Annotated in this window: 30 protein-coding genes and 1 pseudogene; 10 read left to right on the plus strand and 21 right to left on the minus strand. The window is 74.9% G+C overall.

The window, feature by feature from the left end; all coding sequences use genetic code 11:
* Nucleotides 1-129: 129 nt before the first annotated feature.
* Nucleotides 130-720: a DUF4126 domain-containing protein gene (locus tag D450_RS0123610; RefSeq protein WP_017541096.1), complete on the plus strand. Its 591-nt coding sequence runs from the start codon at nucleotides 130-132 to the stop codon at nucleotides 718-720.
* Between the two features lie 113 nt (nucleotides 721-833).
* Here D450_RS0123610 and D450_RS0123615 read toward each other — a convergent pair whose 3' ends face one another.
* Nucleotides 834-2,849, minus strand: a complete 2,016-nt coding sequence (locus tag D450_RS0123615) for a Xaa-Pro dipeptidyl-peptidase (RefSeq protein ID WP_017541097.1) — start codon at nucleotides 2,847-2,849, stop codon at nucleotides 834-836.
* Between the two features lie 98 nt (nucleotides 2,850-2,947).
* On the opposite strand from D450_RS0123615, the gene D450_RS0123620 reads away from it, so the two are divergent.
* Nucleotides 2,948-3,637, plus strand: a complete 690-nt coding sequence (locus tag D450_RS0123620) for an HAD family hydrolase (RefSeq protein WP_017541098.1) — start codon at nucleotides 2,948-2,950, stop codon at nucleotides 3,635-3,637.
* 111 nt (nucleotides 3,638-3,748) lie between these two features.
* Here the strand turns inward: D450_RS0123620 and D450_RS0123625 are convergent, their stop codons facing one another.
* The 12 genes from D450_RS0123625 to D450_RS0123685 all read right to left on the minus strand — a co-directional run bounded on the left by D450_RS0123625 (nucleotide 3,749) and on the right by D450_RS0123685 (nucleotide 22,606).
* Nucleotides 3,749-4,363 (minus strand): superoxide dismutase, encoded by a 615-nt coding sequence (locus tag D450_RS0123625; RefSeq protein WP_017541099.1) that lies wholly within the window; start codon nucleotides 4,361-4,363, stop codon nucleotides 3,749-3,751.
* Nucleotides 4,364-4,601: 238 nt separating this feature from the next.
* The gene (locus tag D450_RS0123630; RefSeq protein WP_017541100.1) at nucleotides 4,602-8,828 is read right to left on the minus strand and encodes a TIGR02680 family protein; all 4,227 of its coding nucleotides are present in this window, start codon (nucleotides 8,826-8,828) and stop codon (nucleotides 4,602-4,604) included.
* 328 nt (nucleotides 8,829-9,156) lie between these two features.
* The gene (locus D450_RS31105; protein WP_017541102.1) at nucleotides 9,157-10,227 is read right to left on the minus strand and encodes a TIGR02678 family protein; all 1,071 of its coding nucleotides are present in this window, start codon (nucleotides 10,225-10,227) and stop codon (nucleotides 9,157-9,159) included.
* A 279-nt stretch (nucleotides 10,228-10,506) separates the two neighbouring features.
* On the minus strand, nucleotides 10,507-12,087 hold the full coding sequence (locus tag D450_RS0123645) for a DUF2397 domain-containing protein (RefSeq protein WP_017541104.1): 1,581 nt from the start codon (nucleotides 12,085-12,087) through the stop codon (nucleotides 10,507-10,509).
* A gap of 128 nt (nucleotides 12,088-12,215) precedes the next feature.
* Entirely contained in the window at nucleotides 12,216-14,030 is a 1,815-nt protein-coding gene (locus D450_RS31110; RefSeq protein ID WP_017541105.1) for a flavin monoamine oxidase family protein, read from the minus strand.
* A gap of 600 nt (nucleotides 14,031-14,630) precedes the next feature.
* A complete protein-coding gene (locus D450_RS0123655; RefSeq protein WP_017541106.1) occupies nucleotides 14,631-15,401 on the minus strand; it encodes a polysaccharide deacetylase family protein in 771 nt (256 codons plus the stop codon).
* 1,051 nt (nucleotides 15,402-16,452) lie between these two features.
* Complete coding sequence (locus D450_RS0123660; RefSeq protein WP_017541107.1) at nucleotides 16,453-16,908, minus strand: MaoC family dehydratase; 456 nt, start codon at nucleotides 16,906-16,908, stop codon at nucleotides 16,453-16,455.
* A complete protein-coding gene (locus D450_RS0123665; protein WP_017541108.1) occupies nucleotides 16,886-17,479 on the minus strand; it encodes a hypothetical protein in 594 nt (197 codons plus the stop codon). Before D450_RS0123665 ends, D450_RS0123660 begins: the two co-directional genes overlap by 23 nt.
* Nucleotides 17,480-17,526: 47 nt before the next feature.
* Nucleotides 17,527-18,681, minus strand: a complete 1,155-nt coding sequence (locus D450_RS0123670; protein ID WP_017541109.1) for an enolase C-terminal domain-like protein — start codon at nucleotides 18,679-18,681, stop codon at nucleotides 17,527-17,529.
* A gap of 95 nt (nucleotides 18,682-18,776) precedes the next feature.
* Nucleotides 18,777-19,379 (minus strand): class I SAM-dependent methyltransferase, encoded by a 603-nt coding sequence (locus D450_RS0123675; protein WP_017541110.1) that lies wholly within the window; start codon nucleotides 19,377-19,379, stop codon nucleotides 18,777-18,779.
* Between the two features lie 690 nt (nucleotides 19,380-20,069).
* Nucleotides 20,070-21,185 carry an alanine dehydrogenase gene (gene ald, locus D450_RS0123680; protein WP_017541111.1) on the minus strand — a complete coding sequence of 372 codons (1,116 nt, stop codon included), beginning with the start codon at nucleotides 21,183-21,185 and terminating at the stop codon, nucleotides 20,070-20,072.
* A gap of 128 nt (nucleotides 21,186-21,313) precedes the next feature.
* Nucleotides 21,314-22,606, minus strand: coding sequence for an amidohydrolase family protein (locus D450_RS0123685; RefSeq protein ID WP_017541112.1), 1,293 nt, complete (start codon nucleotides 22,604-22,606; stop codon nucleotides 21,314-21,316).
* Nucleotides 22,607-23,132: 526 nt separating this feature from the next.
* On the opposite strand from D450_RS0123685, the gene D450_RS0123695 reads away from it, so the two are divergent.
* From D450_RS0123695 to D450_RS34325, 3 genes and pseudogenes are all read left to right on the plus strand, one after another.
* The gene (locus D450_RS0123695; RefSeq protein WP_017541114.1) at nucleotides 23,133-25,166 is read left to right on the plus strand and encodes a cytochrome c oxidase assembly protein; all 2,034 of its coding nucleotides are present in this window, start codon (nucleotides 23,133-23,135) and stop codon (nucleotides 25,164-25,166) included.
* A 163-nt stretch (nucleotides 25,167-25,329) separates the two neighbouring features.
* Nucleotides 25,330-25,698: pseudogene (locus D450_RS34320) on the plus strand (LLM class flavin-dependent oxidoreductase); the annotation flags it as partial.
* A gap of 40 nt (nucleotides 25,699-25,738) precedes the next feature.
* The gene (locus D450_RS34325) at nucleotides 25,739-26,116 is read left to right on the plus strand and encodes a hypothetical protein (protein WP_017541115.1); all 378 of its coding nucleotides are present in this window, start codon (nucleotides 25,739-25,741) and stop codon (nucleotides 26,114-26,116) included.
* Here D450_RS34325 and D450_RS0123705 read toward each other — a convergent pair.
* From D450_RS0123705 to D450_RS0123735, 8 genes are all read right to left on the minus strand, one after another.
* Nucleotides 26,109-26,507: a hypothetical protein gene (locus tag D450_RS0123705; RefSeq protein WP_017541116.1), complete on the minus strand. Its 399-nt coding sequence runs from the start codon at nucleotides 26,505-26,507 to the stop codon at nucleotides 26,109-26,111. The two genes, D450_RS34325 and D450_RS0123705, sit on opposite strands and share 8 nt — an antisense overlap.
* 12 nt (nucleotides 26,508-26,519) lie before the next feature.
* The gene (locus D450_RS0123710; protein WP_017541117.1) at nucleotides 26,520-27,212 is read right to left on the minus strand and encodes an AAA family ATPase; all 693 of its coding nucleotides are present in this window, start codon (nucleotides 27,210-27,212) and stop codon (nucleotides 26,520-26,522) included.
* A gap of 204 nt (nucleotides 27,213-27,416) precedes the next feature.
* Entirely contained in the window at nucleotides 27,417-27,746 is a 330-nt protein-coding gene (locus D450_RS0123715; RefSeq protein WP_017541118.1) for a helix-turn-helix domain-containing protein, read from the minus strand.
* Nucleotides 27,743-28,354, minus strand: a complete 612-nt coding sequence (locus D450_RS35675) for a type II toxin-antitoxin system RelE/ParE family toxin (protein ID WP_394296834.1) — start codon at nucleotides 28,352-28,354, stop codon at nucleotides 27,743-27,745. The genes D450_RS0123715 and D450_RS35675 overlap by 4 nt, the downstream gene beginning before the upstream one ends.
* Nucleotides 28,355-28,409: 55 nt before the next feature.
* On the minus strand, nucleotides 28,410-31,388 hold the full coding sequence (locus tag D450_RS0123720; protein ID WP_017541119.1) for an AAA family ATPase: 2,979 nt from the start codon (nucleotides 31,386-31,388) through the stop codon (nucleotides 28,410-28,412).
* 64 nt (nucleotides 31,389-31,452) lie between these two features.
* Entirely contained in the window at nucleotides 31,453-32,604 is a 1,152-nt protein-coding gene (locus tag D450_RS0123725) for an exonuclease SbcCD subunit D (protein ID WP_017541120.1), read from the minus strand.
* Between the two features lie 93 nt (nucleotides 32,605-32,697).
* The gene (locus tag D450_RS0123730; protein WP_017541121.1) at nucleotides 32,698-33,372 is read right to left on the minus strand and encodes an O-methyltransferase; all 675 of its coding nucleotides are present in this window, start codon (nucleotides 33,370-33,372) and stop codon (nucleotides 32,698-32,700) included.
* A 16-nt stretch (nucleotides 33,373-33,388) separates the two neighbouring features.
* Complete coding sequence (locus tag D450_RS0123735; RefSeq protein WP_017541122.1) at nucleotides 33,389-34,102, minus strand: metal-dependent hydrolase; 714 nt, start codon at nucleotides 34,100-34,102, stop codon at nucleotides 33,389-33,391.
* A 255-nt stretch (nucleotides 34,103-34,357) separates the two neighbouring features.
* On the opposite strand from D450_RS0123735, the gene D450_RS0123740 reads away from it, so the two are divergent.
* The 5 genes from D450_RS0123740 to D450_RS31120 all read left to right on the plus strand — a co-directional run bounded on the left by D450_RS0123740 (nucleotide 34,358) and on the right by D450_RS31120 (nucleotide 40,347).
* Nucleotides 34,358-36,235, plus strand: a complete 1,878-nt coding sequence (locus D450_RS0123740; RefSeq protein WP_017541123.1) for an ABC transporter substrate-binding protein — start codon at nucleotides 34,358-34,360, stop codon at nucleotides 36,233-36,235.
* A gap of 70 nt (nucleotides 36,236-36,305) precedes the next feature.
* Complete coding sequence (locus tag D450_RS0123745; RefSeq protein WP_017541124.1) at nucleotides 36,306-37,403, plus strand: ABC transporter permease; 1,098 nt, start codon at nucleotides 36,306-36,308, stop codon at nucleotides 37,401-37,403.
* A complete protein-coding gene (locus tag D450_RS0123750; RefSeq protein WP_017541125.1) occupies nucleotides 37,400-38,305 on the plus strand; it encodes an ABC transporter permease in 906 nt (301 codons plus the stop codon). The genes D450_RS0123745 and D450_RS0123750 overlap by 4 nt, the downstream gene beginning before the upstream one ends.
* Nucleotides 38,302-39,297 carry an ABC transporter ATP-binding protein gene (locus tag D450_RS0123755; RefSeq protein WP_017541126.1) on the plus strand — a complete coding sequence of 332 codons (996 nt, stop codon included), beginning with the start codon at nucleotides 38,302-38,304 and terminating at the stop codon, nucleotides 39,295-39,297. Before D450_RS0123750 ends, D450_RS0123755 begins: the two co-directional genes overlap by 4 nt.
* An 84-nt stretch (nucleotides 39,298-39,381) precedes the next feature.
* The gene (locus tag D450_RS31120; protein ID WP_017541127.1) at nucleotides 39,382-40,347 is read left to right on the plus strand and encodes an oligopeptide/dipeptide ABC transporter ATP-binding protein; all 966 of its coding nucleotides are present in this window, start codon (nucleotides 39,382-39,384) and stop codon (nucleotides 40,345-40,347) included.
* The last annotated feature ends 474 nt before the right edge of the window (nucleotides 40,348-40,821 follow it).

Below are 40,821 nucleotides of genomic sequence, written 5' to 3' on the forward strand. Positions count from 1 at the left end.
GCAGTTCCACCACTCCAGCGGACACGACCGTGCCGTGCTCGTGGTCTGGCGGCGGGCGGGGTCCCGTACTCTCTACGAACGCATGCCCCGTGGTGTGCGGGTGACGGGAAACTCTCGGAAAGTCTGCGGATGCTCGAACTCCTCACCGGCGCAGGCCTGGCCTCCTCCGCCGGGCTCAACGCCTACATCCCCCTGCTCGCCGCCGGGCTGCTGTCCCGGTTCACCCCGCTGTTCGACCTGGCCCCCTCATGGGCGTGGCTGGAGCACCCCGCCACCCTCGTCGTCCTCGGCGTCCTGCTGGCCGTCGAGGTGCTCGCCGACAAGGTCCCCGCCGTCGACAGCGTCAACGACGTCGTGCAGACGCTGATCCGTCCCACCTCCGGCGGCATCACGTTCGGTGCGGGCGCCTCGTCCTTCACCACCGACATGGACGCCGGCGACGGCTCCTGGTGGCCGATCATCACCGGGGCGGTCATCGCGCTGGCCTTCCACGTCCTCAAGGCCGTCTCCCGCCCGGTCCTCAACACCGTCACCGCCGGCACGGGCGGCCCGGTCGTGAGCGTCATCGAGGACGTCGCCAGCGCGGTCACCTCCTTCCTGGCGATCGTGCTCCCGATCCTCATCCTGGTCGTCGTCCCCGCCACCGCCGCCGTCGGCGTGTGGGCCTGGCGCCGACGGCGCCGGAGGAAGCGGGAACGCGGGGCCGAGGCCCCCGCCTGAGCGCCCGGCCCGCGCGGAACCGGGGTCGGCGCCCCGTGCGCGCCCCGTGCACGCCGCGGACGACGAAGGGGGCGGCGCCCTTCCGGGCGCCGCCCCCTCGTGCCTCCGGCCCGCTAGGCCAGGCTCTGCCGGCCCACGGACACCGGCAGGGTGATGGACGTCCGCTTGGTGTCCACCTGCACCTCGGTGTCGGCCGGGTAGCGCAGCGTGTAGTCGTAGTCGGTCGACACCAGGACCACGCCGATCCGGTGCCCCTTCTTGAACACGTAGTCCTGGCCCTGCAGCTCCCAGGTGTACCGGTAGGGCTTATCGGTCACCACCGGCCGCTGGTGCTCCTCCGACCACCGGTTGCGGGCGTCGATCCACCCCCGCGAGACGATCTTGAAGTCGGACTCCTCGGTGACGTTGTAGCTCGGGTAGGTGCAGCCGGGGTCCTCCGGCACGCCCTCGCCGTAGCAGACGCGGTCGTCGGTGTCGTAGCGCACCTGCCCGGTGGGCCGGGTGTCGGTGCCGTAGTCCACCAGCAGCGCCGTCAGGTACGGCGAGGAGCCGTCCATGGCCGCGCGCGCCGTCACCTTCGGAATGCCGCTCATCCGCACGTCCCCGGGCAGCTCCTCGGTGCGGTACACCAGTGCCCCGTCCTTGCCGGTGGCCGGGTCGGCCACCAGGTCCTCGGCCGCGGTGGTGCGCCCCTCGTCGGTGAACCCCTCCCAGGCCGGCTTGCCGTGGTGCCGCCCGAGCCCGAGGCCGCCGTCGCCGTCCTCGCCCCCGGGCCGCAGCCCGAGCGGAACCGGGAAGGTGCCCTTACCGGGCCAGTCCCGCTGGGCCGCCCACTCGGTGTCGGCCTTCTGCACGTCCACCCGTGGCTCGTCCATGATCCCGTTGTCGACGCCGTACAGCTCGTGGTCGAACCACCGGTGCAGCTGGTCCAGCCAGGCGTCCATGCGCAGGTTGAACGGGTTGATGTGGCCCGCCTGGTACAGCCACATCTTGCGCTCGACGCCCTGGTCCTCCAGGGACTCCCACAGCCGGAGCGCCTGGTCGGTCTTGACGTTCCAGTCGTTGAGCCCGTGCGCCAGGAAGACGCTGGCCTCGAAGTCCCCGGCGTCGTCGCGGTAGTTCCGCTCGTCCCACCAGTCGTTGTAGTCGCCGCTCTCGCGGTCCTGGCCCTCGGTCACCCCGTCGATGACCGGGTCGCACACCTGGTCGTCCTCGCGGGTGTAGACCAGCTTCGCCAGCACGTCGGCGTCCTCGCCCTGGTAGCCGCCGGGCGCGACCACGCCGCCGTTGTCGCGGTAGTACTCGTACCAGGAGGAGATGGCGCCCTGCGGCACGATCGTGCGCAGGCCCTCCACCCCGGTGCTCGCCGCCGCGATCGGCAGCGTGCCGTTGTAGGAGATGCCGGTCATGGCCACGTCCCCGGTGGACCAGTCCTCGGCCGAGACCTCCTCGCCGGTCTGCGGGTCGTGGCCGGCGGTGCGGCCGTTGAGCCAGTCCACCGCGGCCTTCACGCCCTGCGTCTCGTTGTCGCCGCCGCTGGTGGGGCACCCGGTCGACCCGCCGGTGCCCAGGCTGTCCAGCTGGGCGACCGCGTACCCGCGCGGAAGGAAGTAGTTGTCGTAGTAGTTGGGCATGGTCGCCGCCCCGCCCGCCGCTGACGGGCCGGCCGCCGCGCCGGCCCCCTCCGGGCCCTCGGCCGCGGCCTGCGCCATGTCCTGCGCCGACCCGGCCCGGGGCCGCCCCCGCGGCACCGTGCCGGCGCTGTCGTCGTCCAGGTCCACGTCGTACATCTGCGCTTCGTGCGTGCCCGCCCAGTAGGGGCTCGGCTCCAGGATGGTGGGCACCTGGAGCCCCTCGTCGGTCTCCGCGGGCCGCATGATGCGCATCCGGACGGTGTCCGGCTCGCCGTCGCGGTCGCTGTCGGCCTCGGTGACGATGTCGACCTCGTGGTAGACCGCGTCCGCGTAGTCGAACACGGGCTGGGTGCGCCCGTCCTCGACCACCGGCTCGGGGGTGTCGGCGGCGGCGGGGGCGGCCAGGGCGGCCGCCCCCATGAGCGCCGCCGCCGCGAGCGCTCCGGTCCGGAGCGCGGTGCGTGCGGGTCCGCTGTGGGGTTCTCGCTTGTGCACAGGGTTCCTCGTGGGGGATCGGGGGATAGGGACCCTGCCCATCCCACCGGAAGGCGACCCCGGCGTCCAGAGTCCTCACCGGCGTTTAGAGTGCGTGGGTGGCTGAGAACAGATTCGACCATCTCTCGGGAGTCCGGCACATCGTCTGGGACTGGAACGGCACGCTCCTGGACGACAACCATGCCAACCTCACCGCCCTGAACCGGGTGTGCGAGCCCTTCGGCCGCGCCCCGGTGGACCTCGACTACTGGAGGACGGTCTTCCGCCGCCCCCTCCTCGCCTGCTACGAGGACCACCTGGGGCGCCCGCTCGACGAGGGCGAGTGGGCCTGGCTGAACACCGAGTACGACCGGCACTACAGGGCGCACCTGCCCGGCTGCGGGCTGGCCGCGGGCGTCCCCGACGTGCTGGTGGGCTGGGGCGCCGCCGGGGGCAGCCAGTCGCTGCTGTCCATGGCCTCCCACGGCCACGTGGTGGACCTGGTCGCCGAGCGCGGCCTGTCCGGGCACTTCACCCGCGTCGACGGGCGCAAGTTCGACGCCGCCGACGACTCCAAGGCCCAGCACCTCGTCCACCACCTCGGCGAGCAGGGCATCGACCCGGCCACGGTGGTGCTCATCGGTGATATCGACGACGACGCCCGCGCCGCGCGCGAGGCTGGGGCGCACGCCCTGCTGGTCTCCAGCGGCATGATGAGCCGCGAGCGCCTGGAGGCCACCGGCGGCCCCGTGGTCGGCTCCCCCGTCGAGGCGGTACGGGCGCTGACCGAGGTGCGCAGCGCCGCCTGAACCCGGCGCCCGCCCCGGCACACCTCCCGGAGCCCGGCCCTGGCCGGACCCGGACACGCGAGAGGGGCGGGGCGCCCGTCGGCGCTCCGCCCCTCTCGTACCGCAGGTGTGCTAGCCCAGCACGACCTTGCGCGCGTCCTCGAAGCGGCGCTGCACGTCCGCCCAGTTGACGACGTTCCAGAACGCCTTGACGTAGTCCGCCTTGACGTTCTTGTACTGCAGGTAGAAGGCGTGCTCCCACATGTCCAGGAGAAGGATCGGGTAGGAGCCGGCCGCCAGGTTGCCCTGGTGGTCGTAGAGCTGCTCGATGATGAGCTTCTGGCCGAGGATGTCCCAGGCCAGGATGGCCCACCCGGAGCCCTGGATGCCCGTCGCCACGGCGCCGAAGTGGGCGCGGAAGGCGTCGAAGGACCCGAACTGGTCGTCGATGGCCGCACCCAGCTCGCCCTCGGGCTTGTCGCCGCCGTCCGGCGACAGGTTCGGCCAGAAGACGGTGTGGTTCACGTGGCCGGCGAGGTTGAACGCGAGGTTCTTCTCCAGCATGTTGACGGTGCCGAAGTCGTTCTTCTCGCGCGCCTCGGACAGCTTCTCCAGCGCCGTGTTGGCACCGGCGACGTAGGCCGCGTGGTGCTTGTCGTGGTGGAGCTCCATGATCTGACCGGAGATCCACGGCTCCAGCGCCGCGTAGTCGTAGGGCAGCTCAGGAAGCGTGTATGGCGCGGACATGTGCGCACCTTTCCTCTGACACGTGGTTGTTCTTAAGGCTCAGGAGCGATCTGCGAATCGCTGATCATGAACCTATCAGCCGGTCGCCTACCCGGATCCTGTAGCCCTTCCTACAAGCGGGCGGAGGAATAATCCCGCCCGCGGGGGAGTTGACGGCCTTTCCCCGCGGCCCGCGTGCGGCCCGCCGACCGCCGGAGGCCGACGCGCCCGGCCCCTCCGAGCCGGGCCCGAGCCGGCCTCACGCCGCCGGGGAGGCCTCGAAGCCGCTGCCGTTCCACGTCGTCCGTGCACAGGCCACACCCCAGGCGCCCTTGCGCTTGAGGATGTCGTAGATGTGCATCCGGTCGATCCGGGGCGAGACCCCGTAGCCCGAGGGCCAGGTGATCGCCCAGTCCATGTCCAGGTCCACCAGCAGCTCCAGCAGGCGGGCGATGGTCGGGTCGTCCAGCCGCTCGAAGGCCTCGTCCAGCAGCACCAGCCGCAGCGGCCCGTCCAGCTCGCTGCGGAGCGCGTCGTAGAAGGCGGCACTGGCCGCGAACAGCGTCACGTACGACACCAGACGCGTCTCCCCGGACGACAGCTGGCGCACCCGCCGGTCGCGCGGGTTGCCGTCGGGCCCGGTGTCGTGGATGCGCACCCGGTAGGCGAACCACTCCCGGTAGTCCAGCGCCGCGCCCAGCACCTCGGCGTACCCGCTGCTGCGCCCCTCGGCCCGGGTGGCGCGGATCCGGTCCATCAGCGCCCGCCGCAGCCGGTCGTTCTCCTCCTCCGAGCGCTCCGCCACCGACTTCTTGGCCAGCGCGAACGCCGACCGCTCGGCCGGGTCCAGGTGCGGGGCCGGCTCCCAGGCCAGCTCCACCCGCACCCCCTGGCTGGAGTGCGCCCCCTCCAGCACGGTGTTCATCCGCCGGGTCAGCGACTCGGCGGCGCGGATCTGCCGGTGCAGCTCCTCGGCCACGTCGCCCAGCAGGAACTCCTCGAAGACCCGCTCCTCCCCGCCGGTCAGGTTGTCCTCGGCCTCGGCCAGCCGGGCGGCGGTGAGCCGGGCGGTGGAGGCCGCCGGGGCGCTGCCCGCCTCATCGCTGACGGCCACCGTCAGCACCCCGCGGTCGCGGTCGGCCTGCACGTCGTGGGTCCCGGCCAGCGCCGTCTGCAGCGCCTGCACCCGCGCGATCAGGTCGCGCTCCAGCGCCCCGGGGTCCCCGGGCCGGCCGCCCTCCTCCAGCGCCCCGCGCAGCGCCGTGCGCAGCTCGGCGCGCTCGAAGGGCACCTCCACCAGCCCGGTGGCCGCCTCCCACACCCCCGGGACCTCGGCGGTGTCGGTGAGCGCGTCCTCGGCGTCGGCCTGCGCGGCCTGCGCCTCCTCCAGGGAGCCCTCGGCCTGCTCGGTGCGCCCCTCGGCCTGGGTGAGCGCCTGCAGCCGGGACTCCACCTCCGCCTGGGCCTTGGGGGCCTCGTCGCGCAGCCGCGTGCGCTCCTCGGTGAGCGCCCGCACCTGGGCGCTGACCTCCTCGGCGTCGCGCCCCAGCGAGGAGCGCAGCGTCTCCAGCACCCCGTGCGCCTCGGCGTAGGCCCGGTGGGTGCGGGCGGCCTCCTCCTCGGCCTGGGCGCGCGAGGCGGCGGTGCGGGCGTGGTCCTCCAGGGCGGCCGCGACCGCCCCCAGGGCGTCGGTGTAGTCCCCGCGCAGTCGCCCGGACGCGCGCTCCAGCAGCGCCGCGGTGGCCTGCGCCCGGTCGGCGAGCTCGCGCAGCGCCTCGGCGCCCTCGGGCAGCCCGGCGTCGCCGCAGGTGCGGCGGTGCTCGGCGCGCTCGGCCTCCAGCCGGGCCCGCGCCCGGGCGTGCTCGGCCTCGGCCGTCTCGGCCTCGGAGGCGGCTCGCGCCGCGGCCGAGCGGCGCTGCCGGGTCTCGGCCAGGTCGGCCAGCACGGGCGAGATGTCGGGGAAGGCCTCCAGGCAGGCGTTCCACTCCTGCTCCAGGCGCTGGGCGGACTCCAGGGAGGCGCGCAGGCCCTCCTCGCGCCCGGCCAGGTCGGCCAGCGCGGCCTCGGCCTGCTCGGTGCTGCGCCGCCGTGCGGCCTCGCGCGCCCCGGCGCCGATGTGCTCGGCCCGCTCCTTGCCGTGCCGCCCGGCCAGCACCCCGGCCCGCCAGGTCCCGTCGGCGGCGACCGCCGGCCCGCCGATGCCGTCCGCGTCGCCGGTGCCGCCGGCCAGCAGGGGGACCGACCGCAGCAGGGCGCGGACCGTCTCCTCGGGCACCACCTCATCGGGCACCGCGCCCGGCCCGTCGCCGGACCCGCCGTCCCCGTCCCGGCCCACCTCGTCCCCGTCGCCGGGCCCGCCGCCGGTGCTCGGGACCAGCACATCGGCCAGGGTCGGCCCCACGGCCGGGCCCGACGGCACCGCCCAGGTCTCGTCGCCCCCGGCCCCGACCCCGCCGTCGGCCCGCACCCAGGCCCCCAGCAGGCCGGACGCGCGCAGCGCGGCCTCCAGGCCGGCGCGCTCGTCCTCCTCCAGGTGCGGGGCGAAGTCCACGAGCCGGGAGAAGGGGGCGCCCTGGGCCGGGTCGCGCTCGGCGGTGGTGTAGGGGGGCACCGGCGGCCCGACCTCGCCGGCCTCGCGCAGGCGGGCCAGCTCGCCCTCCAGCCGGGTCCGCTCGGCCCCGGCCTCGGACAGCCGCTGCTCGGCGGCGAGCACCGACCGCTGCACCGCCCGCACCCGCGGCTGCAGGGCGGCGCGCACGTCCCGGTGCGCGTCCCGGAAGGCGCCCGGGTCGAGCAGCACCTCCTCGCCGTCGGGCGCCGGGGGCAGCTCGTCGGCGCCGGGCCGGTCGCCGGAGGGCAGTGCCTCCTCCCGCCAGCTCCGCACCGCCGTGCTCCACTGCTCGGCCGCCGCGGCCAGGCGCTCCTCGCCCTCGCGGGCCCGCCGGTCGGCCGCGGCCGACTCCTCGGCGGCGGCCTCGGCGCGCTCCCCCAGCCGCTCCAGCCCCGCCTCGGCCTCCGCCAGCCGCTCGGCCTCGGCGCGCAGTCCGGCCAGCAGCCGGCCCCGGTCGGCGGCGGCCCCGGCCGCCCCCTCCAGAGAACCCGCCGCCGCCTCGGCCGCCTCGGCCAGTGCAGCGGTGCCGATCTCGGGGGCGGTCGGCCGCACCGTCTCCTCAGGGCGCGCGGCCGGGTCGGCCGAGCGCAGCACCCGCGCCGCCTCCTCGCCGCGCCGCACGGCCGGCTCCAGGTCCGGCAGCGCCCCGATCACTTGTCCCAGTCCCAGCTCGCGCAGGGCCCCGCGGGCCTCCGCGGCCGCCGAGGACGCCTCCCGCCCGACCCGCGCGGGCAGCGCGGCGGCGCGCTCCACCGCCTCCAGGGAGTGCTCTTCGGCGGCGCGCAGGTCCTCGGCGGTGCGCAGCGCGGCCTCGGTGTGCCGCTTCTGGGAGGCGACCGTGGCCTCCTTGTCCTCCAGGTCGCCCAGGGCGCCGTAGGCGGCCGACGACTTCAGCGCCTCGAGGTCGGTCTGCACGGTGTCCATGCGGGCGTTGAGGGCGTCGCGCTCGTCGGCCGCGCGGCGGTGCTCGGCCTCGGCGTCCGCGCGCTCCTTGCGGCGCCGCTCCAGCGTCGAGCGCGCGCGGTCGGCCGCCTTCTCCGCCTTGGACAGGCGCGCCTCGCGGTCGGCCAGGACCCCGCGCGCATAGCCCCGGTAGCCCTCCAGGAACTCCTGCAGTGCGGAATCGGCGCGCCGCAGCCGCGCCACGTTGCGCCGCACGCCCTCCAGGTTGTCCAGCCCGGTGGCGGTGCGCGCGATCACGTCCGGGTCCACCGGCGGCAGTGCGTCGGAGAGCAGCTGCTCCAGCTGTCCCTGCAGGACCTTCAGGCCGATGTCGGGGTTGCGCAGCGTCCGCTGCAGGTGCAGCAGGTCGGTGTAGCGGCCGCCCCCGCTGATGCCGTAGACGGTCTCGGCCACCCGCTGCTGGAACGCCTCCTGGGAGGGGACCACCGCGTCCTCGCCGATGTGCTCGCGCAGCCGCGCGGCGGTGATCGGGCGGTCCTGCTCCAGCAGCGCGAAGTCCTTGTTCACCCGCAGCGGGGTGAGGAACCGGTAGGAGTCGGTGATCTGCCTGCTGGAGGCGGAGGCCTTGACGCCGATGCCGGCCGTGCAGAAGTCCTCGGCCCCGTCGTCGAGCACCCGGCGCAGCTCCACCCAGGCGTAGCCGAGCCGCACCGTGCCCTCGGAGTAGTCGTCGAGCATGAGGCGGCTCATGCTGACCGTGTCGAATCCCTTGCAGCCCATGTTGCGCAGGTCGCCGTCGAGGCACAGCGGCAGCAGCAGCTCCAGCGTGCGCGACTTGCCCGAGCCGTTGGTCCCCTTGAAGATGACCCGGCCGCCGGACAGGTCGAACTCCTCGTCCCGGTACTGCCAGATGTTGACGACGCCGCCGCGGTGCAGGCGCCAGCGGCTGCGGGGGTCGGAGGTGCTCTCCACGTTGTCGGTCCTCACGTCGGTCGTCGCTTCCGAAAGGGCGTGCGATCGGGGGCGGGGGAACAGGGGAGTCGGGGGAGGCGTCACGGGGCGCGGTGCGGCACCGCGCCCCGGCCCGCCGGGGCGGCTCGGTCGTCGGGGGCGGCCGCGGTCCGGAGACGGACCGCGCGGCGCACGGCCGCTCGCGTGCCGCAGGCGAGGGGCCGGTGACCGCCCCCGCTGCCGGGGCCGCCCACGCCGTGGCGGCCCGCGCCGTGGCGGCCCGGGGCCTCCGGACGGCGGGGGCGGGGCCGCGGTGCCGGGGAGCGGTCGTCGTGCATCACGGCGCCCCTCACGGCTCGGGCCCGGACACGGCGAACAGGGACTCCTGGCCCTCGCCGGGGTCGGCCGGGGCGGGGCGATCCTCACCGTCCCGGCCGTCCTCGTCGCCGTCGCCCTCGGGGCCGTCGGGGCGGGGGCGGTAGCGCGCGGCGGCCGGGCTCAGCTCGACCCGCTCGGCGCCGTCGGGACCGGTGCCGATGCGTGCCAGCCCCGCCTGGACCAGCGTCTGGGCCACCGACCTGGCCAGCCGCGCGGTGTCCCGCACGGCTTCCTTCGACCACGCCTTGGGGTAGCGGGCCACGATGTCGGCGGCCACCTCCTCCAGGCGGCGGTAGGAGACCGCGGTCCGACCGCCGGGCGGCGCTTCGCCGTCCTCACCGCCGCCGTCCCCGTCGGAGCCGTCCCGGTCGGCGCCGTCGCCGCCGCGCAGCACCGCGTCCGCCGTGAGCAGCGCGATGCGCGACAGCGTCCCGTGGCCGGGGTAGAGCAGGTCGCTCAGGTACCCCTCCGGGTCCACCGCCAGGACGCCCTCGGCGCGCACCTCCAGCTGCAGGCCCAGCAGCTCCTCCAGCAGCTCCGACTCCTGGCGCAGCCGGGTGCGCATCCAGTCCCGCTGCTCGGGGGTCAGGTCCCCGTTGAGCACCACCGGGTCCTCCACCAGGCGGCGCCGCACCGAGTACCGGACGTCGTCGCCCGGTCCGGGCGCGCCCCCGGCGGCCAGCTGCTCCGGCCCCTCCAGCCGCCCGAGCGGGGCCGCCACCAGGTGCCCCAGCAGCTCCACGTCCACCGTCAGCAGCGCCTCGCGCCCGGCGTCCTCCGCCCACGGGCCCACGCTGCCGTCGGTCTCGGACAGCACCCCCAGATCGATCAGGTGGCGCAGCGCCGCCACCAGCGCCCGCCGGTCCACGATGCCCCCGCCCAGGTCCAGCCCGGCCTCGGCGCCGGCCGCCCGCACCTGGTCGACCAGCCCCGACAGCAGCACCTGGCCGCCCGCGCCGGTCAGCTCGGCCAGCACCAGGCACAGGTAGGCGTAGGCCCGCGGGGTGAACGCGGCCCCGTTGGCCTTGTGCGCGCCGCGCATCCCGTCAGGGGTGCGGCCGGTCTTGTACAGGCGGGGGGGGGGGGGGGCCNCCCAGGTAGTGGGCGAAGAGCGCCTGCAGCCGGTCGGAGTAGCGGCGCACCGCGGGCAGGGCGTCGCCCTCCGGGCCGTCGGCGCGCAGCAGCGGGCGGCGCAGCAGCACGCGGGCGCACCGGCGCACCTGGGCCGCCTCGATGGCGTCCAGGCCCTCCAGTGCCGAGCGCTCGGGCCGGGCGGCGGACCGTGCGGTCCGCGGGGGCCGGGGGGTGCGTGCGGCCGGGCTCACCGGTCCGCCCCGCCCCCGGCCGCGGCCGTCTCCGCCACCGCCAGGTCCACATCGGTGCCGTGCAGTTCCAGGGTGCCGAAGACCGAACCGATCCGGGCCGCGCCGCCGCCGGGCCGCAGCACCAGGGTCAGCCCCGACACCGGGTCGGCGGCGGTGCCCTGTTCGGCGGGCGCGTCGCGGGAGGCGCCGGCCAGGGTGAGCAGCTCGCAGAACAGTTCCAGGGCGTCGGCCGACAGCCGCGCACCGGCCAGGTCGCCCGAGGCGGAGGCGAGCTCGCCCACCGCGGCCGCGCGCCGCTCCTTGCGCCGGGCCTCCTCCTCCAGCAGGGCGGCGCGGCCGAGCGGGTCGTCGCCCAGGCGGGGGATCTGCCCGCCGGGAGCGCGCTCGCCGCGGCTGCGCACGTTCACCTCGACCGGCACCCCCTGGCCGTCCGACCAGGACAGGTCGGGGGAGGGGGCGTCCTCCTCCGGGGCCAGCGCCAGGTGGCGGGCCGAGGACAGCCCGAAGGCGGCGGCGTACATGTCGTGGGCGTCGGCGGGGGCGGCCCCGTCGAACCAGGCGGCCAGGCGCAGCAGGTCGCGGCGGCGCCCCGGGTCGACCCCGCCCGCGCCGGTGGCGCGCTTGACGTTGCCCAGCAGCGCGCTGATCGCCCTGCTGGTGGCCTCGCGCAGCTCGTCGGCCTCCGAGGGGCGGCCCGGGCGGCCCGCGAACCACCCGGCCAGGCCGTCCCAGTCGGCCGCGGTGCGGCCCGGGGCGCGCTCCATCAGCTCGGTCTGGCCCATCACGGAGGTGTTGGCCACCAGGTCGGCGCCGCCGCCGAGCACCCGCAGCAGCGCGTCCCGGCGGCCGTCGAGGGCGGCCAGCCGGTCGGCGACCGGCTCGGCGTGGCGCAGCACGTCCCGGGCGATCAGGTCGACGTACTCCAGCAGCATGTGCTTGAAGCCGGCCATCTCCTCGGGGGAGAGGTCGTAGCGCGCGATCACCGAGCCGAGGTAGGCGTAGAAGTCGCGCACCGCCGCGGCGAACTCGCCGTGCTGCAGGAACAGCGTGGTCACCTGTTGGGAGAGCCGCTCGCGCAGCGCGCGGGGGGCCGGCCGGCCCCCGGGCGCGGCCTCCAGCGCCTCGTCCAGCAGGCGGGAGGTCTCGGCCAGCCCGCTCTCGATGGCCGGGAGCAGCTCGCGGGAGACCTCACGGGCGCCCTCGGCGACGGTGAGCAGGTCGTCCACGTCGCGCTGCACCCGCATGGCGAGCTTGGAGACCTGGTAGCGCACCCGGCTGCGGGTGAACTCGGCGATGGTGGCGGCGGGCTCGCGGCGGCCGGGCACCAGGTTGCCCCAGCGGGCCAGCTGCTCCAGCCGGTCCACCACGGTCTCCAGCCGGGACTCGCCCTCGTCGACCTCGCCGCGGCGCTCGGCCGCGGCCAGGGCGGCGCCCACGTCGCCGGCGCCCAGGTCGGCCAGGAGGGTGCCGGTGAACAGGCGCATGATCGCCAGGTAGGTGCGGCGCTCGGGCGCCGACAGGTAGGCGTACAGGCGGAGCCGGTCCGGTTCGGCGGGTTCGGGTGGCGAGTAAGGCATGACCCGCACCAACTTAGCGCCTTGCGGCCGCGGCCCCGACCGGGACACGGTGGGCTTTCGCGCACACGCCGGCGGCGGGAGGGGCGGGGCCCCGGGGACAGTGCCGCCGCCCCCGGGGCCCCCGTTCCTCAGGCCTTGTCGAGCTCTTCCACGGCGCGGTGGGCCTCGTCGATGGCGGTGTCGGTGTAGGCGTTGGGCGCCGCGTCGGAGTTGGCGACCGCGATCCGGCCGAGCCGCTTGCGCGCGGCCTCGGCGGGCGTGGGGCCGTTCGGCCAGAAGGCGTCCCAGCGGCTGGTGTACTCGCGGGCGTAGCCGTGGCCCCACCGGTTGACGGTGATGGCCTCGATGTCGCGCTTGGCGTCGAAGCCGCCGTCGCCCAGCGCCCGGTTCAGGGTCTGGCGGATGCTCCGCTCGAAGCTGGCGAAGTCGCGCTTGAGCACCTGGTGCCGGGCGGTGATGGCGCCCTGCTTGAGCGACTGCACACCCGTGCTGGGCGCCCCGATCATCTGGATGATGATCGGCTCCTCGGGGTCCTTCGAGTGCTCGTAGCCGCCCATGGAGACCGGGTAGTCCAGCTGCGCGACGGCCCAGTCGCCTCCGGTGAGGCGGATGTGCCGCATGCCCAGCTCCACCCAGGGCTGCCAGTTGCGCACCACGACGTTGGCGTACAGGAGCGGCTGCTTGGAGGCGTCCTGCATGGCGGTGCGCTGGGAGCTGGGCAGCTCCTTCATCAGGTACTTGCCCATCACGTGCCAGGCGGCCATCACGACGTGGTCGGCGGTGACCCGGTGCAGGGCGCCGTCCCGGTGGTAGGTGACGAAGACCCGCTCGGCGGAGGAGTGGTGGCCGTCGTGGCGGATGTCGGTGCAGGGCGCCTGCAGGCGCAGGCGCACCTCGTTGTCCTCCAGGTCGAGGCGGGAGTAGTCGAACTCGGCGAGGACGACGCTCTCCATGTCCAGCTCGTCCTTGCCGGGCACGCTGCCGGGGATGAGCGAGTGGACGAGCAGGCGGGCGATGCTGGCGTTGCCGTCGGGGAAGTGGTGGATGTAGGGGTCCTCGAAGTCCCAGAAGCGCCGCATGGAGTAGGAGTTGAGCGGCGAGGCCTCGGAATCGTCCAGGCCGAGCCCGTCGAAGCCGGGGTAGCCCTCGCCCCAGGCGTCCAGGGCGCCCCAGGTGGAGGCGGGGACCGCCCACTCGTCGCTGGTGAGCGTCTCGACGTAGGCGAGCACCTCGTCGTTGACGCCGGCGACGTCGCGCAGGTACTCGGTGTAGGTCAGGCCGGCCAGGCGGCGCTTCTTCTCCTCGTCGGACAGGCCGGGCAGCCAGTCCTCCGGCTCGTCGTAGAGCATCACGATCTGGTCCAGAGCCTCGGCGCTGACCGGGGCGTCCTTGAGCCACTCGCGCACCGGCATGTCCTTGCCGCGCACCGCCAGGTGGTCGCGGCCGAACTCCTCGGCGCGGAAGAAGACGGTGTCGCCCTCCTGGGCCAGGTTCCACCGGTCGTAGAACTTCTGGTCGAAGAACTCCTGGAACTTGTCGACCTCGATGCCCAGGTCCTTGAGCAGGCCCATGGCGGTGTCGCTGTAGATCGAGGGGGTGTCGATGGCCTGGGTGCCGCCGTAGCCGATCAGCACCTGCTCGCGGCCTTCGGGGTGGAACTCGTTGCGGCGGGCGTGCCCGCCGAACTCGTCGTGGTTGTCCAGGATGAGGACCGAGGCCCCGGGGTGCTTCTGGCGGTAGAAGTGCGCGGCCGCCAGGCCGCTGATGCCCGCGCCGACGACGACCAGGTCGTAGTGCTCGCCGGTGTCCTCGACCGAGGAGGTGTTCACGACACTGCCCAGGCGCCCGTCGCGGATGCTGTGCGGGATGCTCAGCGCCTGCTGGGTGTTGCCGCGCAGACCCTCCATGCCGGGCGGGTAGTCGGCGCCGTCGGCGGCGGGCACGGGGGTGCGGGGGCTGGCCGACCAGGAACGCTCGCCGGGGGCGCAACCGGACAGTGCCGCGGCGGCGATGCCGGCGGCGGCCGCCGCACNAAGTCGCGGCGGCTGATCTTGCGGTCCATCCCCAGTTCCTCGTCGCTGGGGCCGGAGCGTCGTGGCTGGTCGGACATCGGACTCCTTCTCCTGGCGTCCCTGGAGGGCCCAGCCCACCACGGCGCCCCCGCGGGCCGCGGGCGACGTTCCGTGGCGATCCCGGGTCTTTGCCGAGTCCGCTCCAGGGCTTGACGTTGCGCGGAACCTCGCCAGGTTACGCCTGGTTAGAGGTGAAAAGCCCGATTTTTACTTTTTCTATCCCGTGAGATGGTCATGGGATGATTCACGTCGCGGTGGAGGAGGCGGGGAGGGGCGGGGTCGCGTGACGGTGGGGTGACCGCCGGGCCTCCTGTGGCCCGGGGACAGCGGCGACGACGACCCGCCACCCGGCAAGCAGGTGTGAGCGGGGTACCGGCCGGGCCGTCACCACCTGCCTGCCCCGACCATGCGAGGCCCGGCGGCCGGCCGGTCCCCGTAAGGGGTGTTCACGGACGCCGGTGCTGAGCCGGCTCAGGGGCGGCGCCGGTAGGCGGTGCCGTTCTCCAGGTCGGTGTTGTCCAGGATCTCGGAGACCCCGACGAAGTGGTAGCCCTGGCCGCGCAGGCGGTCGATCAGCTCGGGGGCCGCCTCCACCGTGGGGGCGAGGGAGTCGTGCAGGAGCACGATGCTGCCGGGGCGGACCTGTTCCATCGTGGACTCGACGATGGCCTCGGAGTCCAGGCCCGTCCAGTCCCGCGAATCGACGTCCCAGAGGATCGCCGGGTAGTAGGTGTGGGCGAGCGAGGTCTCGCTGACCGCGCCGTAGGGCGGGCGCATCAGGTCCGGCCACCGCCCGGTCGCTCCGGTGATCGCCAGGGAGGCGCGTTCCAGGTCACGGGCGACCTCAGGGCCGGTCTTCTCCGTCAGGTCGTCGTGGGCCCAGGAGTGGTTGCCGACCTCGTGCCCCTCGGCCGCCGCGCGGGCCACCGTGGCCGGCGACTCCTCGGCGCTGCGGCCCACCACGAAGAAGGTGGCCGTGACCTCCTCGGCGGCGAGGAGGTCCAGCAGTTCCCCGGTGTACGGCCCGGGCCCGTCGTCGAAGGTGAGCGCCACGCAGGGGACGCTGTCGCAGTCGACCGCGCCGGTACCGGGGGCCGCGGCGGGTCCGGGGGAGGCCGAGGCCGTCCCGGCGGCGGGGTCGGCGACGAGGCCGACGGCGGCGAGCGCCAGGTACAGCGGCCAGGAGAGGAGCCGGACCAGGCGGGAGCGTCGGAAGGCGGGAGCTGCGGACGGCGTTGCCACGGGCCACTCCAGGGGGATGCCGTGCGTGCGGGCACGGTGTCGGCCATTGTGCGCGACGGGGACGACTCGCTTCCGAGAAGCGAAACTACGCCGGTGTGCCAGGGGATTCAATGGGTCCGCCGCGCTCACGGCGGTGATGGCCGCACCTGGTCGGGGAGGGGGCACGCTCTGGGGTCGTGTCCGCTGGCGTGGTGGAGCTCTCCGGTCCCCGGCCGCCCCCGGGGGCACTGCCCGCCGCCCGTATTGACACCCTTGTTGATCTCGGGGAAGTCGGGGTAATACCGGCGAGTATTACGCCGACTTGCCCGAGATCAACGGGGAGGAGGGGGTGTGCACCGGGGCGGGGACGCCGGTCACGCCGCAGCGGTCGCGCCGCTCACAAGGACGCGGCCGAAAGTTCCACCACGCCAGCGGACACGACCCGCTCTGGCCGGTGCGCCTGTCGGCGCAGGGCCCGAGTCGCCCCGGGCGGAGGGGAGTTCCAGCTCCGGCGGAGACGCCCCCCCGCGGGCATCCCGCCATCGTGCCCCTTCGTGGCCGACCTCTCCGCCGCCTCTTCGTCGGTGCGGGGCGGCCGCCGGCGCCATGTCGGCCCGGAGTCGGCCCGGTCGGCTGAAGCGCGTGTACTCCGTCGTCGGAGGAGCGGGGTCGGCGGCCGCGCACCCGCCGAGCGTGTCCCAGCCTCCCGGAACGCCGCACCTACTGAGGTTTCGGGAGTTCGGCGGGTGCGACGGGCGGATGCCGTGGCTCGTGCCTCGCCGGGTCGCAGGTCGGCCGGTCGTGCGGGGCCGTCCGTCTCGGCGCGGGCTCGGGTGAGGGGGCGGCCCGCCGTGAGGGAGGACGCGGGGCCCGCCCGGGCGGGCGTCCGGGACCGGGCCCCAGGTCGGCCATGGGAGTCCATCGCCGATGCACGCGTGTCGGGGGTGTCGGAAAGTGTCGACCTGCTCGGGCATCACACCAAGGGGGAGCGGTGCGGACAGGGCGCCCGGTGGTGGGCTCCTTCGGGAGGGGGAGGCCCCGCCGCGGGGTGGGCGGCGGGACCCGTCGCCTCTCAGGGGACGATCAGCACCAGGGCCTCGGCCACCAGCGCCGGGCGCTCGTCGTCCTCGATCTCCACGGTGTGCTCCATCGTCAGCAGGACCCCCTTGTCGGAGGAGCGCACCCCGGTCAGGCGGATCTTGTCGCGCACGCGTGCGCCGACCTTGACCGGCTGCAGGAAGCGCACCTTGTTCAGCCCGTAGTTGATCCCCATGGTCGGTGCCTTCTCCAGGGTGTAGACCCGGGGGCCGAAGTAGGCCAGCAGCGACAGCGACAGGTAGCCGTGCGCGATCGTCGAGCCGAACGGTCCCGAGGCGGCCTTCTCGCGGTCGACGTGGATCCACTGGTGGTCGCCGGTCGCGTCGGCGAAGCGGTCGATGCGGTCCTGGTCGATCTCCAGCCAGTCGCTGCTGCCGAGCTCTTCGCCTTCGGCGGCGATGAGCTCGTCAAGGTCGGCGAACTTCCGCATGGTCGGCACCTTCCTCATCGGTCGGGGGTGTGTCCCGGGTCACGACTCTAGCCGTGACCGACCAACCGGTATGCGGCGGCCCGCCCTGTTCCGGTGCGCGTGGACCGTGCGCCCCGCCCGTGCCGTCCGTGTCGCCCGTGTCGCCTGTTCCCCTTGCGTTCCGTCGGGCCGTCCCGGACCTCTCGGGTGCGCCGTCGCCCCCGGAGCCGTCGGCCGGGGCCTCGGCCGCCAGCCCCCGGACCCGGGCACGGGTCAGTCCCAGCAGACGGGCGGCGTCGCGCTCGTCCACCCCCGCCTCGCCCAGCGCCCGCACCGCCTCGGCCACCGCGCCCGCCGCCCCGCGCCGCGCCTCGTCGGCCGCGTCCACCCGCCGCCGGGCGCGCAGGATCATCCGGTCGGCCGCCTCGCCGACGGTGGGGACCACCTCGATCCGGGCCGCCGGGTCGCCGACGAACGCCCGCGCCGCCGGGCCGGCCTGGGACAGGTCCGGCGCCCAGGTCACCCCTGCGCCGACGATCCGCAGCTCCCAGCCGTCGTCCCATTTGCGGGCGTGCACGGTGTACGTCCCCATGCGTCCAGGCTACGCCGCCGTCGCGGAGCGTGGCCGGATGTGCGCGGTCAGCCGGAGCGCTCGGAGGCCGGCGGGCGGGAGCGCACCAGCGTCGCCGAGTCCAGCGTCAGCGAGCGCAGCACCCGCGTGTCGACCTCGTGCCCCAGGCCCGGCTCGGCCAGCGGCACCGGGGTGATGCCGTCGTGCGCCCGGACCGGCGGCCGTACCAGCTCACGCGGGGCGCGCACCCCCGCCCCGGGCATCTGGCTCGGGAAGGTCACCGAGGACAGCGAGGCCAGCGCCACCGCCGCGGCGCGGCCCACGCCCGAGGCCTGCTCCTCGGCGCACCACACGTCCCACCCGGCGTCACAGGCGCGGTCGGCGGCCCGCCGCGCCGGGGTCAGGCCGCCCAGCCGGGACGGGGACAGGCTCAGGGCGCCCCCGGCCTCGGCGCGCACCGCCTCCTCCAGCGCCTCGGGCGAGTCCACCGTGTCGGCCAGCGCCACCGGGGTGGCCAGCTCGCGGTGGAGCCGGGCGTGCGCGGACAGGTCGTCGGCGGCGAACGGCTGCTCCAGGCAGAGCAGCCCGTACTCGTCCAGCGCGCGCAGCGCCGCCAGGTCCTCCTCGGACTCGGTGTACCGGCCCCCGGCGTCGGCCTGCAGCGCCAGGAACGGGTAGCTCTCCTGCACCGCCCGCACCGGCTCCAGGTCCCAGCCGGGGCCGATGCGCAGCCGCACCGCCCGGAACCCCGCCCCGACCTGCCGGTTGACCTCCAGTACCAGCGATTCCAGGGACGGCTGGCGGCCGATGGTCACCCCGGCCGTCACCGCCGTGCGCACCCCGCCCAGGGCGTGCGCCAGCGGGGAGGAGCGGCGCCGGCTCCACAGGTCCCAGCAGGCGGTGTCGAGCGCGGCGGCCGCGGGAGGGCAGGGTGCCAGGTGCGCCCAGGCGTCCGGGGCCTCGGTGGGCCGTCTCCACGGGTGGCGCAGCAGGGCCGGTGCGAAGTCCTCCACCAGCCGCCGCCAGGACGCGGGGTCGGCTCCGGGCATCTCGCCCCAGCCGCTGACCCCTTCCTCGTCGGTCACCCGTACCAGCGCGTGCCGGGCGCGCGGCGGGCGCCCGCCGGTGCCGCCGCCCGAGCGCGACTGGGGCCGCGGGAGCCGGACCAGGGACGCCTCGATCCCGGTCAGGCCCGCTCCGATCGCAGATCCGGTGGGTGACACGCGCGCTCCGCCTCCAAGGTGGCTGTGGTGGTGCGAGGGGAATCCCCCATCTCGAAGGTATCCGGTCAGCACCGGCGGAACCACCGTGCGGCACCTCATCTCCGCGCGGAGAACAGCGCGCCGTGCCGCAGGTCGGCGGTCGAGGAGGCGCCGAAGCGCCGGGAGAGGGCCGCCTCGAGGGCGGCCCGCTCGTCCGGCGCCAGGGTGAAGCTCTCGGGGGACAGGTGCCAGGAGAGCGCCAGCAGCCCGCCGGGGCGCAGCACCCGGTGGAGCTCGTCGAGGGCGGCGTCCAGGCGCGGCCACATGGCCACCGTGTTGACGCTGACCACCAGGTCCGCCGAGGCGTCGGGCGCCCCCGTCGCCTCGGCGGATCCGACCCGCGCCCGCACCCGGCCCGCGCGCACGGCCGCGGCGTTGCGGCGCCGGGCCATCCGCACCATCTGCGGGGAGGGGTCCACGCCGGTCACGCTCCGCGCCCGCCGGGCCAGCATGCCCAACAGGACGCCGGGGCCGTGGCCGACCTCCAGCACGTCGTCCTGGGGGCCCACGCCGCAGTAGGCGAGGACCTCGGCGTTCTGCACCCGGTTGCCGCGGGCCATGAGCAGGCCGGCGGCCGGACCGAGGAGCCCGCGCGGAAGCGCGAACGGGTTCGCCCCCGGGGCGGCCCCGGTCCACAGCCGCCTTCGCTCTGAACGCACGACGCCATCGCCTCCCCTGCGCGGCGGTGCGGAGGAGAACCGCGCTGTCGGGCATACCCGGGTTCCGGTCGGAGGTACACCCGGGAGCGCGCACGGAGGCCGCCGGCCGCGCGAACGCGGCCCTCGGGCGTCCGCTCCACCGGTGGCCGGGAGGTGGGCCGCGGGGTGGCGCCTCTGGCCCCGGAATGTGCTCTTGCGCTCGTCGGGGCGGGACGGGGGCTCGGCCCGACCGAGCGGAACGGCGGCCCGCCCTGATGAGCAGCGCATCGCCGGAAAGGAGCTCCAGGGGGGCGGCGAGAAGGCCGCGAAGGAGGCGGTGGGGCGTCGGCCCGCTCCTTCGGGCGGCGGTATTTCCGGAGCGGTTCCGGCCGCTCTTTTCCCGGCGCGAACGTGGGCCGAAAGGGCGGATCGCGCAGGGAGGCGCCCGCAGGCCGGAGTCCGGCCGGATTTCGATCTCGAATTCAGGTGAACGGGCACATATCGGCGAGAAAGGGTGATCGTGGCACGGAAGTGGAGGCGGTGGCGATTACCGGCCCCGGATCCGTGCTCGGCCCGTATCCGGGCCTCCTGAGGAACGGTGCGCTCGGACGAGGGCGTCCTCCCCGGTCCCCGCAAGGCGAGGGGCAGGGCGGCCGCAACCGCCCTGCCCCTCATCGTCGGTCCACCGCCGCTCCGCGCGGTCCCCCAGGGCTAGGCCAGGGCCTCCTCGACCGTGCGGAACTTCAGGCCGTGCGCCTCGCCGACCGCCTCGTTGGTCAGCTCGCCGCCGACGGTGCTCAGCCCCTTGGCCAGGGCGGAGTCATCGCGCAGCGCGCCCTTCCAGCCCTTGTCGGCCAGCGCCACCGCGTACCGCAGCGTGTCCTTGGTCAGGGCGTGGGTCGAGGTGTTGGGCACCGCGCCGGGCATGTTGGCCACGCAGTAGAACACCGCGTCGTGCACCGCGAAGGTCGGGTCCGCGTGGGTGGTCGGACGGGAGTCCTCGAAGCACCCGCCCTGGTCGATGGCGATGTCCACCAGGACCGCGCCCGGCTTCATGCGCGCGACCATCTCGTTGGTGACCAGCTTGGGCGCCTTGGCACCGGGGATGAGCACCGCGCCCACCACCATGTCCGCCTCCAGCACCGCGCGCTCCAGCTCCAGCTTGTTGCTGGCCAGCGTGCGCACCCGCCCCCGGTAGAGGTCGTCGGCGCTGCGCAGCTTGTTGACGTTCAGGTCGAGCAGGGTGACGTCGGCCCCCATGCCCACGGCGATCTGGGTGGCGTTCATCCCGGACACCCCGGCGCCGACCACCGTCACCTTGGCCGGGCGGACGCCGGGCACGCCGCCCATGAGCACGCCCCGCCCGCCGTTGGGCCGCTGCAGGGTGGCGGCGCCCACCTGGGGCGCCAGCCGGCCGGCCACCTCGGACATGGGGGCCAGCAGCGGCAGCGAGCCGTCGGGCAGCTGCACCGTCTCGTAGGCGATCGAGGTGACCCCGCGCTCCAGCAGGGCGTCGGTGCAGGCACGGGAGGCGGCCAGGTGCAGGTAGGTGAAGAGGGTCTGGCCCTCCCGCATCCGGTGGTACTCCTCGGCGACGGGCTCCTTGACCTTCAGCACCAGGTCGCCCTCGGCCCAGACGTCGTCCGCGGTGTCCAGGATGCGGGCGCCCGCCGCCTCGAACTCCTGGTCGGTGATCGACGACCCCAGGCCGGCGCCGCGCTCGACGGCGACCGAGTGGCCGCGGGCCACCAGTTCGTGGACGCCTGCGGGGGTGATCGCCACCCGGTACTCGTGGTTCTTCACTTCGCGGGGTACGCCGATGCGCACGTGACTCCTCCTTGCATCGTCGTTGATACCCCTCAACTGTGGCGCGCGGCCCGGCGGGGCGATATCTCCAACATGGCTACTCATTCGGCGTCATCTTGACACCCTGTAAAGCGCAGGTGTTGTGCGCGTCACGATACGGTCGGAAGCGGACCTCCGAACTCGGCCGCGCGCGCCCGCGGGGCCGCGCCCGGGGAGGGGAAGACCGACCGCCCGCCGATCCACGTGCGCTCCACCCGGCCGGTCAGGCCGCGCCCGGCGTAGGGCCCGGGGTCGTCGGCCGGGACCGTCTGGGCGGCGTCGGGGTCGAAGGCGACCAGGTCGGCGTCGGCGCCGGGGGCGATCCGCCCCTTGCCCGCCAGCCCCAGCAGGTCGGCCGGGTTGCGGGAGGTCCACCGCGCCACCGCGGCCAGGTCCAGGCCGCGCCGCCGCGCCGCCGTCCACAGCGCCGGCAGCGTCCAGGCGATGGCCGCCACCCCGGTCCCGGGGCGGTGGCCCGAGCCGATGGTGCGGATCGGGCAGTCGGCGTCGCCCAGCAGCGCCGACCACAGGGCGTCCCGGTTGGCGCCCGAGCGCAGCGGCGGGCGGCAGCGGAACGCCGGGGAGGCCTCGGGGACCGCCTCGGCCGGCAGGCACAGGTAGTGCGGGCAGGTGTGCGCGCTGAGCGCCACCCCGATCGCGCGGGCCGCCCCCAGCACCGCCGCGCACTCGGCCGCGGTGAAGGGCGAGACGTGGGTGCGGGTCCCGGCCACCCGCGCGGCCGCGATCACCCGCTCCAGGCCCCGCCGCTCGGCGCGGGCCGGGCGGGCGGCCGCCGCCGGGGCGGGGGCGTCCGCCGGGAACGGCGCCAGCTCGCCGGCGTCCTCGGCGTGCACCAGCAGCGGCGCCTCCATCGCGGCGACCTCCATCATCGCCTTGCGCAGCTGGACGTCGCCGATCGGCCCGCCCCCCGGCGCCCCGCCGTCGGAGAGCGAGCAGTGGAACCCGGCCGCCCCGGCCGACCGCAGCTCCGCCAGGTCGGCCGGGGTGCTGCGGTCGGTCACCGCGCCGAGCAGGACCACGTGCGGCCCGACGCCGCCGGCGGCGTCCAGGTGCTCCTGCAGCCCGGCCTCCCCGGTCAGCGGCGGCCCCGCCGGCGAGGGCGCGACCGCCAGCGAGGTCACCCCGCCGCGCACCGCCTCGGCCGCGGTGCGCAGGTAGCACTCGCGCAGCGGGCGGCCCGGGGCCTGCACCGCCACGTCCGGGTCGACCAGCCCGGGCAGCAGCGCGGTGTCGCCCAGGTCGACCTCCTGGCGCGCGGGCAGCCGGGCGTGGGGGGCGCAGACCGCGGCGACGCGCCCGCCGCGCAGGCCTACCGCCGCGGGGGCGACGCCGTCGGGGGTGACGACGCGGCGGGAGCGGATGACGGTGTCGATCTGGGTCACGGAAACCCCCTTCGTGGTCGGTTTCGCGCTGCCTGCTCGGGGCGCGGTCCGCCTTTCTCCGGCGCGTGCGCGCGCCGGTTGGACGACGGTATCGCGATTCCGTTCCCTCCACCTTTGCGAACAGGGATTCCCCGGATTCCGGCGGGGAGCGGGGGAGGAAACGGGAATTGTCGGTCCCGCGGAGAAGAAAACAGGAAAGTGCGCCACGGGGTAGGCTGTGAGACCATTCCGATGGAAGAACGCCGCCGAGCGCGCACAGTGGGAAAGCCGTGCGGAGGCGGTGCGGAACCGGACGGCAGGGGGAGCGATGGCGGACCCGGGCGGGAGGCGTCGGGCGGGGGCGTGTCCGACACGGCGTAGTAGTGGCCGTACCCTGGTGGCCGGTGGCGGACGCGGATGACCGACCTCGCCCCCTGGCTATGGAGCGGCCTCGGCCTGCTGGTCGGAGCGGCCGCCGCCGCGCTGGTCATCGCCCGCGTCCTCCGCTAGCAGCGACACCGGCACCGAACCACGACGGAGTGGCACCGTGGCTCCCCCACAGACACCGAAGACGACGGACGCGGCGCGGCGGGGCGGCGACACCGCCGCGATCATCGGCGTGGCCGCGCTCGCGGTCTGCGCGATCGCGCTGATCGGCTCCCTCGTGGCCGGGGGAGCCGTCACCGCCCAGGTCATCCCGGGCCTGCCCGACCCCGGGTCGCTGACCCGGTGGGGCCTGCCCGTCGCGCGCAACGCCACCGCGCTGGCCGGCGCGCTCACCGTGGGCCTGCTGCTGCTCGCCGCGGTGCTGCTGCCCTCGGACAAGGGCGTGCTGAGCGACCGCGCCACCGGGTACGTGCGGGCCGCCTCCTGGGCCGCGCTGGTCTGGGCGGCCGCCGCGGCCGCCCGCCTGGTCTTCGAGCTGTCCAACATCCTGGGCCGGGTCCCCTCCGACGTGGTCGGCAACGAGCTGACCAGCTACGCCGGGCAGATCGCCGAGGGCCGCGCCCTGATGGCGGTGGTCCTGGCCACCACCGCGGTGGCGCTGTTCGCCCGCACCGTCTCCTCGGCCGCCGGGGCGATGGGGCTGCTGGCCGCCTCCGTGGCCGCCCTGGTGCCCCCGGCCCTGACCGGGCACGCCGCCGCCTCGGGCAACCACGAGCTGGCCGTCACCGGGCTGGCCCTGCACCTGGTGGCGATCTCGGTCTGGGTCGGCGGCCTGGCCGCGGTCACCTACCACGGCCTTGTGCGCTCCGGCGGCGACGCGGCCGAGGCGGTGCGCCGCTTCAGCGCCGTGGCCCTGTGGGCCTACATCGGCGTGGCGGTCAGCGGCGCAGCCAGCGCCCTGAGCCGCCTCTACAGCCTCGAACAGCTCCTGACCACGCCCTACGGCCTGATCATGCTGGCCAAGATCGCGCTGTTCGGGGTGCTGGGCGTGATCGGTCGGCGGCACCGGCGCGCCACCGTTCCGCGGATCGCTGAGGGCGGCGGGCGCGCGCTCTTCGCCCGCCTGGCCGGGGTCGAGCTGGTCATCATGGGCGCGGTGATGGGCCTGGCCACCACCCTCAGCCGCACCGCGCCGCCCGAGCCGGACGCCAGTGACGTCGACCCGGCCACCGCGGTCCTCGGCTTCCCGATCCCGCCGCCGATGAGCCTGCAGACCCTGCTCACCCTGTGGCGCCCGGACCTGTTCTTCATCCTCGGGATCGCCGCGCTGGGCGGACTCTACGCGGCGGGCGTGGTGCGCCTGCGCCGCCGCGGCGACGCCTGGCCCGCCTCCCGCACCGTCTTCTGGTTCCTCGGGCTGGCGAGCATGGTCGCCGTGCTGCTCAGCGGCTTCGCGACCTACGCCATGGTGCTGTTCAGCACGCACATGCTCCAGCACATGGCCATCTCCATGCTCACCCCGATCCTGCTGGTGCTGGGCGCCCCGGTGACGCTGGCGCTGCGCGCGTTCAAGCCCGCCGCGCGCCGCGGCGACCGCGGGCCGCGCGAGTGGATCACCCTCTTCCTGCAGAGCCGCTTCTCCAAGGTGGTCACCCACCCGGCGGTGGCGACCGCGCTGTTCGTGCTCGGTCCCTACGCGGTGTACTTCACCCCGATCTTCCCGGCGCTCATGAACGACCACATGGGCCACCTGTTCATGAACGTCCACTTCCTGCTGTCGGGCTTCCTGTTCTACTGGACGATCATCGGGGTGGACCCGGGGCCGCGGAAGCTGCCCTACCTGCTGCGCTTCGTGCTGCTGCTGGCGACCATGGGCATGCACGCCTTCTTCGGCATCACGATCATGATGCAGTCGGCGCCGCTGGCCATGGACTTCTACGGGCAGTTCGACATCCCCTGGAGCCAGGACGTGGCCGGGGACCAGTACGCCGGCGGCGGGTTCGCCTGGGCGGTGGGGGAGATCCCCACGCTGCTGGTGACCATCATGCTCATGCGCCAGTGGGCCCGGGACGAGGAGCGTACCGAGCGCCGCCGCGAGCGGCACAGCAGGCGCGACGGCTCCGACGACGCCGACCTCGACGCCTACAACGCCTACCTGCAGGAGCTGGACCGCCGTTCCAAGAACGGCGGCTGAGCACCGCGCCTGCGCCCCTTCCCCGCTTCTGCCCGCCGCAGAAACGCTTGGGGCGCGCCGACCGGTGCGGTTGGCTCGGCGTATGAGGAGATTCCGTTTCGGCGTGAACTTCCGCGCCGCACAGATCGAGGACTGGCCCGAAGAGTGCCGCAGGACCGAGGCCATGGGCTTCGACACCGTCGTCGCCCCGGACCACCTCGGCCACCCGTCCCCCTTCGCCATGCTGGCCGCGGCCGCCGCGTCCACCTCGCGGCTGCGCTTGGGCACCCTGGTGCTGAACAACGGGTTCTGGAACCCGGCACTGCTGGCCCGCGAGGCCGCCACCGTCGACCGCCTCTCCGGGGGCCGCCTGGACCTGGGCCTGGGGCTGGGCCACATGAAGTCGGAGTTCGAGGAGACGGGCATCCCCTGGCGGGGCCACGCCGAGCGGCTGTCCGCCCTGGAGGCCTCGCTCGACGCCCTGGAGGCCCGCTTCGTCGTCCAGGAGCCCGCCCCGGTCCAGCGCCCCCGTCCGCCCGTGCTGATCGGCGGCCCCGGNNNTCGGCGGACTGGTGCAGCGGCGCGGGGCCCGCATGGGCGTGTTCGACATGGACGGGCCCGGCGAGGTGCTGCGCCGCGTCGACCTGGTGCGCGAGGAGGCCGGCGACCGCGCCGCGGACCTGGAGTTCAACGTTCTGGTGCAGGCGGTGTCGGTCACCGACGACGCCGAGAAGGAGGCCGCGCGGCTGGCCGGGGTCTACGGCGCCGGCGGCCTGGACACCGCCGAGAAGGTGCTGGCGAGTCCGTTCGTGCTGGTGGGCACGGCCGGAGAGATCGCCGACGGGCTGCTGGCCGCGCGCGAGCGGTACGGGTTCTCCTACGTCACCGCCCACGGGGAGTCCCGGGAGGCGCTGGCCGAGGTGATTCCCCGGGTGCGGGAGGCGGCGGGGGAGCGGGCCGCCCTCAGCTGAGCAGGAGCGCCAGCAGGGAGGCGGCCAGGGCCAGCACGCCGCTGACCACCAGGCCCCCGCCCAGGAGCGCGGCCGAGGGGCGCGGGCGCTCCGGGGCGCCGCCCGAGCGCCGCAGCACGGCGGGCAGCAGGGCGATGTTGACGGCGTAGATGATGATCTCCACGGCCAGGGCGCTGAGGAACGCCGCGCCGTACCCGCCGCCGGCGGCCAGCTCGCCCAGGGCGGCCGACGCCGGGACGCCGAGCAGCACCGCCACCGAGACCGCGCCGAAGGCGATCCGGACCCCCTTGGCGGGGGCGCGGTCCCCCGCGACCAGCAGCAGACCCAGCAGGGCCGCCATCATGACGGCGCCGACGATGCCGAACAGGACGATGTTGACCAGGGAGTTCACCCTGTCATTGTGTCAGCTTCCGGCGAAGGGGCCGAACCGCCCCGAGGTGAGGTGAACCGCACCCGCACCCGCGGCCGCGCCGCCGCCCGGAGGCGCGGCGGTGCCGGTGAAGCGCACGCCCGTCACGGTGTGCACCTCCCGGCGGGCCAGCACGGCCAGGGAGGCGGCGCCGGGGACCAGCGCGCCGGGTCCGCGCTCCCGGGCCGCGCACAGGCGCCGCCAGCGCCGGGTGTGCGCGCGGTGGCTCAGCCGGGTCACCGTGCGCCCCCGCGCGCGCTGGGCGTGCAGCGCCTCCTCGGGGGAGGCGTCGACCATCACCACGTGGACGGTGTAGCCGCGCAGCCGGCACAGCACCGAGAGCAGCAGGCGCACCCACCCCCGGGTCCCGGACTCGTGAACGGCGACCGGCCCGCCGCGCAGGGCCGCGGTGATCCGGACCAGGTGCAGGACGTGCACCAGCCAGCGCCACGCCGCATAGGGCAGTGCGGACAGGTAGGGGGTCAGGCGCAGGCGGGACTGGTGGGAGTCGACGACGCGCACGCCGCCGCGCACCGCGGTTCGGTCCTCCTGCCCGGTGAGCCCGAAGAGGTTCCTGAGCAGGGTGCTCTTGCCCGCCCCCGGCACGCCGCAGACGAGCACGAAGGAACGCGCGGGGGCCGACGGGAGTTCGAGCACCCGCCCCCCGCCCGCCCGGGCGGCCGGCACCGGCCCGCCGCCTGGGGGACCGGCCCGGCGGACGGGTTCAGGACACTCGATCAATGTGCTCATGCCCCTATAAGTGACCTGTCGGGGTAAGTCGCGGATAAGCCTGGCATCAAAGGGATCCGAGAGCCAGACCTTTCACGCGTTCCGTCCTGCGCCGCCCCGGCAGGGGCGCACTCCGACCCGGGCCCCGGAAGGCCGACCACCTCAAGCGACCTTGACGCTCCAGCCTCCGACGGTCGCGACGACGTCCAGACTTCCGCCCAGTGCCGCGACATAGTCACGGACCGAGTCCATGGAGGTGACCTGGCCGCTTTCGATCTGAGAGATGCGCGCCTGCGAGATCCCCATCCTCGCGGCCACCTCCGCCTGGGTGAGCTCACTCTGCCGTCGAAGCTCGGCGAGCTGGTGGCCACGGAGCTCCGCGCGAAGCCTTTCGCGCCCCTCCTCCCTGGCGGCCTCCCGCTCAGGAGAGTCCCAGGTCGGGTGGTTCTCCCGAAGCTTACGCTTGGTCTCCTCCCACGGAGTGCCCTTCACGATGTCGCCTCCCTGTACTCGGCGTAGCGCTTCTCAGCAAGAGGGACGGCTTCCCGGTACCAGCGATTCCAGCTTCCGGCCTTATCGCCGGCCACGAGGACGACCGCCTCCCGCGACGGATCGAAAACGAACAGAAGTCGGATCGCCGTGCCCGGAGGGTACGGGGGAAAGCTCCTTGAGGTCGTGCAGATCGCTGTCGTGAGTCCCTCGACCGCTGACGGAGGTTTCCAGGGATGCCGCCGGGCGCGGGGGCGGGCGTCGATGGCCGGTTCGCCACTGCAGGCCCGGAAATACGTCCGCGCTCCGTGCCCGTCCGGAAGGCAGAGCACCCCGCTGTGCCCCGGTCCGGCGCCGAAACGGCCGATCCCGCCCTCCCGTGTCGGGATCCGGCGCGGCCGGCCGAGCGGCCTCCGGCCGCCGCCCCCCCCACCGAACGCGACCGACCCCGACGCACGCCTCCACCACCGTTTTAGGGCCTGACCAGGGCCGGGGTCCGCTTCGGCGAGCACAGCGACGGCCCCTCCGCCCCACCGGCGGGTTCGCGGGCCCTCGCCGGCCGGCGAGAAGCCACTCTTCAACAGGGCCAGGAGAACCACGCGCCCCGTCATGCGGACGAATATAGAGACTGCTCGTGCCGCGCGTCCCCGGAACGGCGGTGGTTCCTCAGCCGGTCTGTTCCAGGCGGGAGCCGGCCGGGGTCTTGAGGACCTTGAGCTTCGTCGTGATCCTCGTGCGCAGGTCCGCGACGTGGCTGACCACGCCTACGGCGCGGCCTCCGTCGCGGAGTCGGTCCAGGACGTCGAGCACCTCCTCCAGGGTCTCCTCGTCCAAGGTGCCGAAGCCCTCGTCGACGAACAGGGTGCCGATGTCGGTACCCCCGGCCTCCTCGCTCGCCACGTCGCCCAGGCCCAGCGCCAGCGCCAGGGAGGCGATGAACGTCTCGCCTCCCGACAGCGTCGCCGGGTCGCGCTCCTGGCCGGTCCAGGCGTCCAGGACCCGCAGCCCCAGGCCCCCTCCCGAGCGGGAGCGGTCTCCGGCCGCCTTGTCCACCGTGTGCCGCAGCTCGTACCGGCCGCCCGACATGGTCGTCAGCCGGTCGTTGGCCGCCGCCACCACCTGCCGCAGCCGCGCCGCCAGCACGTACGACGACAGCCGCACGCTCTCCCGGTTGGCCGGGGAGGTGCCCGCCGCCAGCCGGGCCAGCCCGTCGGCGACCCGGTGCCGCTCGCGCGCCGGGCGGGAGGACCGCAGCCGCTCCGAGAGCTCCCCGCGCAGGTCGGCCAGGCGCTCGGCGCGCCGGGCCAGCCGGTCCCGCCAGGCCGCCGCGTGCTCCAGCGCCGCCTCGGCCCGGTCCGCCCCGCCCTGCAGCGTCCCGAGGTCCGGCTCCGGCCCGGCGGCGTCGGGGGCGGGCAGGTCGGACAGGACGGCCCGCACCGCCGCCAGCTCCTCGTCGTAGGAGCGCGCCCGCTCGCGCAGCGCCGCCCGCTGCTCCTCGGTGCGGGCGGCGCGGCGCACCTCGGCGTCCTCGGCGAAGCCCGCCTCCACCGCCGCCCGCCGCGCCTGCGCCTCGGCCGTGCGCAGCTCCTCGGCGGCCGAGGCGCGCCGGTCCAGGGCGTCGGCGGCCGACCGCAGCAGCCCCGCCTCCCCGTCCAGCCGCGTCAGCCGCGCCCGCAGGTCGGCGTCCTCGCCGCGGGCCGCCTCCAGGCGTTCCGCCAGCCGCTCGGCCTCGGCCTGCCGGGCCGCCCGCCGCTCGGTCAGCTCGGCCAGCTCGGTGGTCAGCGTCCCCTGGTCCTCCCGGGCGCGCTCCAGCTCCGCATCGACCGCCGCCAGCCGCTCGGCCGCCGTCGCCGCCAGCGCGGCCGCCGCGTCCAGCTCGTCCAGCGCCGCCCGCCGGGCCTCCACCTGCTCCCGCGCCCCCTCCGGGTCCCGGCCCCCGGCGGCGGCCTGCGCCGCCGCCAGCCGCTGGGCCAGGTCGTTCTCGGCGCTCTCGGCCTCCGTACGGGCCTGCTGGGCCGCCTCGGCCGCGCGCTGGGCCCGCTCCTCGTCCTCCTGGGCCGGGCGGTCCGCGTCCCCCTCCGCCGGGGCCGGGTGCTCGTCCGACCCGCACACCGGGCACGGCTCGCCGTCGGCCAGCTCGGCGGCCAGCTCGGCCGCCATGCCCTCGATGCGCAGGCGGCGGATGTCCAGCAGCCGGTCGTGGGCGGCCTGGGCGGCGTCGACCGCCGCGATGCGCCGCTGCGAGGCGGCGGCCAGCTCCCGGGCCAGCCCCGCGCCCTCCTGGGCGGCCTTCAGCCGCTGCCGGGCCAGCTCCAGGGCCTCGGCGGCGGGCTCGCGCGGGCCGGTGCGCGCCCGCGCCTCCTCCAGCTCCGCGGCGAGCGCCGCCCGGCGCTGCGGCAGCGCCGCGGCGCGGCCCTTCCAGTGCTCCAGCTCGGTGCGCGTCTTGGCGATGCGCCCGTCGAGCCCCTCCACCTCCCGGCGCAGCCCGGACAGCCGCTCCACGTCGCCCTGCAGGTCCCGCAGCCGGGCGATCTCGTCCCGGCGGGTGCGCTCGGCGGTGCGCAGGTCCTCGGCGGGGGAGGAGGCCGAGGCGTCGGCCAGGCCGGAGAGCAGGGCCGTCCGCTCGCCCGCCGACATCCGCGCCTTCTCCAGCTCGGTGCGCCGGTGGTCGGCGGTGTTCAGCAGCGGCACCACCGCGGCCGCCCGCTCGGCCTCGGCCAGCTCGGCGTCCCAGGCCCGCCGCTCGGCGGCCCGGGCGGTCAGCTCGGCCTCGCGCGCGGCGGCCTCGGCCCGGCGGCGGCGCCGCTCCAGGACGGCCCGGCCCTCTTCCAGCGCGGTGCGGGCCCGGTCCCGCTCGGCGGCGGCGCCGGCGACCACCGGCCCTGCCTCGTGCGCGGCGGCGGCGGTGGTGCACGCCAGCTCGGCCGCCCAGGGGACCAGGGACTCCAGGTCCTCCTCGGCCTCCCCGGGCACCGGCGCGCGGCCCGCCTCGGCCAGGCGGTGGGCGGTGGCGCGCACCTGCTCCTCCGCGCGCGCGGCGGTGCGCGACAGGGCGGCCGCGCGGTCGGCCAGCCACTTCTCCACATCGGCGAAGACGCCGGTGTCGAAGATCCGCTCCAGGGAGGCCACCCGCTCGCGCGCCCCCGCCCGCAGGAAGCGGGCGAACTCGCCCTGCGGGAGCAGCACCACCTGGCAGAACTGGTCCAGCGTCAGGCCCAGCAGGTCCGAGACGATCTGCCCGGCCTCGTCGGGGCGGTTGGTCAGCCCCTTCCACCCCTCGGCGGTGTACTCGGTGACCACCGCCTTGGCCTTCTCCTCGGTGGTGCCCGTGCCGCGCAGCTTGGGGCGGCGCCAGGCAGGGGAGCGCGTGATGGCCAGGCGGCGCCCGCGCACGGTCAGCTCCAGCGCCACCTCGGGGCGGCGCCCGGGCGGCGCGTGCGTGGAGTGCGGCGACTTGGCGGCCTCGCGCACCCCGGGCACCCTGCCGTACAGGGCGAAGCACACCGCGTCCAGCACGGAGGTCTTGCCCGCGCCGGTGGCACCGTGGATGAGGAACAGGCCGCCGTCCCCGAGGCGGTCGAAGTCGACCGTCTCGGTGCCCGCGAAGGGGCCGAAGGCCTGGACGGTGAGTGTGTGCAGACGCATCAGGGGGCGCTCTTCCGTGTCCTGGCGGGCGTGTCGTGGATCCTGCGGGGTGCGCGGCGCCGCATCAGGACGACGCCTCCCGCTCGCGCAGCTCCTCGAAGGCGGCCCGCACCAGGTCCTGCTCCTCCTCGCACGCCGACTCGCCCCGGGCCCAGTCCACGAAGTCCATCACGAGCTCCGGGCCCGGCCGGTCCCTGAGGCCGCGCGCCCACGCCGGGTCGTCCCGTTCGGGGGCCCCCTCGGGCGCGAACTCCAGGTTGAGCGCGTGCGGGAACCGCTCGCGCAGCCGGTCCATCGGGAACGCGGGCCGCACCGTGTCGGTCAGCGTCACCTGGAGCCAGTGCCCGGTGTAGGCCTCCCACTCGGCCCCGGTCAGCAGGTCGTCCAGGCGCCCGGCGATGCGCGCTACCGGGCGGGGCACCGGCGCCTCGGCGAAGTCGGCCCGCACCGCGCCGTGGCGGTCGATCTCCACCAGCCACGAGCCCTTCGCGTGGTGCTCCTCGGAGAAGGAGTAGGCCAGCGGGGACCCGGAATAGCGCACCCGCTCCGACATGCGCTGGCGCCCGTGCAGGTGTCCCAGCGCCACGTAGTCGGGACCGTCGAAGAGCGTCGCCGGCACGTGCGCGGCGCCGCCCACCGAGATGTCGCGCTCGCTGTCGGAGGGCGCGCCCCCGGTCACGAAGGCGTGCGCGAGTACCACCGACCGAGTGCCGCCGGGCCGCTCGGCCAGGTCGGCGCGGACCCGCTCCATGGCGTGCCCGAGCACGGCGGGATGGCCGCGGCCCTGGAGCCCCCACTGCCGGCGGGCGATCTCCGGCTCCAGGTAGGGGATGCCGTAGAAGGCGACCGGGCCGTGGCCGTCGTCGAGCACGACCGGGGCGCCCACGCCCTCCAGCGAGCTGCGCAGGTGCACCCCGGCAGCGTCGAACAGCCCCGACCCGTAGTCCAGCCGGGCCATGGAGTCGTGGTTGCCGCTGATCAGCACCGCCCGTGCGCCGGTGCCGCGGATCCTGCGCAGCGCCTCGTCCAGCAGCCGCACCGCGTCGACCGGGGGCAGCGCCCGGTCGTACAGGTCGCCGGAGACCACCACCGCGTCCACCCGTTCGGCGCGGACGGTCTCCACCAGGTGGTCGATGAAGGCCGCCTGGGCGTCCAGCAGGTTCTCCCGGTGGAAGGAGCGCCCCAGGTGCCAGTCGGAGGTGTGCAAGAGCCGCATGGTCCGCGAGCGTACTGCAGCCCCGCCCCGGTGCGGGGGTGACGGACCGAACCGGGTGGGGCGCGATGGGCGGGGGGCCGGCGGGCGGGGCGGCTACTCCTTCTTGCGGGCCAGGGTCAGGCCGTCGCCGACGGGCAGCAGCACCACCTCGGTGCGCTCGTCGGCCAGGGCCGCCTCGTTGAAGTCGCGGATGCCCTGCACCGCCGGGGAGTCCTCGCCGGGGTCCACGACCCGGCCGTGCGAGAGGGTGTTGTCGACCAGGATGAGGCCGCCGGGCCGCATGCGGGGCACCAGCTCCTCCCAGTAGTCCACGTACCCGGTCTTGTCCGCGTCGATGAAGGCCAGGTCGAAGGCGCGCGCGTCGGGCAGCCCGCGCAGCGTCTCCAGAGCCGCGCCCAGCCGCAGCTCGATCCGGTCGGAAACGCCCGCCAGGTCCCAGTACCGGCGGGCCACGCCGGTCCACTCCTCACTGACGTCGCACGCCAGCAGGGAGCCGTTGCGCGGGTCCAGGCCGCGTGCGATGCAGATGGAGGAGTAGCCGGTGAAGGTGCCCACCTCCACCGCGTCGCGGGCCCGCAGCGTCCGGGCCAGCATCGTCATGAACGTGCCCTGCTCGGGGGCGATCTGCATGCCCATGCTGTCGGGGTACAGCCGGGCCGTCTCGTCGGCCAGGTCGCGCAGCACCGGGTCCACCGGGGCGCTGTGCTCCACCAGGTACTCGTACAGGTCAGGGGTGAGGGACTCCGAGGTTCGCGTCACGGCGGCCATGCTACCCAGCGGCCCCTCAGGTCTGCGGCAGCAGCTCCGGCCAGTCGAACAGGTAGAACCCGTACAGCACGATCGCGATGGTCAGCATGGGCGTGACCACGTTGCGCTCGACCTTGCCGTCGGTCTTGAACCCGATGTTCTGGCCCACCCGGTAGCCGATGAACGGCCACAGCAGCGGCACCCCCATATGGGTGGCGATGTCACCGATGAAGTGCAGCAGGCAGCCCATGGCCACCGCGGTCCCCATCCAGGAGTAGTCGGTGCCCGCGCTGAAGAGCGCCAGGGTGATGCCCGCGGTGACCATGGCGTTGATGACGCCCGAGGCGGTGCGGTTCTTGTCCATGCCGAAGCCCAGCCCGTTGAAGGCGATGCCCATCAGCAGGAACACGAAGATCTGCACGGCCATCTCCGACCACAGCGCCAGCCCCTGCGCCAGGACCCCCATGAGCAGCGCGAACAACAGGGAATGGGTGCCGTTGCGGTGGCCGCCGAACGCCCAGTTCAAAAAGGCGCCCAGGGTCCGGGTGAAGACCCCGTAGGTCTGGGTGATGGTGGCGCTCTTGTGGTCCAGGTCGGGGATGAGCGCGGAGCCGGCGCACACCAGGGAGCCCGCGATGATCTCCCCGGGGCCCATGTGGAAGGTGACCCCCAGCACCTCGGTACCGTCGAGAACGGGAACCAGTGCCATCCAGCCGACCGCGCCGCTGAGCGCGTGAGAGTGCCCCATCATGTGCGGCAACGCTAGCGGGCCCGGTCATTCAAGGCGAATCGGCCGGGAAAAGGTCGATTCGGCGTGCCGTTTCTCCCCGTTCCGAAAATGGCGGCCGCGCCGGGCGGCGCGGGCGCGCGCCGAAGATCGTGAACATCCTGTGACGGTCAGGGTGTAAGTCGTTGACGCTTTTCTGTGCACGCTGGTAGACAACCAACAACCGGCCGCCGGTTCGAGGTCCCCCCGTTTTCCCAGCGTGAAGAGGGGTCGCCGACCATGCCCATCGCTTTCCCCCCGAGCCCGACCCGGTCCCTCAGACCCGCCCGGCGACCCGGGCGCCCCGCCGGCCCGCGCCGGACGGCCCTGCGCGGCGCCGCGGCCGCGGCCGCCCTGGCCCTGGCCGCAGGCGCGGGGGCCGCCCCCGCCGCCGCGGACGGAGGTGCCGACGAGCGGACCCTGACCGTGGCCATCTCCCAGCCGGTCGACACCCTCAACCCCTTCCTCGCCCAGCTGCTGATCTCCACCAGCATCCACAAGGCCGTCTACGACCCGCTGGTCGCCTACGACGCCGAGACCAACGAGCCGACCGGCGCCCTGGCCGAGTCCTGGGACACCTCCGAGGACGGGCTCACCTGGACCTACACCATCCGCGACGGCATGACCTGGACCGACGGTGAACCGATCACCGCCGAGGACCCGGCCTTCACCTTCAACGCGATGATGGAGGACTCCGAGGCCGCCACCGCCAACGGCAACGCGGTGGCCAACTTCGAGAAGGTCACCGCCGTCGACGACTCCACCCTGGAGATCGAGCTGGCCGAGCCCCAGGCCACCATGCTCTCCCTGGACGTGCCCATCGTCCCCGAGCACGTGTGGTCCGAGGTCGAGGACTTCGGCGAGTTCACCAACGAGGACTTCCCCGTCGTCGGCAGCGGCCCCTTCACCATCACCGGGCACGAGCCCAACCAGTCGATCACCCTGGAGGCCAACCCCGACTACTGGCGCGGCGCCCCGGGGTTCGAGCGGCTGGTCTTCCGCTACTTCGCCGACAAGGACGCCGAGGTCGAGGCGCTGCGCAAGGGCGAGGTCTCCCTGGCCGCCGGGCTCACCCCCGCCCAGGCCGACTCCCTGGAGGGCCAGGAGGGCATCACCGTCAACAACGCCACCGGCAAGCGGTTCCAGGCCTTCACCATCAACCCCGGCGCCCAGACCCAGGACGGCGAGGAGTTCGGCGACGGCCACCCGGCCCTGCAGGACAAGACCCTGCGCCAGGCCATCATGATGGCCATCGACAAGGACGAGCTGGTCGAGAACGTCTACGGCGGCTACGCCGAGCCCGCCGAGGGCTACATCCCCAAGCGCTACGACACCTACTACTGGGAGCCCGAGGGCGAGGACCGCCTCGACTTCGACCCGGACGCCGCCAACGCCATGCTCGACGAGGCCGGCTACGAGACGGGCGACGACGGCGTGCGCACCTCCCCCGACGGCGACCGCCTCGAACTGCGCATGCACGTCCACAACGACCGGCCGGACTACGTCTCCATGGGCAAGATCTTCGTGGAGCGCCTGGCCGACATCGGCATCGAGGTCGACAACCGGACCGTGGACCCGGGCGTGCTCAGCGACGCCCTCTACGACGCCGAGTACGACCTCATCTGGACCGGGTGGTCGGTCAACCCCGACCCCGACTACGTGCTGGGCATCCACACCTGCGACGCGCTGCCCGAGGAGCCGGGCACCATGCGCGGCGACGCCTACTTCTGCAACGAGGAGTACGACGAGCTGTACGAGCGCCAGCTCGCCGAGTGGGAGGACCCCGAGCAGCGGGCCGAGTACATCAAGCAGATGCAGGCCGTGCTGTACGAGGAGGCCGTGGTCAACGTCGTGACCTACGCCAACACCATGGAGGCCTACCGCTCCGACCAGATCGCCTCCACCCAGGTCCAGCCCGACCCCGGCGGCAACCTGTGGGGCCAGGACGGGCACTGGAGCTTCTCCATGGCGGAGCCGGCCGAGGGCGGGCAGGACGCCGGGGGCGGCCCCTCCGGCTGGGCCGTCGCAGGGATCGCCGCGGCCGCCGTGGTGGTCGTGGGCGGCGCGGTCCTGCTGGTACTGCGCCGGCGCGCGGCCACCGCCGAGGACCGGGAGTGATGCGCGGGCCCGCCCCGACCGGACCGGGCCGCCGGACGACACCGTCCTGCAGAACGACACCGAACCGCCGATGAAGAAGGGGTCCGCGTTGACCCGATCAGCGACCTCCGGGGCCGCGCCGCCCGAACAGGGCGCGCCCGGCCCCGGCGCGGCCCCGGAGGGGCCGGGGCCCACCGGCCCCTCCCGCGCCGTGCGCGTCCTGCGCTACCTGGGGGGCCGGCTGTTCACCGCCGCGGTCTCCCTGGCGGCCGTGCTGGTCACCAGCTTCTTCCTGTTCCGCATCCTGCCCGGCGACCCGGTGCGCGCGATGACCGAGGGCCGCGAGGTCACCGTGGAGCAGATGGAGGAGCTGCGCCGCCAGTTCGGCCTGGACCGGCCGCTGTGGCAGCAGTTCGCCGACTACTGCCTGGGGGTGCTGCGGTTCGACTTCGGCACCTCCTACCAGTACCGGGTGCCGGTGGCTGAGCTCATTGCCGAGCGGATCGGCCCCACCGTGCTGCTGGCCGGGACCGGGACCGTGGTGGCCGCCCTGATCGGGCTGGTGCTGGGCACCCGGGCGGCCTGGCGCCGCGGCTCGGCCGGGGACCGGATCACCACCGCCGTGGCGCTGACCCTGTGGTCGGTGCCCTCGTTCTGGCTGGGGCTGCTGCTGATCGTGGTCCTGGCCTCGGGCGTGGGCTGGCTTCCGGGGCTCTTCCCCACCTCGGGCATGGCCACCCCGGGGGTCGAGGGCGCCTTCGATTCCGCGCTGGACGTGGCCCACCACATGGTGCTGCCGGTGGCCACCATGGTCGCCGTCGTCTACGCCCAGTACCTGCTCATCATGCGCTCCTCGGTGCTGGACGAGATGGGGGCGGACTACCTGACCACCGCCCGCGCCAAAGGGCTGCGCGACGCCCTGGTGCTGCGCCGGCACGCGGTGCCCAACGCCCTGCTGCCCACCGTCACTCTGATCTTCCTCAACCTGGGGCGGGTCCTGGGCGGCGTCATCCTCATCGAGACCGTCTTCGCCTGGCCCGGGCTGGGGTCGCTGTTCTACTCCGGCCTGCGGGTGCCCGACCTCCCCCTGGTCCAGGCGCTGTTCGTCCTGTTCGCGAGCGCGGTGATCGTCATGAACCTGCTGGCCGACCTGGTGTACCCGCTGCTCGACCCGCGGGTGCGCACGTGAGCGCCCCGACCCCCTCCCGCCGTGCGCTGGTGTGGGCGCGGCGGCGCGCCGCCTGGGGGGAGTTCGCCCGCATCTACGCGAGCAACCGCGCCGGGCTGTTCGGCCTGGCGGCGCTGCTGGCGGCGGCGCTGGTGGCGCTGTGCGCCCCGCTGTTCATCGACCCGGCCGAACTGGACGTCACCGGCGGCCCCGGCGGCCGGTTCGAGGCGCCGAGCGCCGACTACTGGCTGGGCACCGACGCCTTCGGGCGCTCGGTGCTGGACATGGTGCTGTGGGGCGCGCGGATCTCGCTCACCGTGGGGTTCCTGGCGGCGTTCGTGTCGGTGGCCCTGGGCACCGTCATCGGCATCGTCGCCGGACACTTCGGCGGCTGGGCCTCCGACGTGCTCATGCGCGTCACCGACTGGTTCCTGGTGCTTCCGTCCCTGGTCGTGGCCATCGCCCTGGCTGCGGTGATGGAGCGCAGCACCCTGACCATCATCGTCGCCATCGGGGTGACCGCCTGGCCGGCCACGGCGCGCGTGGTGCGCGCCCAGACGCTGTCGGTGGAGGCGCGGCCCTTCATCGAGCGGGCGCGCGCGCTGGGCGGCGGCCACCTGCACGTGATGAAGCGCCACGTGCTGCCCAACGTGATGCCGGTCGTGCTGGCCCAGACCACCCTGCTCGTCGCCGAGGCGATCGTGATGGAGTCGACCCTGTCCTTCCTCGGGCTGGGCGACCCCTCGACCATCTCCTGGGGCGGGATCCTGCAGGACGCCCGCAACGCCGGGGCGATCAGCTCCGGCATCTGGTGGTACATGATCCCGCCGGGACTGGCCATCGCACTGGTCGCGCTCTCGTTCACCCTGTGCGGGCGGGCGCTGGAGGGCGTGTTCAACCCCAGGCTGAGGGAGCGCAGGTGAGTTCGCACGAGGAGGCGCCGCTGCTGCAGGTGCGCGACCTGGAGGTCGTCTACCGCACCGCCGGGGGGAGCGTGCCCGCCGTGCGCGGGGTGTCGCTGACCCTGGAGGCCGGGAGCAAGCTGGGCGTGGCAGGGGAGTCGGGGTGCGGCAAGTCCACCGTCGCCCTGGCGCTGCTGCGGCTGCTGCCCAAGACGGCGCGGGTCGGAGGCCAGGTCCTGCTGGAAGGCGAGGACGTCACCCGGATGCGCTGGGGGCGGCTGCGGGCGGTGCGCTGGGCCGGGGCCTCCATCGTGTTCCAGGGCGCCATGCACTCGCTGAACGCGGTGCGCCGCGTCGGCGACCAGGTCGCCGAGCCCATGCTGCTGCACGGCACCGCCCCGCCCGGCGGCGTCGAGGCGCGGGTGGGCGAGCTGCTGGAGAGCGTGGGCCTGCCGCGCTGGCGGGCCCGCTCCTACCCGCACGAGCTCTCCGGCGGGCAGCGCCAGCGGGTGATGATCGCGATGGCGCTGGCCTGCGAGCCGCGGCTGATCATCGCCGACGAGCCCACCACTGCCCTGGACGTGATGGTCCAGGCGCAGATCCTGCGGCTGATCGACGACCTGGTGGCCGGGCGCGGCATCGGGCTGCTGATGATCAGCCACGACCTGTCGGTGCTGGCCGGGACCTGCGACCGGCTGGCGGTGATGTACGCCGGGCGGGTGGTGGAGGAGGGGCCGGCCGACGAGGTGGTGGCCGCCGCCCGCCACCCCTACGCCTCGGCGCTGAGCGCGGCCTTCCCGCGGGTCGGCGACCCGGCCTCGCGGATGGCGCCCAGCGGGCTGCCCGGAGACCCGCCGGACCCGGCGGCGCTGCCCGAGGGGTGCTCCTTCCGCCCGCGCTGCCCGGTGGCCGAGGACCGGTGCTCGAGCACCGATCCGGACCTGTGGGAGGCCGGCGGCGCGGACCGCCGCGCCGCCTGTGTGAAAGTGCTCGCCGCCGAGGAGGCCGGATGACCGCGGAGCTGCAGAAGAGCACGCCGGAGGACGGGCCGCGGCAGGACGCGGGCGGCTCGGCGCAGGCGGGCGNAGGGGCTGAGCGTGGAGTTCACCGGCCGCGGCGGCCGCGGAACCGCCCGCGCGGTCGACGGGGTCGACCTGGACCTGCACGCGGGGGAGGTGATCGCGCTCGTCGGCGAGTCCGGGTGCGGCAAGACCACGCTGGCACGCGCCCTCCTCGGGCTGGAGCGGCCCACCGGCGGGCGGGTGCTGTTCGAGGGGCGGCCGCTGTCCTACACCGCCCGGGCGCTCAAGCGCTACCGCCACCGGGTGCAGCTGGTGCAGCAGGACCCCTCCGGGTCGCTCAACCCCCGGCACACCGTCTACGACGCGGTGTCCGAGGGGCTGCGCATCCACGAGGGCGCCACCGCCGACGAGGAGAGGCGGGTCGCCGACGCCCTGTCCCGCGCCGGGCTGCGCCCGCCCGAGCGGTTCTTCCTGCGCTACCCGCACGAGCTGTCGGGCGGGCAGCGCCAGCGGGTGGTGATCGCCGGGGCGCTGGTGCTGGAGCCCGAGGCGCTGGTCGCCGACGAGCCGGTGGCCTCCCTGGACGCCTCGGTGCGGGGGGAGATCCTGCGGCTGCTGCTGGACCTGCGCGCCGACCTGGGGCTGTCGGCCCTGGTGGTCACCCACGACCTGGGCATGGCCTGGAACATCGCCGACCGGGTGGCGGTGATGTACCTGGGGCGGGTGGTCGAGGCCGGGCCCGTGGAGGAGGTGCTGGCGCGGCCGCGCCACCCCTACACCCGGGCGCTGCTGTCGGTGCTGCCGGAGTCGGAGGAGGAGGCCCAGGTGCTGGCAGGCGAGCCGCCGGACCCCACGCGCATCCCGGGCGGGTGCCGGTTCCACGCCCGGTGCCCGGTGCTGGCCTCGGGCGAGGCGGAACGCGCGGGCGTGGCCGGGGCCTGCCGCACCGAGGACCCGGGCGTCCTGTCCGGCACCGGCCCTGCGCGTGCGGCCTGCCACTACGCCCGCCTGGAGGACACCGGGGACACCGGGACCCGGTGAGGCCGTGCTGTGCCCGAGAGTTCCGGCCGGGCCACCGGCGGTCCGGGGTGAAGACCCGTCCGGGGAAGGCGCAACGACGGGAGGGCTGGTCCCCGCTCGTTCTCACCTGCCGGGCGGCAGGTCGGCGGGGTGCCAGGGCGACGGCGGCGACGACGTAGCGAAGCGGTTCCCCGGTGTCGCCGGTCGGCCGCCGGGCCTTCTGCGGTACCGGAACAGGAGCGGCGACGGGACGGCTGGTGCCCCGCTCGGGGCTGCTTGCCGGGCGCCGGGAGCCAGGGGAGTGCGGCGACGGAGAGATGAGGCGGTTCCCCCTGCTCTGGCGGTCGGCCGCCGGGTGGCCTGCCGCCTTGGCCTTGGAGGGGCCCTTCCGGTCGTGTCCGCTGGCGTGGTGGGAGTCTGCGGGCCCCGGCCGCCCCCGGGGGGCACTGCCTGCCGTCCGTATCGACGCCCCCGTTGATCTCGGGAGAGTCGGGG

The sequence above is a fragment of the Nocardiopsis halophila DSM 44494 genome (assembly GCF_000341245.1).
GTDB lineage: Bacteria > Actinomycetota > Actinomycetes > Streptosporangiales > Streptosporangiaceae > Nocardiopsis_A > Nocardiopsis_A halophila.

What these genes read in the sequence shown, in the direction of transcription:
- D450_RS0123610 (WP_017541096.1), top strand. Translation starts at nt 130, where the DNA reads ATGCTCGAACTCCTCACCGGCGCAGGCCTGGCCTCCTCCGCCGGGCTC.
- D450_RS0123625 (WP_017541099.1), bottom strand. Translation starts at nt 4,363, where the DNA reads ATGTCCGCGCCATACACGCTTCCTGAGCTGCCCTACGACTACGCGGCG.
- D450_RS31105 (WP_017541102.1), bottom strand. Translation starts at nt 10,227, where the DNA reads ATGCGCGGCGCGCACAAGGCCAACGGGGCCGCGTTCACCCCGCGGGCC.
- D450_RS0123645 (WP_017541104.1), bottom strand. Translation starts at nt 12,087, where the DNA reads ATGCCTTACTCGCCACCCGAACCCGCCGAACCGGACCGGCTCCGCCTG.
- D450_RS0123660 (WP_017541107.1), bottom strand. Translation starts at nt 16,908, where the DNA reads ATGCGGAAGTTCGCCGACCTTGACGAGCTCATCGCCGCCGAAGGCGAA.
- D450_RS0123665 (WP_017541108.1), bottom strand. Translation starts at nt 17,479, where the DNA reads ATGGGGACGTACACCGTGCACGCCCGCAAATGGGACGACGGCTGGGAG.
- D450_RS34325 (WP_017541115.1), top strand. Translation starts at nt 25,739, where the DNA reads ATGGGCGTGTTCGACATGGACGGGCCCGGCGAGGTGCTGCGCCGCGTC.
- D450_RS35675 (WP_394296834.1), bottom strand. Translation starts at nt 28,354, where the DNA reads ATGACGGGGCGCGTGGTTCTCCTGGCCCTGTTGAAGAGTGGCTTCTCG.
- D450_RS0123720 (WP_017541119.1), bottom strand. Translation starts at nt 31,388, where the DNA reads ATGCGTCTGCACACACTCACCGTCCAGGCCTTCGGCCCCTTCGCGGGC.
- D450_RS0123725 (WP_017541120.1), bottom strand. Translation starts at nt 32,604, where the DNA reads ATGCGGCTCTTGCACACCTCCGACTGGCACCTGGGGCGCTCCTTCCAC.
- D450_RS0123730 (WP_017541121.1), bottom strand. Translation starts at nt 33,372, where the DNA reads ATGGCCGCCGTGACGCGAACCTCGGAGTCCCTCACCCCTGACCTGTAC.
- D450_RS0123735 (WP_017541122.1), bottom strand. Translation starts at nt 34,102, where the DNA reads ATGATGGGGCACTCTCACGCGCTCAGCGGCGCGGTCGGCTGGATGGCA.
- D450_RS0123740 (WP_017541123.1), top strand. Translation starts at nt 34,358, where the DNA reads ATGCCCATCGCTTTCCCCCCGAGCCCGACCCGGTCCCTCAGACCCGCC.
- D450_RS0123745 (WP_017541124.1), top strand. Translation starts at nt 36,306, where the DNA reads ATGAAGAAGGGGTCCGCGTTGACCCGATCAGCGACCTCCGGGGCCGCG.